Annotated in this window: 59 protein-coding genes and 1 pseudogene (1 of these 60 running past the window's edge); 23 read left to right on the forward strand and 37 right to left on the reverse strand. The window is 36.1% G+C overall.

Going from position 1 to position 57,671, the window contains the following annotated elements; translation table 11 throughout:
* From AC13DP_RS10140 to AC13DP_RS10220, 17 genes are all read right to left on the reverse strand, one after another.
* Window positions 1-1,301: recombinase family protein (locus AC13DP_RS10140; RefSeq protein WP_483067737.1), on the reverse strand; the 1,301-nt coding region annotated here is incomplete at its 3' end.
* Window positions 1,302-1,363: 62 nt separating this feature from the next.
* On the reverse strand, window positions 1,364-1,708 hold the full coding sequence (locus tag AC13DP_RS10145) for a hypothetical protein (RefSeq protein ID WP_483067738.1): 345 nt from the start codon (window positions 1,706-1,708) through the stop codon (window positions 1,364-1,366).
* A 79-nt stretch (window positions 1,709-1,787) separates the two neighbouring features.
* Window positions 1,788-2,126, reverse strand: a complete 339-nt coding sequence (locus AC13DP_RS10150) for a cupin domain-containing protein (protein ID WP_347407440.1) — start codon at window positions 2,124-2,126, stop codon at window positions 1,788-1,790.
* A 12-nt stretch (window positions 2,127-2,138) separates the two neighbouring features.
* Window positions 2,139-2,690 (reverse strand): DUF1572 family protein, encoded by a 552-nt coding sequence (locus tag AC13DP_RS10155; RefSeq protein WP_347407441.1) that lies wholly within the window; start codon window positions 2,688-2,690, stop codon window positions 2,139-2,141.
* Window positions 2,683-3,333 carry a cysteine hydrolase family protein gene (locus tag AC13DP_RS10160; protein WP_347407442.1) on the reverse strand — a complete coding sequence of 217 codons (651 nt, stop codon included), beginning with the start codon at window positions 3,331-3,333 and terminating at the stop codon, window positions 2,683-2,685. Before AC13DP_RS10160 ends, AC13DP_RS10155 begins: the two co-directional genes overlap by 8 nt.
* Window positions 3,334-3,337: 4 nt before the next feature.
* On the reverse strand, window positions 3,338-3,685 hold the full coding sequence (locus AC13DP_RS10165; RefSeq protein WP_228251656.1) for a nuclear transport factor 2 family protein: 348 nt from the start codon (window positions 3,683-3,685) through the stop codon (window positions 3,338-3,340).
* Between the two features lie 6 nt (window positions 3,686-3,691).
* Window positions 3,692-4,195, reverse strand: coding sequence for a DinB family protein (locus AC13DP_RS10170; RefSeq protein ID WP_228251655.1), 504 nt, complete (start codon window positions 4,193-4,195; stop codon window positions 3,692-3,694).
* Window positions 4,196-4,202: 7 nt separating this feature from the next.
* Window positions 4,203-4,658 carry a PaaI family thioesterase gene (locus tag AC13DP_RS10175; protein ID WP_347407443.1) on the reverse strand — a complete coding sequence of 152 codons (456 nt, stop codon included), beginning with the start codon at window positions 4,656-4,658 and terminating at the stop codon, window positions 4,203-4,205.
* Entirely contained in the window at window positions 4,642-5,352 is a 711-nt protein-coding gene (locus AC13DP_RS10180; protein ID WP_347407444.1) for a type 1 glutamine amidotransferase, read from the reverse strand. The genes AC13DP_RS10175 and AC13DP_RS10180 overlap by 17 nt, the downstream gene beginning before the upstream one ends.
* Window positions 5,349-6,089 carry a YggS family pyridoxal phosphate-dependent enzyme gene (locus AC13DP_RS10185; protein ID WP_347407445.1) on the reverse strand — a complete coding sequence of 247 codons (741 nt, stop codon included), beginning with the start codon at window positions 6,087-6,089 and terminating at the stop codon, window positions 5,349-5,351. The genes AC13DP_RS10180 and AC13DP_RS10185 overlap by 4 nt, the downstream gene beginning before the upstream one ends.
* Before the next feature lie 16 nt (window positions 6,090-6,105).
* Window positions 6,106-6,807, reverse strand: a complete 702-nt coding sequence (locus AC13DP_RS10190; RefSeq protein WP_347407446.1) for an AAA family ATPase — start codon at window positions 6,805-6,807, stop codon at window positions 6,106-6,108.
* 123 nt (window positions 6,808-6,930) lie between these two features.
* Entirely contained in the window at window positions 6,931-7,365 is a 435-nt protein-coding gene (locus AC13DP_RS10195; protein WP_347407447.1) for a GNAT family N-acetyltransferase, read from the reverse strand.
* On the reverse strand, window positions 7,356-7,889 hold the full coding sequence (locus AC13DP_RS10200) for a YfiT family bacillithiol transferase (protein ID WP_347407448.1): 534 nt from the start codon (window positions 7,887-7,889) through the stop codon (window positions 7,356-7,358). Before AC13DP_RS10200 ends, AC13DP_RS10195 begins: the two co-directional genes overlap by 10 nt.
* Window positions 7,890-7,901: 12 nt before the next feature.
* Window positions 7,902-8,960, reverse strand: a complete 1,059-nt coding sequence (locus AC13DP_RS10205; RefSeq protein ID WP_347407449.1) for a branched-chain amino acid aminotransferase — start codon at window positions 8,958-8,960, stop codon at window positions 7,902-7,904.
* Between the two features lie 6 nt (window positions 8,961-8,966).
* Window positions 8,967-9,431, reverse strand: a complete 465-nt coding sequence (locus AC13DP_RS10210; RefSeq protein WP_347407450.1) for a GNAT family N-acetyltransferase — start codon at window positions 9,429-9,431, stop codon at window positions 8,967-8,969.
* Entirely contained in the window at window positions 9,428-9,937 is a 510-nt protein-coding gene (locus AC13DP_RS10215) for a GNAT family N-acetyltransferase (protein WP_347407451.1), read from the reverse strand. The genes AC13DP_RS10210 and AC13DP_RS10215 overlap by 4 nt, the downstream gene beginning before the upstream one ends.
* Complete coding sequence (locus AC13DP_RS10220) at window positions 9,934-10,836, reverse strand: EamA family transporter (protein WP_347407452.1); 903 nt, start codon at window positions 10,834-10,836, stop codon at window positions 9,934-9,936. The genes AC13DP_RS10215 and AC13DP_RS10220 overlap by 4 nt, the downstream gene beginning before the upstream one ends.
* A gap of 92 nt (window positions 10,837-10,928) precedes the next feature.
* On the opposite strand from AC13DP_RS10220, the gene AC13DP_RS10225 reads away from it, so the two are divergent.
* Window positions 10,929-12,338, forward strand: coding sequence for an aminotransferase-like domain-containing protein (locus tag AC13DP_RS10225; protein WP_347407453.1), 1,410 nt, complete (start codon window positions 10,929-10,931; stop codon window positions 12,336-12,338).
* A gap of 296 nt (window positions 12,339-12,634) precedes the next feature.
* Window positions 12,635-12,844: a hypothetical protein gene (locus AC13DP_RS10230; protein ID WP_228251644.1), complete on the forward strand. Its 210-nt coding sequence runs from the start codon at window positions 12,635-12,637 to the stop codon at window positions 12,842-12,844.
* Between the two features lie 14 nt (window positions 12,845-12,858).
* Here AC13DP_RS10230 and AC13DP_RS10235 read toward each other — a convergent pair whose 3' ends face one another.
* Complete coding sequence (locus tag AC13DP_RS10235) at window positions 12,859-13,149, reverse strand: hypothetical protein (protein WP_347407454.1); 291 nt, start codon at window positions 13,147-13,149, stop codon at window positions 12,859-12,861.
* Window positions 13,150-13,246: 97 nt separating this feature from the next.
* Here AC13DP_RS10235 and AC13DP_RS10240 point away from each other — a divergent pair, with 97 nt between their 5' ends.
* The 3 genes and pseudogenes from AC13DP_RS10240 to AC13DP_RS10250 form a co-directional block, all read left to right on the forward strand.
* Window positions 13,247-13,795: an AAA family ATPase gene (locus AC13DP_RS10240; protein WP_483067739.1), complete on the forward strand. Its 549-nt coding sequence runs from the start codon at window positions 13,247-13,249 to the stop codon at window positions 13,793-13,795.
* A 100-nt stretch (window positions 13,796-13,895) separates the two neighbouring features.
* Window positions 13,896-14,777, forward strand: coding sequence for a toprim domain-containing protein (locus AC13DP_RS10245; protein WP_347407456.1), 882 nt, complete (start codon window positions 13,896-13,898; stop codon window positions 14,775-14,777).
* Window positions 14,693-15,028: pseudogene (locus tag AC13DP_RS10250) on the forward strand (TraM recognition domain-containing protein); the annotation flags it as partial. The gene AC13DP_RS10245 and the pseudogene AC13DP_RS10250, both read left to right, overlap by 85 nt.
* Window positions 15,029-15,146: 118 nt before the next feature.
* On the opposite strand, the gene AC13DP_RS10255 reads toward AC13DP_RS10250, so the two are convergent.
* Window positions 15,147-16,016: an alpha/beta hydrolase gene (locus AC13DP_RS10255; RefSeq protein ID WP_347407457.1), complete on the reverse strand. Its 870-nt coding sequence runs from the start codon at window positions 16,014-16,016 to the stop codon at window positions 15,147-15,149.
* Between the two features lie 77 nt (window positions 16,017-16,093).
* Between AC13DP_RS10255 and AC13DP_RS10260 the strand changes: the two genes are divergently transcribed.
* Window positions 16,094-16,477 carry a winged helix-turn-helix transcriptional regulator gene (locus AC13DP_RS10260; RefSeq protein ID WP_347407458.1) on the forward strand — a complete coding sequence of 128 codons (384 nt, stop codon included), beginning with the start codon at window positions 16,094-16,096 and terminating at the stop codon, window positions 16,475-16,477.
* A gap of 344 nt (window positions 16,478-16,821) precedes the next feature.
* Here AC13DP_RS10260 and AC13DP_RS10265 read toward each other — a convergent pair whose 3' ends face one another.
* The 8 genes from AC13DP_RS10265 to AC13DP_RS10300 all read right to left on the reverse strand — a co-directional run bounded on the left by AC13DP_RS10265 (window position 16,822) and on the right by AC13DP_RS10300 (window position 25,602).
* Complete coding sequence (locus AC13DP_RS10265) at window positions 16,822-17,613, reverse strand: hypothetical protein (RefSeq protein WP_347407459.1); 792 nt, start codon at window positions 17,611-17,613, stop codon at window positions 16,822-16,824.
* Between the two features lie 116 nt (window positions 17,614-17,729).
* Window positions 17,730-18,149 carry a hypothetical protein gene (locus tag AC13DP_RS10270; RefSeq protein ID WP_347407460.1) on the reverse strand — a complete coding sequence of 140 codons (420 nt, stop codon included), beginning with the start codon at window positions 18,147-18,149 and terminating at the stop codon, window positions 17,730-17,732.
* Between the two features lie 1,039 nt (window positions 18,150-19,188).
* Window positions 19,189-19,956, reverse strand: coding sequence for an HNH endonuclease (locus tag AC13DP_RS10275; RefSeq protein ID WP_483067740.1), 768 nt, complete (start codon window positions 19,954-19,956; stop codon window positions 19,189-19,191).
* Window positions 19,943-21,052, reverse strand: a complete 1,110-nt coding sequence (locus AC13DP_RS10280; protein WP_483067741.1) for a hypothetical protein — start codon at window positions 21,050-21,052, stop codon at window positions 19,943-19,945. The genes AC13DP_RS10275 and AC13DP_RS10280 overlap by 14 nt, the downstream gene beginning before the upstream one ends.
* Window positions 21,049-23,460, reverse strand: a complete 2,412-nt coding sequence (locus AC13DP_RS10285; RefSeq protein ID WP_483067742.1) for an ATP-binding protein — start codon at window positions 23,458-23,460, stop codon at window positions 21,049-21,051. Before AC13DP_RS10285 ends, AC13DP_RS10280 begins: the two co-directional genes overlap by 4 nt.
* A complete protein-coding gene (locus AC13DP_RS10290; RefSeq protein ID WP_483067743.1) occupies window positions 23,460-24,686 on the reverse strand; it encodes a DNA cytosine methyltransferase in 1,227 nt (408 codons plus the stop codon). The genes AC13DP_RS10285 and AC13DP_RS10290 overlap by 1 nt, the downstream gene beginning before the upstream one ends.
* A gap of 144 nt (window positions 24,687-24,830) precedes the next feature.
* Window positions 24,831-25,100, reverse strand: coding sequence for a very short patch repair endonuclease (locus tag AC13DP_RS10295; RefSeq protein ID WP_483067744.1), 270 nt, complete (start codon window positions 25,098-25,100; stop codon window positions 24,831-24,833).
* Between the two features lie 247 nt (window positions 25,101-25,347).
* A complete protein-coding gene (locus AC13DP_RS10300; RefSeq protein ID WP_483067745.1) occupies window positions 25,348-25,602 on the reverse strand; it encodes a helix-turn-helix domain-containing protein in 255 nt (84 codons plus the stop codon).
* A gap of 1,503 nt (window positions 25,603-27,105) precedes the next feature.
* On the opposite strand from AC13DP_RS10300, the gene AC13DP_RS10305 reads away from it, so the two are divergent.
* From AC13DP_RS10305 to AC13DP_RS10315, 3 genes are read left to right on the forward strand one after another with little or no spacing between them, the layout of a single operon-like run.
* On the forward strand, window positions 27,106-30,117 hold the full coding sequence (locus AC13DP_RS10305; RefSeq protein ID WP_347405634.1) for a SusC/RagA family TonB-linked outer membrane protein: 3,012 nt from the start codon (window positions 27,106-27,108) through the stop codon (window positions 30,115-30,117).
* 5 nt (window positions 30,118-30,122) lie between these two features.
* A complete protein-coding gene (locus AC13DP_RS10310) occupies window positions 30,123-31,517 on the forward strand; it encodes a RagB/SusD family nutrient uptake outer membrane protein (RefSeq protein WP_347405635.1) in 1,395 nt (464 codons plus the stop codon).
* Entirely contained in the window at window positions 31,504-34,371 is a 2,868-nt protein-coding gene (locus AC13DP_RS10315) for a M16 family metallopeptidase (RefSeq protein ID WP_347405636.1), read from the forward strand. Before AC13DP_RS10310 ends, AC13DP_RS10315 begins: the two co-directional genes overlap by 14 nt.
* Before the next feature lie 54 nt (window positions 34,372-34,425).
* Here the strand turns inward: AC13DP_RS10315 and AC13DP_RS10320 are convergent, their stop codons facing one another.
* From AC13DP_RS10320 to AC13DP_RS10340, 5 genes are all read right to left on the reverse strand, one after another.
* A complete protein-coding gene (locus tag AC13DP_RS10320) occupies window positions 34,426-34,689 on the reverse strand; it encodes a DUF6520 family protein (protein WP_347405637.1) in 264 nt (87 codons plus the stop codon).
* Between the two features lie 101 nt (window positions 34,690-34,790).
* Window positions 34,791-35,279 (reverse strand): MauE/DoxX family redox-associated membrane protein, encoded by a 489-nt coding sequence (locus AC13DP_RS10325; protein ID WP_483067746.1) that lies wholly within the window; start codon window positions 35,277-35,279, stop codon window positions 34,791-34,793.
* A gap of 126 nt (window positions 35,280-35,405) precedes the next feature.
* A complete protein-coding gene (locus tag AC13DP_RS10330) occupies window positions 35,406-36,356 on the reverse strand; it encodes a helix-turn-helix domain-containing protein (protein ID WP_483067747.1) in 951 nt (316 codons plus the stop codon).
* Window positions 36,357-36,392: 36 nt separating this feature from the next.
* The gene (locus tag AC13DP_RS10335; RefSeq protein WP_483067748.1) at window positions 36,393-36,761 is read right to left on the reverse strand and encodes a DUF7793 family protein; all 369 of its coding nucleotides are present in this window, start codon (window positions 36,759-36,761) and stop codon (window positions 36,393-36,395) included.
* Window positions 36,762-37,183: 422 nt separating this feature from the next.
* Entirely contained in the window at window positions 37,184-38,140 is a 957-nt protein-coding gene (locus tag AC13DP_RS10340) for an NAD-dependent epimerase/dehydratase family protein (RefSeq protein WP_347405640.1), read from the reverse strand.
* Window positions 38,141-38,266: 126 nt separating this feature from the next.
* Between AC13DP_RS10340 and AC13DP_RS10345 the strand changes: the two genes are divergently transcribed.
* The gene (locus tag AC13DP_RS10345) at window positions 38,267-39,850 is read left to right on the forward strand and encodes an ArnT family glycosyltransferase (RefSeq protein ID WP_347405641.1); all 1,584 of its coding nucleotides are present in this window, start codon (window positions 38,267-38,269) and stop codon (window positions 39,848-39,850) included.
* A gap of 203 nt (window positions 39,851-40,053) precedes the next feature.
* Here AC13DP_RS10345 and AC13DP_RS10350 read toward each other — a convergent pair whose 3' ends face one another.
* On the reverse strand, window positions 40,054-40,893 hold the full coding sequence (locus AC13DP_RS10350; protein WP_347405642.1) for a TlpA family protein disulfide reductase: 840 nt from the start codon (window positions 40,891-40,893) through the stop codon (window positions 40,054-40,056).
* A gap of 215 nt (window positions 40,894-41,108) precedes the next feature.
* A complete protein-coding gene (locus AC13DP_RS10355; RefSeq protein WP_347405643.1) occupies window positions 41,109-41,828 on the reverse strand; it encodes a VIT1/CCC1 transporter family protein in 720 nt (239 codons plus the stop codon).
* A gap of 325 nt (window positions 41,829-42,153) precedes the next feature.
* Here AC13DP_RS10355 and AC13DP_RS10360 point away from each other — a divergent pair, with 325 nt between their 5' ends.
* Window positions 42,154-44,085: a glycoside hydrolase family 84 protein gene (locus tag AC13DP_RS10360; protein WP_347405644.1), complete on the forward strand. Its 1,932-nt coding sequence runs from the start codon at window positions 42,154-42,156 to the stop codon at window positions 44,083-44,085.
* A gap of 202 nt (window positions 44,086-44,287) precedes the next feature.
* Here AC13DP_RS10360 and AC13DP_RS10365 read toward each other — a convergent pair whose 3' ends face one another.
* From AC13DP_RS10365 to AC13DP_RS10375, 3 genes are all read right to left on the reverse strand, one after another.
* The gene (locus AC13DP_RS10365) at window positions 44,288-45,010 is read right to left on the reverse strand and encodes a hypothetical protein (protein ID WP_347405645.1); all 723 of its coding nucleotides are present in this window, start codon (window positions 45,008-45,010) and stop codon (window positions 44,288-44,290) included.
* Window positions 45,011-45,053: 43 nt separating this feature from the next.
* Window positions 45,054-45,959: a bifunctional metallophosphatase/5'-nucleotidase gene (locus AC13DP_RS10370; RefSeq protein WP_347405646.1), complete on the reverse strand. Its 906-nt coding sequence runs from the start codon at window positions 45,957-45,959 to the stop codon at window positions 45,054-45,056.
* A gap of 113 nt (window positions 45,960-46,072) precedes the next feature.
* A complete protein-coding gene (locus AC13DP_RS10375) occupies window positions 46,073-46,837 on the reverse strand; it encodes a 5'-nucleotidase C-terminal domain-containing protein (protein WP_483067749.1) in 765 nt (254 codons plus the stop codon).
* A gap of 250 nt (window positions 46,838-47,087) precedes the next feature.
* Between AC13DP_RS10375 and AC13DP_RS10380 the strand changes: the two genes are divergently transcribed.
* The 12 genes from AC13DP_RS10380 to AC13DP_RS10435 form a co-directional block, all read left to right on the forward strand.
* Window positions 47,088-47,555, forward strand: coding sequence for a DUF6913 domain-containing protein (locus tag AC13DP_RS10380; protein WP_148211742.1), 468 nt, complete (start codon window positions 47,088-47,090; stop codon window positions 47,553-47,555).
* Complete coding sequence (dapA, locus tag AC13DP_RS10385) at window positions 47,556-48,446, forward strand: 4-hydroxy-tetrahydrodipicolinate synthase (RefSeq protein WP_483067750.1); 891 nt, start codon at window positions 47,556-47,558, stop codon at window positions 48,444-48,446.
* Between the two features lie 191 nt (window positions 48,447-48,637).
* Window positions 48,638-49,483, forward strand: a complete 846-nt coding sequence (locus AC13DP_RS10390; RefSeq protein WP_013072660.1) for an outer membrane protein assembly factor BamD — start codon at window positions 48,638-48,640, stop codon at window positions 49,481-49,483.
* Window positions 49,484-49,493: 10 nt separating this feature from the next.
* A complete protein-coding gene (locus AC13DP_RS10395; RefSeq protein ID WP_013072659.1) occupies window positions 49,494-49,826 on the forward strand; it encodes a DNA-directed RNA polymerase subunit omega in 333 nt (110 codons plus the stop codon).
* A gap of 35 nt (window positions 49,827-49,861) precedes the next feature.
* Window positions 49,862-51,064: a bifunctional phosphopantothenoylcysteine decarboxylase/phosphopantothenate--cysteine ligase CoaBC gene (gene coaBC / locus AC13DP_RS10400; protein ID WP_483067751.1), complete on the forward strand. Its 1,203-nt coding sequence runs from the start codon at window positions 49,862-49,864 to the stop codon at window positions 51,062-51,064.
* The gene (gene porD, locus AC13DP_RS10405; protein WP_041578985.1) at window positions 51,057-51,941 is read left to right on the forward strand and encodes a type IX secretion system protein PorD; all 885 of its coding nucleotides are present in this window, start codon (window positions 51,057-51,059) and stop codon (window positions 51,939-51,941) included. The genes coaBC and porD overlap by 8 nt, the downstream gene beginning before the upstream one ends.
* 73 nt (window positions 51,942-52,014) lie before the next feature.
* Window positions 52,015-53,670, forward strand: coding sequence for a DNA repair protein RecN (gene recN, locus AC13DP_RS10410; protein ID WP_272959000.1), 1,656 nt, complete (start codon window positions 52,015-52,017; stop codon window positions 53,668-53,670).
* A 78-nt stretch (window positions 53,671-53,748) separates the two neighbouring features.
* Window positions 53,749-54,576, forward strand: coding sequence for an enoyl-ACP reductase FabI (locus tag AC13DP_RS10415; protein WP_013072655.1), 828 nt, complete (start codon window positions 53,749-53,751; stop codon window positions 54,574-54,576).
* 145 nt (window positions 54,577-54,721) lie between these two features.
* Window positions 54,722-55,729 (forward strand): glycosyltransferase family 2 protein, encoded by a 1,008-nt coding sequence (locus tag AC13DP_RS10420; RefSeq protein WP_013072654.1) that lies wholly within the window; start codon window positions 54,722-54,724, stop codon window positions 55,727-55,729.
* On the forward strand, window positions 55,722-56,678 hold the full coding sequence (locus AC13DP_RS10425; protein ID WP_347405649.1) for a CdaR family protein: 957 nt from the start codon (window positions 55,722-55,724) through the stop codon (window positions 56,676-56,678). Before AC13DP_RS10420 ends, AC13DP_RS10425 begins: the two co-directional genes overlap by 8 nt.
* Window positions 56,644-57,279: a dephospho-CoA kinase gene (gene coaE, locus AC13DP_RS10430; RefSeq protein ID WP_483067752.1), complete on the forward strand. Its 636-nt coding sequence runs from the start codon at window positions 56,644-56,646 to the stop codon at window positions 57,277-57,279. The genes AC13DP_RS10425 and coaE overlap by 35 nt, the downstream gene beginning before the upstream one ends.
* Window positions 57,280-57,343: 64 nt before the next feature.
* Window positions 57,344-57,671, forward strand: partial view of a sensor histidine kinase gene (locus AC13DP_RS10435; protein WP_347405650.1) — the 5' end (the start) only. The gene runs 1,253 nt beyond the window's last position; 328 of the gene's 1,581 nt are visible here — the first part of the coding sequence; the start codon lies at window positions 57,344-57,346; the stop codon falls past the right edge of the window.

The raw sequence follows: 57,671 nt of genomic DNA on the forward strand, positions 1-57,671 counted from the left end.
AGATTGCTGATTGCCTTATCCCACAGGGGTTCCACGTTTTGCGTGTCTGTAATCGAACTTGTGAGTTTGGCTTCCAGCCTGTTTATTTTTTTATCGGCATCCGCTTTCATCATTCGGTAATCGTCCGCTTCAATATCACCACATAAAAGCAGTTCCCTGGCTTTACTCAGTTTATTGTTTTCATCCTGTAAACGAATTTTTAACTGCTGTATATTTCCGATCCTGTCTCTGGTTTTTGATTTATATACGGAAGTAATGACTTCTTTAAATAGGTTGAGCCTAGGAATGGAATACACATATTTCCCAATCTCGGAAACGATCTTTTCATTCATATACTCCGCCTTTTGTCTGAATTTACAGCCACCGGAGCAATGGTAGTAATAGTAATATTTGGAACGCCCTTTGGATTTACTACTAGTTAACATACGCCCGCAGTCTGGACAAATGACAAAACCGCGTAAGGGATAGCGGTCATCTACTTTTATTTTGGTACGCATTATTTTTTTACGACCGTCGAGCACATCCTGAACATCATAGAACAAAGCTTCAGATATCAAGGGTTCGTGTTGTCCCATGACCAGTTGACTTTCTTCATCTTTGTATTTAGGAATAAATATTTTACCGCAATACATAGGATTACGGATAGCTGTCCAGAAATTATTTTTACTGCATTTAAGCTCTTTTTCTCTAGCTGTTTTCCATATTTGCTCGGTGCTAAAAGTGTTTTTTGCCAATTCTTTGAATACCCATTTCATTATGTCACTCTGGACTTCCCTTGGTGCAATATATTTTCTACCACTCTCATCAATTTTGTTTTTATAACCGATTGGAGCAAGGCCCATCCAGCGTCCTTCTTTTTTAGCCCTTCGCATCCCGTGAAAGGTATTTAGAGCTCTTCTGTGATTCTCCACTTCAGGAGGAGCCAGATAAAAGGCGAGCATCATTTTATTTTCAGGAATTGATAAATCGAGTGGTTGCTCCACTGCCTGCGGTTCTACCCCCAATCTTCTCAACGTACCGATCATCTGATAAGCATCTCCCGCATTCCGGCTGAACCTGTCCCATTTGGTAAACAATATCAAATCGGACTGTCCTCTGGATTTACGAAGGATGCCGAGCAGTTTTGTCCAGGAAGGACGTTTAAAGGTTTTTGCGGAATGATCCTCATAAATTACTTTCCGTACCTGAATATGGTTGATTTCACAATACTTGCGCAAACGCTCTTCCTGATCCCGTTGTGAGTATCCCTTGTCGGCCTGTTCATCCGTGCTTACCCGTATGTATAAATCTGCAATTTTCATCGTTCCAAAGTATTAAGGTTGTTTAATCTAACAGCCTGATTCCGTTTATAAATATACGAAAATCAGGCAGGTTTTGCCAGATACTGATCTACTACAATATCCGCTATCTCATACATAAAATCCAGGATTACTTTCACCTGTTCCGCTGTTACTTCTATACCATCTTCTTTCAATAGTGCTATTGCTTTTTCCGGCGGAATTCTTTTTATTTCATTTTCCTTGTTTGTGGAAAAGACCTGGCTTTTTATGAGTAGTTGTAACCGAGGATTTTCTTCAGAAATTCGAAGGATAATATTATTTAACTGCACATCGGTAATTGCCCCTATATCTGTTTTGGAGGGGTTGAGCGTGACTGTAATAAGTAGATCGAGCCATTCAAGTGGATATGATTTGTTTGCATTTTTCAAGATAATTCATTTGCGGACTCTATTCTTACAGTTAATTATATATTCTTCCTTTTTATAATATTCAGGTTGTTTTATAGGATTATAAATTGATTCTATCCATAGGATTGCCAGGAAATGATATCACTAAAAAACGTAGGTATTCTGAGTGTCTATTACAAATTTTATGAGATTGTTTTTTTTCAATTTTAATCCCTTCATTTTGTTTTACAACAATTTCTTTTTTGTTGAGTAGAAATGTTGCAACGCCTTCAAGAATATAAAAGAATTGCGCAGTTTCATTATGATAATGTGTTTGTTCTTCCGTATTTAGTGGCATTTTTTCTTCTTTGATGATAACTTGGTCTGATTGTATTAATATCCAGGCATCACAATGATTTCCCCATGTGTAGTGAGGGGTGTTTTCTGTATTTGTAGTCATAATTTTTTGAGGTTATAAGTCATCTGTATAATGTCTTTTGCTTTTCTCCTGTGAAAATTTTCGATTGTTGTAATCTCCTGATTTATTTCTGGCTATGGATAATGTATTCCACGCTTCGTTTTTCAGCATTTTGGCAATGAAAACCATCTGACCAATATGATATGGGTAGTGAGCTAATTGTCTATTAATGGCCTCTACTACGGTATGGCCATCATTTCGTATATAAATAATTTTTTCCAAGTCTTTTTCTGATAATTGTTCAAGCGTAGTTAAGAGACATTCCCATCCTTTATTCCAATAGTTCATCATTTCTGTTTTGTTCAAAAATGAATTCGTAAATTCAGCATCCCGATTACGACAGCCCTTTTCTCCATCTGTGGTTAGAAAATCGGTAAATCTTGATAACATATTTCCAGCAATATGATTTACTAGAATGGCGATGCTATTGCTTTCTTCATTGTATTGCCAAAACAATTGTTCTTCAGTTAGTTGTTCCATCGCTTTTTCTCCTAACATTTTATAATAGAGAAATTGTTTTTTAATGCTTTCCAAATAACTATTCATCTCTTTTGGTTTTGATTATATTTTTTAATTCTTTAACGGAGCAAATACCTACACCTATCCCTTTCAATTCATCGATACCTTTAGGGTAAATTCTGGAAATAGCCTCAGGAACAATATTAATATGGTAATCTCTTTCACTAGCTTCATATATGGTAGTTCTGGGGCAATTGGGGAAATTGCAGCCTGCAATCAACAACGAATTGATTAGATGACTGGTAAGCCAATCATCTAATTGTGTGCTATAGAAAGCTCCCCAGCGAGGTTTATAGACTATAAAATCATAAGGGGCTATTGGTATAATCTGGCCGTTTAGTAGCGATATATCTGAATAATTTTCTGCATTTTCGGGTAATAATTCTGTAACTATTTTAGCTCCATTACTACCTGGGGAAACGATTTTTTTACCATCTTGAAACAAGCTCTTTCTGCATAGCTCGGCATTACTGCCATCCTCTTTATAAAGTCTAATGACGTGGATGACCGGAAGTTGGCAGTTACGAAATACAGATGCCAGTTTGACAATATTTTCCGTAACGTCTTCGGTTCCCTGTATATATGATGCACCATCTTTTTTTGCAAAATCCTTTTGCATGTCAATGATGATCAAGGCACTCCTATTCCAATTCATTTTTGTGTATTCCATTTTCTTACTGGATTTTATAATGTGCTCTTACTTTACTTACTTTTCCTTCATTATTCAATTCCATATATTCTGCCGAAAAGGAGTTATTTACACTTCGGTAAAACAAAACGATTGAATGAGATCCTTTGAGTTCATGATATAATTCAAAGTGCAGGTCGGGGTATTTTTGCAGGGCTTTTGAAAAGTAATCCTTTAAATCACTTTTATTGGAAATTTTACCTTCTGCGTTTATTCCCATTTGCTGGATAATAGGAGATACAAAATCAATTTTTTCGCTGTAATGCTCCATTATTTTATTCAAATCGTGACTGTTCCACGCCATGAGCCATTCCTGGGCAAATTCTGTATTCATACCGATTTATTTTGATTGACTGTTTTGAATAATTTCTTCTGAACTCAATCCAAACATTGGCGGTGTCTTTACATCCAACAGGTTCAGATAAATATAAAGCTGTGCGCTGTGATGAATTTCGTGTTCGGTCATTGCACGAAGCCACTTCCATACCGTAATAGGTGTATTGGCGGGTGTCAGGCATTTTCGTTGCAAATCATCATTGCTAAGCTTTTTTAAAATGTCTAATGTTTCCTCGTGTTTCTCATTAAAATACCTAATTACCTCATTGTATCCATCTGCTAATTCTTTACCACAACCGCTATAGCTACATGGGTTTCCTAAAATGGTTTCGGTAAACATATATCTTTCTATTGCTGCAATAGGACGTATTTGGTCGGCTATGGTAAACTTTCCGGGTCTATACGCCCAATCCATGTGTTCTGGTGGAATAACAGCTATCAATCGGTTCGTCCGTTCCCTGATTTTTCCATAATAGTCCAGAAAGGTGTTGATATTGGTTATTTCCATAATTCGTTCAGTCTATTTGTTTGTCAGGCGCTTTTTTGGATAACTGCATTAAGGTTACTAATGAAGTTGCCGCTAGTGTTTCCTCGCCTTTATTCGTAATACTAAATACATCTGAACACACCACAGTAAGTACTTTTCCGTTTTTTACCACCTGCGCTTTAGCCACCAATTGTTCTCCAAAAGCAGGATTTAGATAATTTACTTTTAATTCAACCGTAGTAAAGTAACTGTCTTCCGGTTTTGCCGAAGCTCCTGCATAACCAGAGGAAACATCTACTAAAGTAGCAATGGTACTGCCGTTGAACATTCCTGCGGGGCGAGCCATAAATTCTTGTTTAGCAACGGTAATTTCAAAATAGCCCTCACCAATTCCGGTTATTTCTGCTCCAAATAATTCCATCATTTTGGAACGGTTAAAACTTTCCTGTAATTGCTTTTTTCGTTCGTTACTGATTGTTTTCATAGAGCCAATTATTTAAAAGTTCATTCATAAGTGTGTTACACGTACTTGTGTTTTGTACCCCTGTATGGATTTCTGCTTCAGATTGTACATAAGGAAGCGGTTCTATGTCTTCTTTTCCATTTTCAAGCATTTGCAATAAGCTGGTTTGTGTTACTTCCAAATGAAATTGAAGTCCTATTACCTTTTTATTGTAGTAAAAAGCCTGATGCTTATTAGCTTCTGAATACAATAGGTCTAAACTTCCGTTATCAGGAATCTCGAACCGGTCTGCGTGCCAGTGAAAGACGATGGGGTTATTGCTGAACAGCTTATAAAACCAAGGTAGCTTTTTACTTTCTTCGGTAGGAAAAACCGGAAACCAACCTATCTCTTTATGAGTGGCAGGAGTTACTTTTGCACCTAAACAACCCGCAATGAGTTGTGCACCCAAACAAATTCCCAATACTTTTTTGCCTGCGGCTATACAGGATTTGTTAAACAATTTTTCTTCCTTTAACCATTGATATACCGATTCTTCGTAAATACCCATTGGACCTCCCAGTACAATCAAGGCATCTATCGCTGAAATATCAGGTAGTAGAAACTCAGGATCATGAAATTTTGTGGAGGATATTTTGTGTTCTTTATCATCCAACCAGATTTTAATAGCTCCTAAACCTTCAAAGGGTACGTGTTGTAAATAATGGACATTCATAGGTATGCTTTATTTTCATTCCAATAATAACTGTCAGGGTACATACGCTGCCCGAAGACTGCTGTGCCTACTCTAATTATAGTAGCTCCTTCTATTATCGCTGTTTCTAAATCTCCACTCATTCCCATTGACAATTCCTTCATTACTACGTTGGGGATATTTAAAGCAATAATTTCCTGCTGTATGTTTTTCAGTAAGCGAAAAAATGGACAGACTTTTTCCGTTTCGGCACTAAATAATCCTATGGTCATTAATCCCATTATTTTTAGTCTATCGAATTTTGCTACTTGTTGCACCAAGTCAATAGCTTTGCTGGGATGTACACCAAATTTACTTTCTTCATTAGAAGTGTTTACTTGTATAAAAACCTCTATTTGCTTGTTCTCAAATTCCAATCGCTGTTGTAATTTCTCTGCTAAGTCCAACCGGTCAAGGGATTGAATGCAAGAGACCTCATATTTTAAAATTTCTTTGATCTTATTGGTCTGTAAATGCCCGATAAAATGACTGGTGTGCGGGGTGCCTTTTAAGGCATCGTATTTAGCTTTTAATTCCTGCACCTTATTTTCGGCAATCAATGTTTGTCCTGAATTTAAGGCTGCTTTAATACGCTCTGGCGAAACGGTTTTGGTGGCCAATAGTAATTTTACCTCACTACAATCACGATTGCTTTCGGTACAGGCGTTTTGTATTCGCTGTTGAATAGTTTGCAGGTTATGTATTATTTCACTGTTCATATTGCATTGCTTTTTCCTATTGCTCTAACTCATCCAGCAACATAGATTTTATAAGTGTGTAGGTATAATCTTTAGCTTCAGCAAATGATAGACTATAATCCCTTTTAATAGTTTGCATGTTTTCGGGAAATACAGCCAGCAATTTGTTGTAATAGCTGTCTAATAATTCCTTGCTAGGCAAGCTGTATTGAATCCTAATCTGAAATCTCCTTATCAGTGCTGTGTCAATCATTTCCTTATGATTCGTGGCGCAAATCAATAAGGCATTTTCAGGGAAATAATCCATTAGTTGGATAATGGTATTTACTAGTCTTCTCATTTCCCCTACATCCTTCTCATCGTTTCCCCTTGCTTTGCCTACCTGGTCAAATTCATCTAAAAATAACACCGACTTTTCCCTGCCTGCTTTATCAAAAATCTGTTTGAGGTTTTTTGATGTTTCCCCTATTCGAGAACAGATAATATTGCTCAAATTGAGTATAAGGATGTTTTTACCCAAACTACTTGCAATAGCTTTTGCAGTCATTGTTTTACCACATCCTGAACTGCCGTGAAGCAAAATTTTATTATTAACAGGCAGCCCGTATTTTGATAGTTCGTTAATGTGTTTGTGTTCCCTAATGAGTTGCTTTATTTGATCTTGATTTTCACAGTCAAGTAAGACCTCATCAAGGAGAACCTTTTCTTTATCATTTATAAGCAGGTCATATACATTCATAAATTGTGGAATCGCCCCAAGGTTATTGATTTGAGGTCGGAAATGGATTTGAACCATTGTAAAGGATATTGCGTATCCTTGCCTAACCACTCAGCCATCCGACCTTTTATGTTATTTCAACAGCTATTTGCTGTATAAATTATTTCTTTTTATCTCCATAAGTCTTTCCGGGTTTTCAGGAGATTGGAAACCGAATTTGCTATATAGTGCGTGTGCATCGAGTGTAGCCAATAATATCCTTCTCATTCCTTTTACGTTGTCTAAACTCATTAAGTATTCCATCAGTTTTTTAGAGAGTCCTTCTCCCCGGTGCTGTTCCAGAATATACACATCTGCCAAATAAGCAAATGTGGTATAATCCGTAATCAGTCTGGCAAAGCCTATTTGTTTGTCGGCTAGAAACACCCCGATACAAAAAGAGTGCTGCAATGCTTTTTCAACCTGTTCCTTAGAAATTCCTTTTGCCCAATAGCTCTCCAAGCATAGAAATTGGTGAATGGCCTGGATATCCATATTGTTATACCCTGTTTTTATGCTGTAGTTTTTCTTTAATTCCATCCCATTTTTTCTTTTGTATTTACAATGTGCGCCAAATGATGTTTGCAGTGCCAACTGTATTTGTCCATTGCCTGAGCTATAGTCTGGTTTTTTTGAAGTTCAGGATGAAAAAAGGATTTTTGCCAATCCTTTTCTTTCAGATTTTCCAGAAGAGCAACCCAGCGCTCATGAATCCCTTCGAGTATTTTTAGAGAAGGGGCAATGTCTGTTAGTTTGGCATCAAACAGGTCTGCCCAAAGCTTTTCTGCAAAAGGTTTAATATTTGGATTTTCTTCGGTCAACGCAAATTTGATACGTGCAAAACAATTTATATTACTGTCTGCCAGATGATGAATAACCTGCCTGAGTGTCCAACCATTTTCCCGGTACGGGGTGTCCAATTGAAGCTGCGTGAGCGACTGTACTTCTTCTTTGATACGCAAAGGCAATGATGCAATAGTAGCAATCCATTGTTGTTGCATCTGCTGAGGTAATTCCAGGTTTTCTTTATATCGGCCTATTGGATATTGATCTTTTTCATTCATAGGATGCTTATTTTAGATAAAGTGATTCCATGAGTGGGTGTCTTTAGTTCTTCCTTGTCGGATGTTCTCCAAAGCTGTTTTTAGTTGAAACATTATAGCATCATCTTCTATGTAAGGGGAATAGTCTTTGCCTTGTATCTGAATGCTATATACTGGAGAAATAACTGCTGCGGTACCCACACCAAAAAGTTCCACTCGATTTCCGGCATTAAACGCATCTTCCAGTTCCTGATAGCTGATAGCCCGTTCTTCCACCTTCATTCCTTTATCCCTGGCAATCTGGATAATGGAATTTCGGGTCACCCCATCCAGGATAGAAGTGCTTAAACGTGGAGTGATGAGTGTATCCTTGAGCATTACCATCATATTCATAGTTCCAGCTTCTTCCAAAAACTGATGTGTTTTGGCATCTGTCCAGATAATTTGATCGAACCCCTGTTCTTTTGCCTGTTGTGTAGGGTAAAAGGCAGCTCCGTAGTTTCCGCCACATTTGACGTAACCCACACCGCCTTCGGCTGCCCGAACGTATTGGGTTTCAACTTTTACCCTTACCGGTTTGGGATAGTATAGTCCCATTGGGGTACAGGTAATACAAAACGTATAGTTATCAGCCACTTTAACCCCCAAACGTGGCTCCGTAGCAAAAACAAAGGGACGCATATATAGACTTACTTCTTTATCCTGTGGAATCCAATGCTGTTCAAGCCTTACTAATTCTTCCAAAGCATTGATGAAATGTTCTTTTTCTATGGGCGGCATGCACATACGCTCCAAAGAACGATTGAAACGTTGGTGATGCTTTTCGGGGCGAAAAATATGTACATGTCCGTTATCCTGACGAAAAGCTTTCATTCCTTCAAAAACGGTTTGCCCATAGTGAAGACAAAGCGCAAAAGGGCTTAATGAAAAATGTTGTGTGGGTACAATTCTTGGGGATGTCCAGTTTCCATGATCATATTCGCTCAGGAATAGGTGATCGGTAGGCTGTGTCCCAAAATTAAAATCATCATAATTGAATGCTGATTGTTTACTCTGATCATTTTTGTGAATGTCTATTGCCTGTGTTTCCATAGCTTACTATTTTATGTTTAATTCCATTTTAGTGTCTACTCTTTTATAAATGCCCTGTTCTATGGGTATTTGTTGAAACCCAAATTTTTTATAAATGCTTAAAGCAGGTTTTAAAGCAGATTGAGTATAGAGCACTAATTTTTTTTCTTCTAGTTCTTTTGCTTTTTCCAGGGCTGATTTACATAGTATTGTACCTGCCCCAAGTCCGTGAAAAGCCTCGTCCACAGCCATTTTGGTAAGTTCCATAGTAGCATTGTCTATTTTTTTCAATGCCACGGCACCTATTACCGTTTGGTTATGAAGCGCAAATAAAATTTCATCCCCATCTTTTAAAATAGCTTCTTCAGGATGAGTCAGGACATAGTTGTCAAGAGCTTCCAATACAAAATGTTTTTCAATCCAGGCTTTGTTGAATTTTTCAAAGTAAGGTTGCCATTCAGGACGGTATGGTGCTATGTGTATGTTTATCATAATTTTATTTCAAATAAGCTGACTTCAAAATTGTTGTAATGGGCAGGAAGATTACTTTTAGGGGGCAATTGTTTTTTCCCGATTAACCGGAACCCTAAGTTTTGGTAATAGGTTATCAATTTCTTATTACTGGCCCAGGTATCAATTCTTATAAATTTCTTTTTGCTTTTAAAGGCTTCAATCATTGCCCATTCTACAACTCTTTTAGCTATATTTTTCCCTCTGTAATTGTTGAGAATTGCCATTCGATGTAGATAGATGGCTTCCTTCCCTTTATCATCATTCCAAATGATGGGGTCAACATTCATTACGGAAAAAACGCCTGCAATTTCATTTTCGTCAGTCACTACCTTCAAATGTCTTTTCTCTTCAATCTCTTGTTTTATGAAAGATGAGCTGAATGGATACCAACTGTAACCAGTTTGATGATGTTGATATGCAATTGCTTCTGTGTATATTTTTTCAACACTGGAAATATCTGTTATGATGGTTTGTTCTATTCTCATTGTATTGCCATTTTTCGATATCCCCTGTTGATACAATACACACCGGAAAGTGTAGCGGTTAAAGCTAATAGCGTTATATCCGTAAGGGGTTCATTCAGGAAAAAATACCCTAGCATAATGGCTATAAAAGGATTGATGTATGCGTATAAAGAGGAGACACCAATGGGTAAATTTTTCAGGGCATATACAAAACTGGAGTAAGCGATAATAGAGCCAAATACGATAAGGTATGCTAATGCCCATATACTTTTGCCTGAAATTACTTTTAGCTCTGTGTAGTCGTCTAAAAAGAGGCTAAAAAGCACTAATGCAATCCCTCCCGTGAGCAGTTGTAAGGCTGCATTTTGGAAAACATTTTTATGATTTAAAATTTTGAACTTACTGAAGACACTTCCCGAAGCCCATGCCAGGCAGGCTCCAAATGCAATAAGCATTCCTAGAAAATATTCCGGATTGGCAATATCTTTTAGATTATCCCTGAAAATGAGTATAATTCCCAAACAACCCAATATCAATCCAAATAAGATCAAAATGTGCGGTTTTCTTCTATCAAAACCAAACAGATAGCTGATTACTACCACAAATACAGGAATAAGTGATAATATCAATGCGGCCAGTCCACTGGTAATGTAACGTTCGCACCAACCAATTACGCCATTGCCTAAAGTGACCATTAAAATACCGGTAATGGATTGATTAAGTAAATCCGATCTTCTAAGCTGAAGTTTTCCAATGATTTTTAATGCGACCAGCATGATGCCTCCTGCCATGATTTGCCGAATAGCAGAAAATAGAAAGGGAGGAAAAGTGGCTACGCCTATTCGGATTGCAAAGTAGGTAGAGCCCCATACTAAGCATACGATAATAAGAGATAAATATGCTAATAGATTTTTATTCATAGCAAGTAGGTAATTTTTATAACAAAATAAAGCAGAAAAAATGAATGGTTACAGATACAATTTTATTAATTTTGAGGGATACAGATTTTATAATGAAGACTACACTATATCAAAAAATTGCCGAAACATTATCAGATCAGATTCAAAGCGGCACTATAAAGACCGGGGAAAAAATGCCTTCTCTTAGAGATCTAAAGAGAGAATATGGGGTTAGTATGAACACGGTTATTCAGGCCTACCTGGAACTGGAATCACTAGGGTTAATTATCTCCAGACCTAAATCAGGGTATTTTGTTAATTACAAACCCAATCAATTATCTGTACCCTCAACCAGTAATCCAGAAGGAATTGAGGAGCCGGAATGTGTGGAAAGCCTAATCGCTAAAGTATATACCTCATTAAATGATACCAGGATTACCCGATTCTCTTTGGGAGTACCGGAGAATGAATTGTTGCCTATAGCAAAATTGAACAAGGAACTGGTGAATGCCATGCGAAACCTTAAAGGAGGTGGAACTGAGTATGAAAATATACAGGGAAACCAGAAACTACGCAGGGATATTGCCCGGTTCACCTATACTTGGAATGGTAATTTACAGGAGGAAGACATTATTACTACCGCAGGAGCAATGAATGCCCTTTCATTTGCATTGATGGCACTTACCAAAAAGGGAGATACCATTGCAGTAGAAAGCCCTGTTTATTTCGGAATATTACAATTAGCAAAAAGCCTGGGACTGCACGTTATTGAACTTCCTACAAATCCTATTACCGGCGTGGAACTGGAAGCTTTGAAAAAAGTAATTCCTAAAATTAAAACCTGTATTCTGATTTCTAATTTTAACAATCCATTGGGGAGTTGTATGCCTGAAACACATAAAAAGGAAGTGGTTTCTATGCTAGCCAAGTATGGAATTCCTTTGATAGAAGATGATCTGTATGGAGATGTATATTTTGGAAGCAACCGCCCTAAGCCCTGTAAGGCGTTTGACAAAGAAGGATTGGTTTTATGGATAGGATCGGTTTCTAAAACTCTTGCTCCAGGCTATCGGGTAGGTTGGATAGCCCCCGGAAAATTCAAAGAAAAAATCATTCATCAGAAATTAATCCATACCGTTTCTTCCACAACCATAACACAAGAAGCAATTGCCAACTTTTTGGAGAAAGGACGTTATGAAAATTATTTGAGAAAGTTGCGAAAGACATTATACTCCAATAGTTTGCACTATGCCAGGGCAATAGCAGAATATTTTCCGGAGAAAACCAAAATCAGCAACCCTCAGGGAGGATTCATGTTGTGGGTAGAATTGGAAGAAAAAATTAATACTGTAGAACTATACGAAAAGGCTATCCGCCAAAATATAAGCATTGCCCCGGGCAGGATGTCTACCTTACAAAATCAATTTAACAATTGTATGCGTCTAAGCTATGGACAACGTTGGTCAGAACATATAGAAGACAAACTAAAACAATTAGGAAGAATAGTTAAAAGAATGTCTTAGTTTTTAAATAATCTGTTCTATGATTTACCAGGTATAGATAGCTCTTTGTAAGGACATCTTTTTATATAAAGTTTGAACTCAAACAGCTATCTTAGTTAGAATATTCTTGAAGCGTTTTGCTTTGAGTCCGGCACTGAAACTTAGGAAATTTCGATAACAGCAGGACAACAAGTGAAGAACGCTCATGCTACTGCGTGAGCGCACTTATTGTTGTTGGGTTTTCTAAGACCTCAGTGCTGTAAGTTGCTGCCTGCGCTATTTTAAATCAGGCGGTATTAATCCATAAAAATATTGATATGAAAGCAGCCGCCCAGCATTTTCCCGGATTTCATTATTCAGCTTCAGACCTCCTCAAATACATTACCGTAGCAAAAGATTTTACTTTAATGCTATCCTCAGGAGAATTTATTAAATTTACTCCTATTAATGATTCATTATTTGAAGATTGGCTCATAGCAAACAAGGTTCAAAATATCAGAAAAGAAGAAGGTTGGATAACCGAATAACCAGCCTGAATACATTACTTCCCTTTTCCTGACTCATTCAACTTTTCTTTGAGTTCAATAAGTCCGGCCTTTTCGAGATACTGACCGGCAATACTTTTCAATTCTTCCAGATTTTCTTCGGGCACATTAGATAGAAGTCCATCATTTTTCTCATCATCTTTCACGACCAATCCACGCTCAATTACATGGTTTAGTAATAACACATTTTTACGTGAGATCCTCAAATCAATCTTCACTGTGTCATTCATGCCAGGGATACTTAAGATCGTATCATAAACTTTGGCTACATCATTTGTTGTCAACATAATCACACGTTTTAAATCATTCAACATTAATAACAAAAGTATTAAGAGTAAAAGAAATCATCCTCATCAAAATATGAAGGAGATAATTATTAGAACTATGAAAAACAAATCAAGCACTATTATTATTACAGGAGGTCCCGGAATGGGAAAGACATCCGTTATAAAACAGCTTTCAGTTATGGGATATCATTCGGTTGAAGAAACCGGTAGAAGTATTATCCAAAAAGAAATTAAAACAGATGGAAATCGTTTACCGTGGCTTGACAAAAAAGGATTTGCAATGGCTATGTTTCAGCAATCCCTCAACGATTTTCAAAATGTGTCGGAGAAGTGTGGATTGACATTTTTTGACCGTGGTATTCCAGATGTCATTGGATACCTAAAACTTTGCAATATTTCCATTCCTGAAATAATGTGGCAGGCAGCAAAAGAAAACCAATATCATCCTATGGTTTTTATAACTCCACCTTGGAAAGCTATTTATGTAAATGATGCCGAGAGAAAACAGACTTTTGAAGAAGCAGTTGCCACTTATGATACAATGAAGGAAACCTATTCTTTTTTCGGGTATAAATTGGTTGAGCTACCTAAAACCACAGTTTTAAAAAGAGCAAAATTCATTCTTGATTATCTTTTAATATACTGACTGTCATCCCATTCAAAATATAATGAGGATAGGTAGAAGCCATACTACTTGTTTAACTTTACGTCCGTGAACTGAATAGTGAAGATGAAAATGTGCGGTTATGGATTTCAGGAAACAAAAACTTTCCATTGTGGAAGCTAAGGAAATGGATATGGTTCAGTACCTGTCCTTATTAGGTTATGAACCTTCAAATATCAGGAACAATGACTATTGGTATCTTTCACCATTACGGCAGGAGAAGACACCCTCTTTTAAGGTTAATCGAAGACTGAACCGGTGGTATGATCACGGACTTGGGAAAGGAGGGAATATGATCGACTTTGGGATTCAATATTATAGTTGTTCCGTTGGAGAATTTAAAAAAAAATTGGATGATGGTTTTTCCTTTCAAAAGCCCTTAAAAATTATTCCCAAAATAGAAAATGCACCGGAGCATCAACTTAAAATTTTAAAAGAGGTTGAGCTTAGTTCATACACATTGATCAGCTATATGGGACAGCGAAAAATTCCTGTTGAAATAGCAACCCAATATTGCCGGGAAGTACATTATGAACTGAATGCTAAAAGCTATTACGGAATTGGGTTTAAAAATGATTCCGACGGATTTGAAATACGTAATCCTTATTTCAAAGCAAGCAGTTCTCCAAAGGATATTACTACTGTAAAAAATGCTTCCGATGAGGTGACCGTATTCGAGGGCTTTATGGATTTTCTTTCGTTCAAAAGTATCAGGGAAAATGAGGTGAATAATACTTCTGATTTTGTTATTTTAAATTCCCTTTCCCTGTTTGAAAAAGCACGTCCGTTTCTGGAATCACACAAGTCAATAAAGTTATATCTGGACAATGATGCCGCCGGACAAAAAGTTGACAGGGAAGCATTGTCTAATAGCAAGAAAATCCCGATGATCCTAAGATTGTATGTATGGGGAACAATCCGCAAAAAATACAGATTTACGGAGCGATATTATCCCTCTATGTAATCCGGCTAATCAAGATGGTGAACAAAGAAGGAAAGCTAAAGAGTAGTCTTATTTTTGATGAATTCCCGACCATCTACCTGAACAATATGGATAGCCTGATTGCCACTGCCCGGAGCAATAAAGTTTCTACTTGTTTGGGAAATCAGGATTTTAGTCAGCTTCGTAAAGATTACGGACGTGAGCAAGCCGATGTCATTATGAATATTACAGGGAATATCGTTAGCGGTCAGGTTACGGGGGATACGGCCAAATTGCACAAGTTCTTCTTGAATCAAACTTCGAATTAAAAGCAGTTTTTAAGAATTCTATATAATTAAAAAACAACACTTACCCATTACGACAAATCAGAATAACTCTCTTTTTTTGAAATTATTGGGTTGTGCAACGGTTATCGTTGTTAGCCACAGGTTTTTTATTCTGTTTTAGATGCTGCTTAAAATAGATAAAATGATACTCAATGGATTTTCTCCAATATTCTATGTTGTGTTCTCCGGGTTGAACTGAAAATCTTATGGGTAATTTTTTAGATAATGCCAAATCTTTGATTTTTAACGTATTTGAAAGCAATGGGTCATCTAAACCGCAGTCAATGAAAAATCCTTTAGTAAAGTCACGATTGCTTTCAATTAAAGACGAAATACTAAATTTTTTCCAATCATTTTCTTTTGGGTTTCCCAATGTTATTTCTAAATCTTTTGTCATTCGCTCACTTTCAAAGAATTTCAAGCTGATTTCTTTGAAGTTTTCATAGTCAAATTCGAGAGCTCCGCTTGTTGAAGCAGCAGCATTGAAAAAATCAGAATGTTTTATGAATAAGCTTAATGCTCCGTAACCCCCCATACTTAAACCAGTTATAAAAATATTCTTCTTTTCAATACTATATTTTTTCTCGATTTTTGGAATAAGTTCTTGAAAGAAGAAATCTTCATAATAAAAGTTTTCCAAATTCGGGCTGTTCAAATAGTAATTGACAAAGCCTTCAGGACAAACTAAAATCATTTGGTAATCAGTTGCTAATTTTTTCAAATCGGTAGTTTTATTCCATTGTTCATAATTTTCACTATATCCGTGAAGCGTAAAAACCAATGGATAACTTTTTGTAGATTCATAATTCTCGGGTTTTTGTACAAGAATTGGGACTTTTGTTTCAAGGTTGTCCGATTTTATCCTAAAAACTTTTTGAGCAAATAGGGATTGTGTCAATACCATAAATATTGTAATTGAAACGAAATTTTTCACTTTTTTGTATTTTTATCAAAGGTCTCAAAAGACTGTTTTTAAAACAATAGCTAACAAAATTGTTAGTATTTAAATCATTGATTATAAGAAAAGAACAATCAACGAATTTCGAAAACGAACAATTTTTATTTCAGGTTTGCGAGTTAAATTCAGCAATTGCAATCATAAGCGGTCGTTGGAAATCTCAAATTGTTTATTCCATTTCTCAGGGCAATAATCGGTTTCATTTATTACAGAAGGAATTGCCTAATATTTCGGAAACCGTTTTGGCAAGACAATTAAAAGAGTTGGAAACTCACGCTATTTTGGTGAAACAGGAAATTCCGGATACTGTTCCTGTTGGAATTAAATATGTTTTGACTAATAAAGGCTTGGATTTAGTTCCTATTTTAGAAAGTCTTTGCGATTGGGGAAAACTGTATGAAGGAGGAAAAGAAATTTCAGCTTGCTATACTTCTTAATTTTGATTTTATACGTACGTTTTTTTAACTTGCGGCTAACGTGATTGTGTATGATTAGTGGTGTGTTTAAACACCTAATTCAGCGAATAAAAACCGAACGACTGGTAGAAAATCCACGAGCATTTTCGTAAGTAGGTAATTACTAGCAATGAATTATACACGGTGTGCCTGTGTAAGCTTCCCTTAAAATCGAACTGTTTAAAATAGTATATTGTTGTCTTGATATCTTCTCTTTATAAAAGAAGACAATTATTAAAAAAATTACTAAAACGACTAAAAAGCCTAATCCTATCCATAAAATAGCGTTCATAATGAATTGTTTTAAATGTTCAAACTTTTAATACCTAGAACGCCTTAACTTTCTTTTGAGAAAAACCAAAATTTAACCCTGCTAAAGCTATAATATTATTAACATCATTAAAATTTTTACCGAAAGTAGATGTGACAAAAACGTTATCAGACAATTTATAACTTCCTATTACCGCTACTCTATAATTATCATAAATTTCCGAGGTTGTGTTTAATCTTTGAACGTATTCTAAAGAAACTGTAAATTTTGATATGTCATAGTTGAACCTAGTTCCTACATCAATAAGGTCTGCTTTAATATTTGTCCCTTCAAAATCTTCGTTGTTAATGTATCTAGCTAAGGCTGTGAAATAGAAATCATCTCCTTTGGGTCTAAAATTAAGGGTTGTCCAAATTGCCCATCGATTTAATTCTAATTCAGAGTAGGAATTAGATTCAGCACTTGCACCAATAGCTGCGGCTAAATCAATATTAAAAACGGGTTTTTCTGTTATATCGACATATTTTTGTCTCAAGGAATCAAGTTTTTTCAAATTTTCCTTATTAGTTAAATCAGAAGAAAGTATATTTTCAATATCTGCTTTTAGAGAATCTAATTTTTTGACATTTTTACCATATGACTGGAATAGCCTAGTTCTAATGCCACCTGATATGAATGTTAAAGTATCCGAGCTAATAGTCGCCATAGAGACTCCAAGATGAGACAGTACGGGACTTTTAGTTTTATACATATCCTCTGCGGTTAAATTTGGATGGTCTTTTAACCAAAAAGGTGCAAATTCTAGAGCACCACCATTTTTTGCAAGACCTAATAAATTTAAACCCAAACCCTGTGGTGTTGTTGATTTTTCAATTGAAGAGGGCGTTTCGTCAAATAGAATTAAACCTGGTGATGTTGGTGTTTCTAAATTTGAAAATTCAATGTTTTCAGAGTCATTTTGGGCTAATAATATTTGATTAAAAAATAAAAAAAAATTAGTAAAGTCAAGGCATATTTGATTAGGTATTTTCCCTTAAAGCTTGCCACTCCATTTTCTGGTGCATCTCCTTTATCAATTTTAGAATAAAGTTCTTCATTGTCTTGGTTAACAAAGGAAGTTGTTATTACACATCTATTAGTAAAACCATTTACGTCTAAAACGTTTGTTTCAACAGAAAGTATTTTATCCTTTAGTAGTTCCGAACCTCCTATGTATGTTGGTTCTGTTAAATTTCCTTTTGCAATAATTTGTCCATCTAAAAACACTCTATTTCCTCCAATTTGTCCATTCCCTATTTTAATAGACAAGTAGATTTCATCTTGACTTCCTTTGGTGTCAAAATTTCTTGGGATTGGTTTTAAGTCAAATTCTTTGATTTCCATATGTAATGATTTGATTGGTTAATTTTGTTTTATTGGGCACTACTTACGGATAACATAACAAGTTGTGTCATATCTACTTTATTTCAAATACTAATCTCGCAGACTTTTAATTGTTCTAAAAGTATTTCTGGCTACATGCGTATAAATTTCAGTGGTTTTACTAGAATCATGCACTAGTAAAACCTGTATTCCTCTAAATTTACCTATAGCCTAACGGCTACTATTAAAATACTCTCAAAAAAAGAAACTAAATCCCATAGAAGACAAATCGGTAATCCAGATTAACGAGACCGAAATTGACTTTTGTTCCTCCAGTCTTTAAAACATACGAAGCTTTATTTTTAAATTCAATCACTAAACCAGTATCCTCAATAGAAAGTCGGCTATTTGGAATTTATCCATCTCTACTAATTTTAGATTCTACATTTACACCTGTTTCTATTCCAAAATCAATATCAGCTTTTGAAATTCCAGACCTTTCATCAGGTTCAAAATTTGTCCAATTACTTCAAATCCAGACCATTTATCAAAAGTGATCATTTGACTAATTAAAATGGTTGATAAATACTCAATGAGCCATTAAATCCTGTTTTCAATAAATGTTTGTTGTATTTTTTAAAATGTTCATAATATTTGATATATGGTTGAAATTACAGTTTAAAAAATATCCAAACAATACCTGATAATGGGTATTTTTAGAGTTCAAATCGCCACTAATCCAAAGTATTTTAGATCGTATTAAGTTATTTGTCACTTCCTTTTATACCTTAACTAAAACTACTCAAAAAACTTCGATGTAAATTATGGTTTCCCTAAAATTTAATAGCAGCTCAGGAGTAATAAAGATCCGGTGATCCGTGATTTCTTTTTTCCTGATCCCACGAATTACCGCTAAAAGCATCACCGGTTTATGCGGTGCTTCCAAATATTTATTTAAGTCTCATTTTAATTTTTCAAAGCACTTATAATAATTATTGAGTATTTCTGAAAAGAAAGATTCATTCACTTTTTATAAATATTCCGATAAAAATTCAGAAAACTAGCCAATAAAAATATTCTCATTATGCCAAATTAGAAAAGCTTTGTCTGGTAGAAATTTAGTAGGTAACTTTATTCGATTTCCACCGAATGGTAAAAAAAAGTTATTGTCATCTTTAAATTTTTTTTCGTGAAAAATTCCGGAAAGCTTTATTTTGTAGTCTGGGGTGATTGTAATTAACCCTTTGTCAAAAGCTTTGTCATGCAATAAATTCAAACATAAGCCGTTTGAAGGGTTTACTCTGTTTTTATGATCTGTAGACCAAGGTATAATATGACTTGCGACAAGCAGTTCTGGAATTGATATGCCTGTTATACAGCAAGAGTGATTATAAGAGGCAAGAATAGCCTTCCTGAAAAACGACTGATTAACCCTGACTTTAACCAAGGCATCTCTCTCCTTCCCTTCGGCCGATATATTCTCTGTACTTATTCCAGTTGATTCCTCGATGGACTCGCCTTTGTATTGTGCTAATATTTGTTCACTCTGCCAGGATAATTCTTCCCAGTTACCATTAAATTCTTTCCATACTTCTTCTTCTCCTTTTGCACCCCTACTTAAACCTGATATGTTTCTGGACTGCAATTCAGGATCAAGTCTTGCAAAATTAGCCAGTTTCATAGCAACAGAGCCATTACTCCGACCAATAATTTTAGCTAGATTTTTTACCGGAGCATAATTTGCATTTATTTTTGTAAAAGGTATTTTGCAATATAAATTGAATGCTAATATATGTTCTTTCTGAGTCCAATTTTTATTTTTTTTCATTGATTATATCAGTACTTTCCCTTGAATCCCATGGTGTAATTCCAGTTCTAAAGAAATGTGCTCCAAATTTCCCGATTATCTCATTGGTTAATTCATCGCTCAAGGATATATATAGAGAGTAACTCTCTAAAAGGGTTTGTTTTGGCAGCATCTTATATTTTGATAGGGCTAATTTACCGCCCTCAAAAATTGGTGAAGGGGGTAGGTGTCTGTCATATCCGGATACATGAGGATCACCCTGAAGCATTTTAGAAATTTTATCCTTTTTTTTAATAATCTCTTTCCAAATGAATGGGCAAACCAAAATTGAATCAGCTCTAATAACATTACATCTTGGGGTTAAAATAAAAAGAAAATCATCAGAATCTTTTTTCTTGAAAATATCACCAGTCCATACTGGAATATGGCCAATTCTTCTAATATAATGTTCAACAGAATTAACAGTCTCTTCTTTGAGTTTTCCTTCATCATCAAGCTCAGGTAATAATAATTCTGATAATAAACTCCTTATAGAAATCCTTTTGAAAATTTTTTTAATTCTCTCAGCTGAATCTTCTAATTTGTCATTTTCACCTTTAATATTATTTATAATAGCTTCTATTTCTGTATTTTTAAGAAACTGCATTGTAAATGCTCTATGTAAATCACGATGAATTTCAGTTTCTAGAATACCTCCTGGGCAAAATACATCAATGAATCCTGAATCTAATAGTAATTTAATTTTATCATAAATTATTTGTATACTTTCATCTTTCGGAATCTTATGAACCGTACCACTATCTGTGAATTCCTCATCTATAATATCTAAATGACCACTATAAATAAATATAGGCAAATTGAATTCAGCAAAATTTTCTTTTATATATTTTAAAAATTCTGGGTGACCTTCTAGTTCTTCAGCAGATGCCTTATCTCCAACTAGATCAAATATTAAAGCTTTTACCTCTGCTTTTCTTTCATTAATTTTTTTCCTTAATTCTTCTGCGTTTGTACATGTCACATATTCTAAATTAATATCTAGCTGGGCATATAAAGATTTATACTCTTTAAGTAAATTTTGATCGTTTTCCAGATGTAGGATTATGCCGTCGTTCATTTTTTATTTTTTTTAATAATGAATGCTGGACCATTTTTTCTATTTTCAGCAGCAATATCCCAATCGTTTTTGCTTAAAATACTTCGGGAAAATGCAAGCCCTAGGCCTGTCGCATTATTTTCGGATCGGGTTGTAACTCCATATTCAAAAATGTGGTCTATCAGTTCTTCATTTATAACTGGTCCAGAATTACTAATTACAAAATGATCGTTTTCTATAAAAAATCTGATTTCTCCTTCTTTTTCCGTTTTCTTTAACCAATAAACTGCATTATTCACAATATTCAAGAATGATATCCAGAAAGCATATTCAAGATCTTTGATAAAGAATTCTTTTAACCTGTCATCAGCAATTACCGTTATATTAAATTCTTCTAAGTCTGATTTGTAAAGATTACAGACTTTCAAAAAAGTTTGATATGGATTAAATTTTTTCGCTCTTGTTCGACCTATTGCTGGTTGTAGAGATTTTCGCAATTCAACTAAAATATCTGTAGCCCTATGTAAAGAATTAATATCATATATAAACTGATCCCTTGCATCAAATTCAATTAATTCTCTTTTTAAGTCCAGAGAAGATTTTGCTGCACGAAGTCCAGATATTGGCTGCGCCATCTCATGATACACCAGTTCTATGCCGCTGCCTAGAGATGCCAACCTTTCGGAAAAGGATAAAGATTCCTCTATATTATCCATGGAAGTAGACACTTCCTTCATAAATTTTTCAGAATACTTAAGAAGCTGATGACTGGCTTTTAATTCATTTAAATGACTTAGATATTCTTCGAAATCAGGTCTTTTATGTTTGCTTGTAGGAGTCCTACCTAAACCATGAAGTTGCCGATAATTATATCTTTTCTTTCCAAACTCGCGAAAAATAGCCTTTAATGTATCTTGCACATCCTGAAAAGCTTTATTCTCAAGAAATCCTTCTCTGTTTGTTTTTTCTTCTAATGCATCATTCTCTGGAGAATAAAAAAATACATATCCTAAAATCTGATTTGTATTTACATTTTGTCCCGGATTCTGAACTCGGCTCTTAGATAACTCTATCCAATCTTCAACCTCCTCACCGTAAGGTTTGACACCAAATCCATTTTTAGAAATCCTCAAACCTTGAAAATTTTTAAAATAACGTCTGAATTCTCCTCCGCTTTTTAGTTTTGCTCTTTTAGCCAACTTTTCACGATTATCCCTTTCACCTATATCATAAACACGAATGTCGAAATAATATTCTCCGGCATCGTTTTCGTCATTCTGAAATAAATTTTCTTGCAAGTCTTTCTCTTCTTCAACTTCTTTCTGGCTTAATTCAAATTTATTCTCATATATATCTGTATCAAGCCTTTTAAAGGAGATATAACCGCTTACGTTTCCTTTATTTGCAACTTTTCCATAAACACGGTAGTCATATACGGACTGGATAGGAATTGGTTCTACTGGGAGCCATTCAATTCTTTCTTTTTGGCCAGGTAATAGATTAGTAGAAAATTCTATTAAAAAATTATTTTTCGTACCGGATATGGCTTTTTCTTTAGAAATTAGGCCTTTTTCAAATAATTCTTTCTGTATTTCTGTGTTGAAATTGAGAGGAGTTATGAGCGTAGCTAGACTTTTATAGAACTTTGTGTTCTTATACGGTTCTATGGTCTCATCTGGCATTTCAATCTGACTGAAATCTTCACTTAGGATCTTAAGAACAGATGAGTCTAGGGATTCAATTATAATTAGGGTACCCTTTGCAAAAGAACTTAAACTTGTAAAATTTAAGAAATTGATTAATCCATCGGTGTTTTTCTGTATTCTTTCTTCTATATATTCTTTCAGGACATTTTCAGAATTTTCATTCAAATTCAATTGCTTCTGCATATTCACCTCCATTCTTTCTTCCATAATTTCAGGAGAATTGAATAATTTGATGAAATCTGAAACCTGATCACCTGGAAAATCAATATCTGAAAGAAGTTTGTCTTTTCTAAAAGCTTCTCTACTTACTGTAATCCAGTTATAATTATCTTCTAATTTTTTCCGAGTTACAACGGTGACATTTTCTCCTAAAGCCATTGCGGCTAACCGACCGATACCTTTGCTTCCTAATAAATTTCTATTATAAATATCACTTTTTGCATTTACCCTTCTTTTCGAACTTACGGAAGGCTTTAGCCAATCACCAAAAAGGGTAGTATTGTCCATACCATTTCCGTTATCATATATTACGGCAAAAGCAGCTTCTGGATTTTTGGAATAATGAAAATATATTTTTGCTCCTAAAGCATCAGCATCATATCCATTTTTCACTAATTCGTTTATCGCTGTACTGGGATGACCAATTAATTCTTCACCCATTTGAATTATGGACATTGCTCCAGGCTCAAATGAATGCCTTTTTATTTTCGGTTTGTTAGTCATTATAGTAGGTTTTTTATAGCAATAGCTATTTTCTCTGCCATTAATGGGGGAACTGCATTCCCAATTTGTCGAAATGCTGCAGTTCGGGGTTGATTTTCTTTGATTCCTTCAAAATAATAATTATCCGGAAACGACTGGATTCTTGCTGCTTCCCTTACAGATATTGATCTTAATTGATTTTTATCAGGGTGGATAAAATGATGCCCGTCCTTCGCAATATGAGCTATCATTGTATGAGGTTCCTTATCTACCACTTTAAATCTGTCAAGAAAGTCTTTAATATTCTTTTGAGTTCTGAGTTTTTCTGGAATAAGGTTGTTTTTCAGTCTTGTTCCGTTTTCAAGTTCATTTATTGCCAGTTTATAAATTTCTATATCCTTCGAATTATGAGGACGTGTGATATGCTGAGTTACAAAATCATGTCCATTTCGAATTGCGTTTTGTTTGAGATAGTTATTAGCCATTTTAATATAATCCTGAACACGATTTGTCTCACCGGGTTTGACTTTAGGTAGATCTTCAAAAATTTTATCTCGGAAAAATTTTATTTTTTCGGGCTGTATGTCAGGATAAGAGAGTTCCAAATTTTTTTGCCAGCCGATGATGATAACTCTTTTCCTGTTCTGTACAACACCATAATCATAAGCATTCAGAAGTTTGGCGTCCAGTTCGTAGCCTAGTCGTTTATAATATTTTTTTAAATTTTTGAAATACTGCCCATCTGCAGAAGTAAGAAGTCCTGGTACATTTTCGAATACAAATATTTTCGGCTGATATCTTTTCAAAAATCTACCATAATGAATGTAAAGTTTAGTGCGCTTATCATCTTTTTTATGCTTCAGTGGTGCTCTTCCTACAACAGAATATGCCTGGCATGGTGGGCCGCCTATAATAATATCTGCTTTTTCTGTACCAAGTATAGAGTCTATTTGATTGAATATTTCAGGATTGTTTTTTCCTATTTCAGCATTAATTACTGTATCCAGCAGTTCTTTCGGAATTGCATTATAAAGTTCTTTCCGAGGTAGTTTACCGCTCAGATAAGAATAATAGGTCTCCTCTTTGTCGGATGCCTTTAAATAATAATATGCAATCCTTGTTTTCAATGTGAAACATGCTGCTTTATCGTATTCTACGTGAGCAACAGGTTTAAATCCTTGTTTATAAAACCCTTCGGATAATCCGCCGGCCCCTGCAAATAAATCTATGTATCTGATTGTACTCATTAATTTTTTAAATCTTTTACTAATCCTTCTAAAGTTTTAGTACGTTTTTTCGGCTTTAATTCACATTCCCAGATGACAACAGCTTCCCATCCGTTTTCTTTTAATTTCCAAATGTTTTTTTCATCTTTTTTTATTCTTTCCGATTTAATTTAACCACCAGTCTGTTCTGGTTTTTGGAGTAACAAAGTATTTGCAGTTTTCATGCCCGTGCCAGTAGCATCCGTTTATCATAACTACTTTTTTATACTTCGGAAAGACAAGATCCGGTTTTCCAGATAGACTTTTATCATGTAGTTTATAGTGAAATCCTTTCGCGAATAAATATTTTCTTACCAGGATTTCAGGTTTCGTATTCTTGTTTTTAATTCGACTCATATTATAACTACGAGTCTTTGTATCATGTACATCCGCCATTTAAAATAAAAGTTGGCTAATTGATAATTCTATAATTAGATAGAAAATCTAAAAATAAAGATAATTATTTAGTATAAGATTTTTAAACCTTTGTATTCATTTTTTTGTTAATGATCAGGATTTTATTAAATCCCTTCGGTACTTTAGCCACTTAAAGTTCGGAGTGATCAGTAATGGGCTAAAGTACTGTTTTGACCCATATAAAACATTAGGTTTTATTCAGGAACTTGAGATATTCAAAATAATATTATTTCTTCAGACTCTCTTTAAACTCCAGATAAGTAGGAGCTTTGCTTTCTGACCAATCACTTTTATTTAAAAGATTTCGAACATCTATTCTCAATAATTCCGCAATTTTGTTGAGTTCGTTCATAGAAGGTTGTCTTCTATTATTTCGCCATTTTGAAACAGTTCCTTCAGATCTCTTAATATACTGAGCAATAACTCTATTAGTAATTTTATTTTCCTTAAATACTTGATCTAATCTATTTATAATACTCATCTAATTTTTTAACTTAAAAAGTTGGTCGTTTTACAACAAACTTTTATATTTGTGTCATTAATGATATGCGACAATTAAGTGATGGAATAGAATGTACATCACTAACGATGTCACTCATACAAGAAAACCGCTAATTTTCCCTATGAGTTGATCATGAGCTCGCAGTCTATTGGATTTTGTATCTTCGCGATATAAACCAATAGGGCGGGTCTCATGTAAGTCTTTGGGGAACCAAGTGTTCAACTTGGAGGTTCTTAGCGGTACCACTTGCAAAGCATTGAGACTCGCTTATTGGTTATACAAAACAGTCTCACCTTTGTTTTTCCGAGTACACATCGTTTACATAACAATTAAAATTATGAAAACGAGAAATACATATCTTACTAAACACTTTTACGGCTTAGTGCCATACAAGTGTTTTTTCTCTTTTCATAACAGCAAACCACAACCCCAATCCCTACAACCTATTTCAAAAAACATAAAATGCGCTCCAGAGTAACTTTGGCGTAGCCGGTGTCAAAATGCCCTGCCTTTTGCCCGGTATCACCGGCCTGGCGCCTGTGCAAATCACATAGGCCTAGCACATGGGTAACCATCGTATTCTCTAGTACTCGCAATGCTAAAAATACAGGGTTTTCCTTAGTTGTGCAAATCCAAAATTTGCTGATACAGGCAAGCTGGGCCGGTTTTTAAAATTGAGTTGGAAAGTTTAAAGGTTAAAAGTGAAAAGTGAAGAGTGAAGAGTGAAGAGTGGGAGGTGATAATCAAGAACCAGTAATCAGTTCAGATCTTGAATCTTGAATATTAAATTTTGAATTATTTGGAGCTGAAAGAGGAGATTTCTCCATTCCGCTGCGCTACACCTGCCTGCCGGCAAGGCAGGGTCGAAATGACCAATGAAAGTGAAAAGTGAAAAGTGAGAGGTGATAATCAAGAACGAGTAATCAGTTTAAATCTTGAATCTTAAATTTTGAATTATTTGGAGTTGAAAGAGGAGATTTCTCCATTCCGCTATGCTACAATCAAAACTTTCGAAGTTTAAAAGTTAAAAGTGAAGAGTGAATGAAGAGTGAAGAGTGAAAAGTGGGAGGTGATATCAAGAACCAGTAATCAGTTTAAATCTTGAATATTAAATTTTGAATTATTTGGAGCTGAAAGAGGAGATTTCTCCATTCCGCTATGCTACACCTGCCTGCCGGCAAGGCAGGGTCGAAACTATCGAGGTTTAAAAGTTAAAAGTGAAGAGTGAAGAGTGAAAAGTGGGAGGTGATAATCAAGAACGAGTAATCAGTTCAATCTTGAATCTTGAATATTAAATTTTGAATTATTTATAGCTGTAAACCCTTAACTATTAATATAACCCTTAAAACCAATAGCTATAAGAAGAAACAAAACCACACATTTGAATTAGTAGCTAAATGCCTACCCCTCGGGTTTGACAGCAGGAGGGGAAGGCTTATGGCTTGTTAACTTATTAAAGACAAACAAAACCACCGCGAAATTATGAAAAATAATTACAAGTGCTGCAATATTGCAGTGCTAATACCCCTTTTATGTTCATTTTTCTTCTTCGGGAAGATGAATGCCAGTCCTTTTTATTATCATTTTACCTATAAACCTCATCTTTTTGTTCAACAACAAATCACCGGAATCGTAAAAGATCAGGAAGGTGTTCCTATTCCCGGGGTCAATGTCATTGTTTCGGGATCATCTAGCGGTACCATCACCAATCTGGATGGTGAATATACCATTGCTGCCCGGGTAGGAGATACTCTGGTGTACTCTTATATTGGATTTAAAGCATTTAAAGTTCAGGTAACTGAAACCTTTTCTGGTGATATCAGCCTTCAGGCCACTATTGATGCGTTGGAGGAGGTCGTCATCAATGCCGGGTATTATAATACAACACGCCGGGAGCGTACCGGGAATATTGTAAAAGTAAGTGCTGCAGAAATTGAAAATCAACCACTGGTCAATCCCCTACAAGCGCTTCAGGGTAGAATGGCTGGGGTAGAAATTACACCCACTATCGGAATCCCGGGAGCATCTTCAAGCATTCAGATCCGGGGAACCAATAGCCTCCGGGAAGAGGGGAATCTTCCCCTGTATGTTGTTGATGGCATCCCCATTAATGCCGCTCCTATAGATGGCGTTTCTCTTATAGGACAATATGGGGGAGGGGCAGATCCCTTAAATACCATTGGATTATCGAATATCGAAAGTATAGAAATACTCAAAGATGCCGATGCTAGCGCTATTTACGGGTCCCGGGGCGCCAATGGGGTAGTCCTTGTGACCACTAAAAAAGGAACGAATGCTAAAGGGCAGCTGGAAGCTCGTTTTTATACCGGTGCGTCAAAACTTCCTAATAGAATAGAGATGCTCAATACCCAGCAATATCTAAGACTGCGAAAGGCTGCTTTCGAAAATGACGCCGTAGTACCTACCCAAAGAAATGGGTACGACCTTTTGGTATGGGATCAAAACAGGTATACCAACTGGCAGGAATACTTTTTAGGAGGTACTGCCCCGGTTATCAATGCCAGTCTGCAATATTCCGGAGGAAATAACCAAACGGGTTTTCGTCTTGGCGGTACCTATCTCAACCAGGGAACCATTTATCCTACCGATTTTAAATACGAAAAAATAACCGGGAATTTAAATCTAAACCATAGAAGTACAGACGATAAACTTCAATTAAATCTTTCCATAAATTATGGGGTTGATCGTAATGACCTGGTAGGAGCGACCAGCCTTTTATCCTTTCCATTTACTATTCCGCCCAATGCTCCTTCGGTATTAAACCCGGATGGGAGTCTTCATTGGGAAGACTGGATAGCCGTTGGACAAAATAATCCACTAGTTGGTTATTTTAATAAAACTACAAGTCGTGTGAATAATTTTATGGCAAATCTTAGTGTCTCCTATCAACTGTTTAAAGGCTTAAATTTTAAAACCAGTATGGGATATACCAGTTTGCAAAGTCGGGAAATTCAAAAAATGCCGTCTTATTCTTATAATCCTAATTATAATAGAGTACATCAATCAACACATACGAATGTTAATCGATCGTCCTGGATCCTTGAGCCCCAATTAGTATATGAAAGCAATGTCTTAGGCGGAACTTTAAATGCGCTATTAGGAACGACATTTCAGGAAAATATAGCGCATTCAGCGCAGTTTACAGGTGTAGGCTATGTTTCTGATGCGCTGATAGGAAACCTGGCCGCAGCGGAATCGATTAGGGGCAATGCTTATATGGATACAGAATATAAGTACAATGCTGTTTTTGGACGCCTTGGCTATAACTGGAAGGAGAAATATTACCTGAACTTAACCGGAAGACGGGACGGCTCATCACGCTTTGGCCCCAGAAAGCGCTTTGCTAATTTTGGTGCCATTGGGGCGGCATGGATTTTTTCTGAAGAGCAATTGATCAAAAATGAAATCTCCTGGTGGAGCTTTGGGAAGTTTAGAGGAAGCTACGGTACCACGGGGAATGATCAGATAGGAGATTATGGCTATCTGGATGCTTATGAAGTGACCAGGGGACCTTCGGGCTTATATCCTACCCAACTTTTTAATCCTGATTACTCCTGGGAAACCAATAAAAAGTTGGAATTGGCGCTAGAACTTGGCTTTATAAAAGATCGAATCAATATGGCCATTAGTTGGTATCGAAATCGTTCGTCCAATCAATTAGTGGGGCTTTCACTACCTGCGATGACAGGATTTACATCTGTACAGGCTAATCTGCCCGCTACCGTAGAGAACAGGGGATGGGAAATAGAATGGAATACTCGTAATATAGCATCCAAAAACTTCAATTGGCAAACTTCGTTTAATATTAGTTTTCCTGAAAATAAGCTCATCGCTTTTCCCGATCTCGAAAATTCCAGCTATAAGAATACCTATCAGATAGGAAAACCTTTACGTATTCGATGGCTTTATAAATATGATGGTATCGACCCCGATACGGGATATTATACTATTGCAGATATCAATGAGGATGGACGTTACGATTATAACGACCGTATAGAAACCAGGTCACTGGTAAGGGAATATTATGGCGGAATAAACAATTCGATTTCCTATCAAAATTTTTCTTTAGACTTTTTGTGGCAGTTTGTAAAGCAGGAAGGGACACTTTTTTTAATGGATGCGGGACGTATCGGAAATCAGCGAATAGAAGCCTTAGAAACTTTGAATGCTGATAGCCCATATCAACAACCTTCGCGATCAATTGGCGCCTTAATAGGATATACTTATGCGCAAACTTCATCATTTTTTTATACCGATGCCTCTTTTCTGAGGCTGAAGACACTTTCAATAAATTATCAAATTCCTCACGAAATATTGGAGTTTATTGGTGTGAGACAGGCTCATGTATTTGTTAATGGACAAAACCTATTTACCATGACCCCATATAGGGGTCTTGATCCTGAAATTCCACAATCGGGAACTGCTTATGGTAGCCTGCGAACAGTAACTGCAGGAGTTCAACTTAATTTTTAATAGCTATGAAAATCATTAATAAGATAAAATACCTCACTATTATTTTCTGCAGTTTGTTAGTATCCTGTGAAGATTTTGTTGCGGTGGATGCACCTAATAATCGAATTGTAAAAACAAGTGTTTTCGTTGATGAGACTACGGCACAAAGCGCCATGCAGGGAATATATAACCAATTGTACCGATTGGATTTTAGTCGGGGTTTTGAAAATAGTGTCACCAATCTCACCGCATTATCTGCTGATAACCTTCAATTAATTCGGGATAATAATCCTACTTATCTGGAATTTCTCGAAAATGAAATTTTACCCGGGAATGCCAGAAACCTTTCCTTATGGTCCAGTGCTTATAATATGATCTATATGACCAATGCCTTATTAGAAGGCTTAGAAGGTTCTCTATTAGAAGAGGGCTTTAAAAACTCCCTGGAAGGACAGGCAAGATTTATACGAGCCTTTACCTATTTTAATTTAGTAAATCTTTATGGAGACGTTCCGCTGCTTTTAAGTACCGATTATCGTTATAATGCAACAGCCCCACGCGTTCCTCTAGAAGATGTATATGATCAGATTCTAGAGGATCTCGAAGTTTCTTCAACATTACTTATGGAGAATTATCCTGATTCCGAACGAACAGTCGTCAATAAATTTGTGGCTTTTTCCCTTATGGCCAGACTATATCTATATCTGGAAAACTGGGAGCAGGCTGAATATTTTAGTAGTCAGGTAATACATCAGCAAAATACCTATCAATTATTGGAAGATCTGGATTTGGTGTTTTTACAAAATAGTAAAGAAGCTATCTGGCAAATATCACCCCTTGGAAAGGGAGGAATAAGTACTGAAACTAATGAAGGCGCCTTATATGTTATTGAGCCGGAGACAACAGCTTTATACAATTTGAAATTGACTCAGGATTTGGTGAATACTTTTCAAGTTGTAGATCAACGTCTGGTACATTGGGTGGGTTACAGTGATATAGAATCAGTTTATTTCGCTCATAAATATAAAGATCGGAATAGCACCAATAATCTAACGGAATATTCGATGGTTTTACGGTTAGCTGAACAATATCTTATACGATCCGAAGCTAGAGCCATGCAAAATAAAATTGATAGCGCTCTGCAAGATATCAATAGTATTAGAACACGGGCGGGATTGGAAAGCTTGAATTTGAACCAAAATTGGAACTCTGAAAGTCTTAGAAATTTGATCCTGGAGGAACGACGAAAAGAATTTTTTATGGAATGGGGACATCGATGGTTTGATTTAAAACGTACAGGCTTGGCTGAAGATAGGCTATCGGTTAAGAAACCGGGATGGCAAAATACAGATGTGTATTATCCTATTCCAGATGAAGAGCGCATAATGAATACTAATCTAACACAGAATGATGGTTACTAAGTTACGCATAAGCAATATCGGTAAGACATTATCATTTTTCAGACGCTATCTCTTCATCTTTATTTTTTGCTATGGGATCAATGATAGTTCAGGACAATCTTCAAATAATTTAATAGATACATTAATTTGTGGAAAGCTCGAAAATGGATTCGAGTACTATATAAAAATATTGCCGCAGGAAAAAGCCTTGAAAATGGATCTTTTTGTAAAGGCTGGTTTTAATTTTCGGGATGATGATCAATTTGAAGTGCCTCATTTATTGGAACATATGATGTTTAGAAGTACAAAGAATTTTCCCTTTGGAATAAATGAAGCAGATAGTTTGGTGAAGCAATATGGAATGCAGGGAATCGGTAGAGATGTCTTCGCATTTACTACCTATAAGACTACAAAGTATACGTTTAATCCTAACCCCAATTATATCGAAAGTATAGATCTTGGCTTTCAGTTTTTTGCGGACATCCTTCAAAACTTAAATATTACCAGGGAAAATATGAATTTAGAGAAAAGTGCGATTCAGCAGGAACATGCAATGAAATATTCAAACGTAGCCCATAATAGAAATGATTTACTTTGTTCCTTATTTCCCTGGTTAGAATCTTATAGCCATTTTAATGAGAAAGTCGATTCACTTAGCTTAAACTCAGTTAAAAGATTCTATAAAGAATATTATCAACCTCAAAATGCAGCATTAAAAATTGTGGGATATGTGCAAGATCCGCTTTTGTTGAAGCAAAAAATTCAAGATGTTTTTGGCGCGTTAAAGCCCACCGGAGAAGTTGGAAGGAAGTTCAACTATGATTCTATATATCGAGTGAGACCTTTTCAATTCAAAGTTCAAGAGAGAGAACATCCTTTGGATATTAGAGAAGATCAAATTGACATAAACCTTTTTTATAAGGATCTAGGAATGTTGAAAGATCATTCTTTCGACGCTCTAGAAATGCATCAGCATAAAATCTTATGGGAGATGATGATTGAAGTTTTGGAAGATAGGCTAAAGGAATTGCAACAAGTTTATAACCCAAAGTTTGACGTATCTATACAGAGTTTTGTTAAATATAGAATTACACCAGCTTTATTTAGAATGAAAATTATGACCGATTCAAGTGAAATTGAAAGTAGCCTGACCAAAGTATTTCAAAAAATCAATATATTGAGAACATTCGGAGTTAGTAAGGAGTATTTCGAAGAACTAAAAGATCGTATATCCAAACAGTTTCATTTTAAGCAAATCGATCCTTTGAATTATTGGTCTTCAGAAATCACGAATCATATCACCGATGGAGTGCCATTATTGAGAGATAAAGAGAAAATGACTTTGGACTGGTTAAATCATTTGACTTTGTCCGAATTCAATACCAAAATTGATAATGGTTTCGGAAAAAAAACGTTTGATATTAGTATTCAGTTGCCAAAAGAAACTATGAGACCAATAGATAAAAATGGCATGCTGACTGTAATTGAGAATACATTAAATGAAAATAAAATTGTTCCAACTAAACTAATAAAGCGACCTTCCAGACTAATTTCAGATGCTAAGGTATCTTCTTTAGAAAAGAAAGAGTATAGCTTAATTCCTGATTCATTATGCAATGCTCACTATAAGTTTAATAATGGTCTGGAAATTATATTGGTAAACGATTCTAGCAAACAAGGAGTGGTAAGCCTTCGGGCTTTTAGTGATACGGGAAGTCTTAATTTTAAAAGATCAGATTTCTATAATGCCAGTTATGCTCCCTCCATAGTGCAACATTCAGGCTTTGGCGACTTTGATAAGTTTCAACTGAATGATTATGCATCGCAATGGAAAACTTTTAATTTTTATGCTTATGTAGATCCTCACGAGTCTGGAATAAAAGCAAGAGTGGAAACTAAATATATTGAAGAACTATTCCAGTATTTATTTTTATTCGTAACAAAGCCGAGGATTGATGAGGAAGCATTTAAAGATTGGCAGGTTAGTGTCGAAAAGAGCTTTATAAATCCAACTTATAGTGTCGAAGGAATCGATTTTATGAATAAAGTAAAATTATCATTGAGTCCTCATCCAATTGCATTTCATTCAGGGAGGGATTATTTAGAGCGTTCACAGGAAGTTGATTTTTTACGAAGCATTTCGATATTCAAACAGCTTTTTTCACGAAGTAGTGACTTCACCTATATTTTCACGGGGGATTTCGATGAAAAGTCAGTTTTAGATTTAAGTAGCAAATATCTAGGGAATTTACCGAATTCAAAAGAAATTTTAGAAATCCAAAATGATAATAGTTATTCTAAGACTAAGGTTTCTTTAACTAAGAACACAATCTTCGAAAAATACTCAGGCCGCGAAAATGAGTTTTTTATAATGCAAAGCATCAGTGAACCCCAAGAATATTCTTGGAAAAAGAATTCGATAACTATGTTATTAGGGGAATTATTAATTGATGAAATATTAAATCTAAGATTAGAAAAAAAACTTGCACTTTATCACCTTTCGGCCCATGGGCGATATGACAAAGATCTCCATCGGTATGTAGTAATGGCAACTATGGATTGTAAACAACGTGAGATTGATCAGGTAAAGCGAGAGACCAGGAAAATTTTTACAAATTTCAGTAAAGGTATAATATCACAATGGAATTATGATTCGGCGTTGAAACGGTTAAAAATGAAAATAATCGAAAATTCTAATAAACCCAAGAACATGGAAATGTTATATCATAATTACAGTGATGGAAATAATAAAATCAAAGATTTTCTGGAAGAAGGCGAATTGTTATCTTATGTAGAAGGATTGACATTTGAAAAGGTAAAGAAAATAACTAGGGATTTTTTCGGAGAAGAAAATACGTATGAATTTTCTATGTAAAACTAAGGCACACAATTAAAAATTGTGTGCCTTTTACTAAATTATTTTTCCATTTTAAGGTAAAATAATTGGTGTTCCAGATCCTGGTTTGGCGGAATTTAAATTATTTTCTTCATCATAAACTGTAAAAGGACCTTCACCATCAAGTATAACCTGACATTGTTCTGATCCATTTTCGCAAGTTACTTCCTGAATCTGTTCCCACTGTCCATTTCTTTGAATATAATCATTCATAGGATCTTGTTGAGTTGCTGTCGTAAACGACATTCCGATAGCACTAACAAAGGCCAGTGCCGGGATTAAAAAATTGGTTTTCATAACATTTACGTTTTGAATTTATAAAACAGTCCTAGTTTAAACAGATAGACCTTCTCGCTGCAATCACGCGTGAAATTCTTTATAGGGGATGTTTGCTGTAATTATATTGTTTTGGGATTCGCCGTAACCTCTCGCTTGGTAAGATACCAGGCTACTAAACTTAGTATAAGATTAACCAGGTTAAATACTACATGTTGCTTCCAACTCAGTAAAGAAATCAGCCCGCCACAACTACAGGGCTTGTTGGGTAAAAACCAGATAATCCAACCGGTATAAACACTTAGAAGGATAAATAATAAAGCAATACCTAGATAACCGATACGTCGGGTGCTTTTAAAACTGATACTTATCGCCAGTACAAGTTCTGTTATGGGAATAAACCATTGTCCAACAGCTGCGAGTTTAGTACTCAAATATAACGGGGCATTGATAAGGCTGATATATATACTATTCCCTTCGGTAATTTTGCTTAGTGCCGCATAGCTCAGTAACAGAATAAAATAATACAAAAGAATAGCCTCTAAAACTCGGGAATAATTAATGCTTCTAAAATGGGATGCCTGCATCCTATGATTTGATGTGGTTTTCATTTTATTCTAGTTTAATTTGTCTTTTATCATTTAAGCGTAAATGTCACTAATTATCCTGTTGTAAAATGCCAGTAGAATGTCCTCATCGGCTTAAAATGCTATGTACAGGCCGGGAAGGACTTTTTTCTACCCAAGGTTGCGCTCTGATATTTTGGAAAAATAATTTTTACGGTACTGGGAAGGGGTAACCCCAAAATGCCGCTTAAACCGTTGGGTGAAATGCGCGGGTGTTTTAAATCCAAAATGATGACTAACCTGTTTAATGCTCATTGCTCCGCCTTCCAGTATTGTTAGGCTACCTTCCAGTCGCTTTTCCATATCATATTGTAATATGGATTGATGAAATCGTTCTTTAAAAACACGCTTTATCCTGCTAACGCTTGCGGCAGCTTTAAAGGCAATATCTCCTAATGAAGGGATACCATCATGCAGGCCTTCCATAAGAATACGATGCAACTTCTCGGATAATTGATAATCGTATATATTTTTTGAATCACTGTTAATAACCTTAAGGGCAAGTGGGGATGGGGATGATCTGGCTTTTGTTTTGGTCATGTAAATAACGTCTTCAGGATCATACCCAATCAATAAAAACAAACCTAGCCTGGTGTACCTTCCAGGACAATAGAGACGCGCCTTAAGAGGGATCAGTAGTCCTTCCGGACTTACAAAATCAATCACTCCTATGTCGAATTCCTGATCCTTGGAGTTTAAAAAAAGTGTAAACCTACGTTTATACTTTTTCTTAGAGCGATCACTTAAAAGTTGTAGTAGGCTAAGGGCTGGATCAGCATTTTTGATAATAAGTCCTGCGCTATCAAAATAGCTGTTAATAGCATGATTTTTATCAATTAAGATAAAAATTTTGGGTTGTAGAAATTTTGGAGAGGTGATCTGCAGCTCCCTAAACATCCTGGCCAATTGCAAACTCGCATTGTTGAAAATTAATGCAAGGGTATCAATCTCATCCTTGCTGTCCGAAATAGGTATTCGATAAGAAAATATACCTTTGGATGCTTTAAGTAAGGCCTCTACAAGTAGATGGTATCGGGGATCGGAAAATAATCGTTTAGACATAACTTAAAGGCTTTAGGTATTGATGCTTTTTATAGGTTACCGGTCATCTACAATAAAACTTAAGGCTTCATATTTAGTGAAACAAAGTTTTGTAGGTATTTGCGGATGATGGAATTGTATGAAAATTTCTCCCAGATAATGCTCGTAAGGGGTATGTACTACTATGGCTAAAACCTTAAGCATTGCAGTACCTTCACTAGCAAAAAAGGCCATGGCATCATCACTAATGTGATGTATCTTGCGTAAATCCCATATCATAGGATATACTTTTTCATGTTGATATAATAGCCTATTGGCTACAATCATCTTTGCTATTTTGAGATTAAGATCAGGAACAGGTTTAAACGTTAAATAAAAAATTCCATCACTAATCCACATTACTGCATAGTCGGTCTCCTTCCGCATAGGCAATGGATTATAAATAGTATTTAATAAAATTTTGGGGCTGTTTGTAATTGTACCTGCACTTAAAAGCACTATTAAATATAGGAATATTATTTCTTTATAAATTTTAAACCCCTGCTAAAATGTTATCTGTCTGGTCTAAAAAATATTCTAATTCGCTTAAATGATAAGGTTAAGGAATTCAGATCTCGGTTCCCTAAGTTTTTATAGCTCCATACTTTGATTTTATCACTATATAGGTGAAGAATGGGAATAGTTAATTTATAATTATAAGTACTGTTTGAAGTATACAGGAGATAAATTACGGAAGCGATCAAAAAAGGACGCGGGAGACCTATTGGGTATCGGGATGCCCCATAAAAATAATTATTGGCTACTAATTAGCTTTTAGACCTGCCTTGCTGAGGTTGTTGACTTTGATATTACTCACAAATCAATGTTTCTTTAAAAAATTGTATTTGCTGTTTAACTCCAGATTGTAGAGTAGTAGTAGGTTTGAAACCGATTAATCTCCCGGCTTTTTCTATTTGAGCTTTTGTGCTTTTCTGGTCTCCATTTCTTGCCGGTAACTGCTTTAAATGAATGGATGAATGTGTTAAGTTTTCAACCAGATGAATACATTCTTTTACTGTATAGGTTTCGTTACTTCCCAGGTTGATGATTTCTCCATAGCAATTTTCGTAATTTTCGATAAGCTTTTTTATTCCCTCAACAATATCTTCAACATAGGTGAAACTGCGTATATGTTCGAGACTGCCGGAATATAGATGGAAAGAAGTTTGTAGTAAAGCAGCGGCAATTAATTTAGGGAACATTTTATCATTCCGTTCTCTGGGACCATATACTGAAAATAAACGAAGCGAACATACGGGAAGCATCTCGTTTCTAAAGTAGGATAATGCGAGCTGCTCTGCCGCAAGTTTGGTGACGCCGTAATAGGAAACGGGTTGTGGAACCTGTTGTTCATCGCCTTGTGCGGTTAATCCGTAGACAGAAGAAGTACTAATATTAATAAAAAGTTTTAAATGTTTAGCGTGGAAATTTTTACAATATTCTAATAAATTATGGGTAGCTATAGTATTGTTCTGCAGGTAAGAATTAAAACTTGTATGAGGGTCCAGTCCCGGCTGTGCTGCCAGATGAATCACAAAATCGATATTGTGAACCGGTAATTGTTCCAGCTCACTTTTTTCACACAAATCTACCTTATAGAAGTCGATATATTTCTTTTGTAAATCAGCCAGGTTTTTCTTTTTCAAATTCACATCATAAAAATCATTCAGATTATCGATGCCTGTAACTTGATGTCCTAATTGTAGAAGTGCCAAGCTTAGGTTAGAACCAATAAATCCAGCTGCTCCCGTTATAAAAAAATGCATATTTTACGTTTATTGATAACAAAGTAACTTTAAAAAAGCAGTATAATTCAATGGCTAATAGTATCTTAATTCAATTTTAAGCAAAGCTTTAGATTTCGGGTTTAGTTTTGGACCAAATACTTATACATGGGTAGAAAGAGTATTGGTTATCTTTTTATTTTAATAGTTGGCTTATTACTGGCTATAGGGATACCGGGGTTTATGGAGAGTAGTGAAGCGAGGTATGCGGCAATTGGTTACGAGATGTTTTCTTCTGGCGATTACCTGCATCCCTATCTTTTAGGAATTTACCATTTTCATAAACCTCCTTTAACCTATATCATAACGGCCTTGGGATATTCGATTTTTGGAGTTAATGAATTTGGCGCTCGTTTCTTTTTAGTGGTAGCCTACGCTATACAGCTTTTATTGGTGTATAGGATCAATTTTTTACTTTTCGGGAATGCTAAACAGAGTAGGCTGGCGATGATTATTTATGCAGGATTTCCAATCGTTCTTATTTCTGTTCTTAACCTAACTACCGATGCTTATTTAAATACTTTTTTTATGGCAGCGGTATATTTTTATATCTGTTATTATCAAAAGAAAAACTATAGCAGCCTTTATTTGCTAGCCATTATGTTGGGATTGGGTGTTCTTACTAAAGGCCCCGTGGTCTTTCTTCCTTTTGGTATTTTTATAGTTTTATTTCAATCATTTCTAAAACCGAAATGGAAGTGGACCATACATCACTGGATGGCGCTGATCTTATGTGTTTTCATTTCGGTGAGTTGGTTTGCCTATATGGTGGGTACTGTCCCTAAATTATGGGAGTATTTTATTGGCTATCAATTAAAGGACAGAATATTTAATGCAGAAGTTTTTCATAGAGCCGAGCCGTTTTGGTATTATCTTATTTTAGCGCCCCTGCTTATTTTTCCTTATTCGGTTCCATTAATATTTGGAGTATTTAAAAACCGGGGAACCCGCAATGCCTTAGCTAAGGTTTTTATAGCTGGCGCTGTACTAATCATCTTTATATTCTCATTATTTTCTTCTAAACTGATCTTGTATATTTTACCTTCATCCTTGTTTTTCGCATCTTTTATTGCTTATAAGCTGAATACTCATCCCAAACAATTGCAACTTTTAATCCATACCATGACCTGGGAATTGTATATTTTAATAGGGGGTGGGGTGCTGTTTTTTTTATTTTCAGCACTATTTATCCCGGCAGCTCTATTAAGCGTATTTCTACTGGGATTTCTTTGTTGCAGGTTTAAAGGTAAAAAATGGTCTTTTGGAGTCCTTAATTTATGGTTTGTTCCTACTTTAATGGCCTTATTCGTTTGTTTCAGCTTAGCAATGCCTTCAAAGCTAAATTCTTATCGAGAGCTTTTTGGATGGATTTCGAAATCATATCCTTCACAGCGTATTTTGGTGATCTATGATCATCTCATTCCTTCGGCAGAGTTATATAGTAACAAAAAGGTGCTGACGATCCATGATCGACGTTTTCAATCTTTAAGGGAAATTCAGTTTGAGGATGTCGTTCCTGTTAATTACTACGACCTCAATAAAACTGAAGATCAACAGCGTGTAAGGAACTTTAATGATAATAAGGTGCTGTTTATGGTGAAAAAGAAAGATCTTAAGTTTGTACCTGCGTATCTTAGCGATCACTTTAAAAATCGTAAAGAGCGGAATGGCTGGTATTTTTATAGTAATTAGAATTTTTTCTGAACACTGAAGCTTACCTTAAAAAGGCATTCAATTTTAAGCAATGTTGATGTTATGGCTTGTTTTCTATAATGAGAGTTCGGAGTTAACCGTATCCTTCATCAATACATTTTCCAGAGTTTTGACGTTAATTAATAAGGCTTGCCAATATTAGGCAAGTCTTTATCAAATAGCTTTATTTCTTTAGAATTTGCTTAAGGAAGAGGAGGAGGTGGTGGAGGTATAGAATTTACTTCAAGTTCTTTATCCGGGTTTTTCATAAATTCCTTTACGTATGCAATCAAGTCTGATCCTTTACTAAGGACTTTTACGATTTTCCCAGATTTATTTACGACGATATGTGTTGGGTAAGCATTCAGTTTTAATGCTTCCTGGATTAGATCTTTTTGCTCTGGTAAAACCGCATAATTAAACTCTGTTTTTTCCAGAAACTTTTCTAAATCCTTTTTTTCATCTAAAGCCAGGCTTATAAATTGAATATTTTCATTTTCATAGCGATCAACCAGTTTATTTAATTCTGGCATTTCTTTTATACATGCTTTACAATTAATAAACCAAGTTTTAAGTACAGTTGTTTTTCCAATCAAATTATTTTGGTCGATTACATCACCTTCCATATCCTTTGCCTTGAATTCGGGAAAAGGTTTGCCTGCCATTAAATAGAACTGAAACTCTGATTTAGCTAGATTTTTTATAATTTGACTTATTTCATTTTTTGACTGCGTCGGGATAGCATACAATTTATAAGTTTTTAAGCTATCGCTTTCCATTTCTATAGGAACAAAGTTTCCAGACGTAAGTTCCCATAAGAATTTTCCTTTAGGAATAACGTTAAAGCTTGTATCTATCGGTTCGAAATCTGATGAAAGCGAAATACGATTATATTGATAGGTCCACCATTTGTCTTGATTAGATAATAATTCATCTACCATAACAACAGGTTTTAGTTCATCTTCATCCGTTTTCTGATCAGGATTTTTTTTACAGGCATAAAATGTGGATAAGAAGAGTAGTATGTAATAGTAATTTTTCATAGAAATCTAATTTTGGTTCAAAGGATGCATAATTCGTTATGGTATTATAAATATAGTTTTTTAAGGATCAGTCTTGGGATCATAACATCGGTTTTGGCCGTCCTGCATATCTTAGCGATCATTTTAAAAATCGTAAAGAGCGGAATGGCTGGTATTTTTATAGTAATTAGAATTTTTTCTGAACACTGAAACTTACCTTAAAAGGGCATTCAATTTTAAGCAATATTGATGTTAAATAAATGTCCTATAAGCGCCGTAATGCCCATGGCAATAGTGCCCCATAAGGTAATACGGGCAATAGCTTTTGTGATCTTAGAGCCTCCTGTTTTAGCCGAGACACTGCCCAAAATAATCAGGAAAATAATCGAGAAACCATACAGTGAATATTCCATGTTTTTTAAAGGCAGAAAAAGAACCACCAAAAAAGGAAGAAGACCGCCAACTGTAAAAGCAGCTCCCGATGCCAAGGCCGCTTGTAGTGGGTTAGCTTTGCTTACTTCGGTGATGCCCAGTTCATCTCGAACATGTGTTCCAAGAGCATCATATTCGGTTAATTCTTTAGCCACCTGGAGCGCGGTAGCTTTCTTTAATCCTCTTTTAATATAAATCGCTGTTAGCATTTCTAATTCCAGGTTGGGAGTTTCTATCAGTTCTCTTTTTTCACGCTCTATATCGGCATTTTCAATATCTGTTTGTGAACTTACAGAAACATATTCACCGGCGGCCATAGACAGTGCTCCTGCAACAAGTCCCGCAAGTGTTGCCAGGATAATTGGTTCGCGGGTAGCACTGGCAGCCGTAATTCCTATGGCAATACTTGCGGTAGATAAAATACCATCGTTTGCTCCAAGTACAGCAGCCCTAAGCCAGTTGCTTCGATGTATGTAATGTGGCGCTAAATAATCTTCTAATTGTTCTGGTTTTTTATTGCTCATCTTTATAAATGGAAAAATACTAATACGCTATGATCACTATTATGTAAAAGTAGTTGAAATCTATGTTCTATACAATGATTAGATCTTTCTAATTTTATAATCATAATGTTACGAGCTTCCCTATGCCTACCATAGCGGGGTAATAACCCGTGGTATAGGATTCTTGAGTAAATTTATTTATATAAGATTTTTTGTAATGGTAAGAAATGAAAGGTTTGTAATGATGCTTAAATTAAATACCTTGTTAGCGCTACTGTTTTTTAAGATTTCTAAAGAATCCAGCAGTATAAAAAGTTATTTTAATAACCACTAATTTCCAAAACACATGCGCAGCCTGTTAAACAGCTTGATCTGGATTATTGTAAGCTTTAATTGCTGTTTCGCTCAGCACCATCAATCAAAACCATTCTATAAACCGCTTATTTTTCCGGAACCGGTATCCCTTCAAGTAACCCGGGGAGCCTTTGTAATTACTCCTTCAGTCACTTTGGTAGCCCCCTCAAAGAATGTAAGTTTGGAAATTGAAGAATTGCTTAAAGCTGCTTTAAAAAAATCAGGAGTTCAGTCTGTAAAATCAGTACAGGAAATTCCTAAGGAATTAAATCATACCTATATCGTATTTGGCTTAAAAGATTCGAAATTAATTCAGCAGGCTTTAGAAAGAAGTAATGCGGTAGTGCCAGATAAAAAAGAAGCCTATGCCGTTTCCGGAATTTCCACAGGGGATGGAGAACTTATTACTTTAGCCGGGAAGGATAACGATGGCCTGTTCTATGCTGCACAAACCTTTATTCAGCTCACCAAACAGGAGTCGGTTTCAAATTTTGTCATTCAGGATTATCCGGCAATGCCAATTCGAGGAACTATCGAAGGTTTTTATGGGAAACCCTGGTCGATGGAAAGCAGGCAGGCACATTTAAAATTTCTAGGCAGTGTAAAAGCAAATACTTATGTCTACAGCCCAAAAGATGATCCTTATGCCAGGGCAGAATGGCGAGAAGACTATCCAAAAGAGACCCTAAAGGAATTGTCTGCACTGGTTGAAGTTGCCAAAAATAATCATGTGAATTTTGTTTATGCAATCTCTCCGGGCCCCACAATTTGCTTCTCTGATCCCGCAGATCTTGACGCTTTAAAGCGAAAGTTTGAAGAATTATATACCATTGGAGTTAAGAATTTTTATGTAGCCCTTGATGATATTGAATATACCCAATGGAATTGTGATAAAGATGAAGCTCATTATGGTGAATCAGGAAAAAAGGCCGCGGGAATTGCGCAATCTGAACTTCTTAATAAATTACAGGCGATTTTAGACGAACTGGATCCTAATATGAGTCCGTTAATCATGGTGCCTACAGAATATTATGATGCCAAAGAAAGTGACTATAAAAATGCGTTAATTGAAAATTTAGATCCTAAGATTGTTGTGCAATGGACGGGAACCGATGTGGTGCCTCCCTCCATTTCCAATAACGATGCTGGTAAGGCTGCTAAGGCATTTGGTAGAAAAACCTTGTTGTGGGATAATTATCCGGTAAACGATTACGGGCAAACAAAAGGAAGGTTATTAATGGCGCCTTATCGTTATCGGGAGGCCGGATTATCTAAGGAACTATCAGGAATTTTATCGAATCCTATGAATCAGGAAATGCCGAGTAGGATTGCGGTTACTGGCGTAGCCTCTTTTGCATGGAATGATAGGGCTTACGACCCAGATTTGATCTGGTATATGGCAGCCAGAAATCTGGCGAATGGAGATAAAAAAGCAACCCAGGCATTAATAAAGTTCTTTGATACCCAACATTTAGCGCCTACTTTTGGTAGCCAGCCCTGGCAGGAACAGGCCCCCCGGTTAAAAGCTTTACTTGATAAAGTAAAAAAAGAAATTGCCTTTGGCGATACCGCTTCCAGGAAAAAAGTGATTACCGAATTGAAAACTTATGCAGAGGAATTTAAAAATGCCCCGGCAATTATCCGCTCGGCGGTAGATCCTGTTTTTATAGAAGAAACTAAGCCCTGGCTAGAGGCCATGGAATTGTGGGGAGAATCGTTATTGCTAACTGCAGAAGGACTACAGGTAGCAATGAATAGTAATACAAAAGCTAAAAATCTTTTTGAAAAGGCCGCAGAATTCGCAGAAAGAGCAACCGAAATTAAAAGTATTCCCGGAGCCACAAGATTCGATGGAAAAATAAAAATAGCTGATGGGGTTTTGGATGTGTTTATTAAAAATGCCCCAGGGCTTATTACATTTTAATTTTCGGTATCCCAAAAACAATAAAAGCCATTCGAATTCCAGGATTTGAGTGGTTTATCCCAGCACTTTTAGAGCGTCCAGGTGTTGCCGGTTATTCCCAAATTGGCGTGATTTTAATCCCTCATTGAGGGGTTATTTCCCCGGGGTTCTAGATTTTTATTTTTAAAAATCAGGTTTGGGATTTTCAGGGAGATGCTAAATACTACTTTAAGAATTTTTGGTGACCTATTTGATAAATTCTTCCCCGGGCATCATAAGCAATACTTAAATCACCAATCTGCTCTATCCTATTACTTAGATTGTAATCGATACGCAATTTTCCAATTTTTTCAACACGGTAGTGTAAATCATATTCAATAGCGGTTTCCCCAATTTTATCTATTTGATTTCGGAAATTATAGGAAATGTTTTGGTTGCCGATTTTATCTATTTGGTTTCGTAAATTATATTCGATTTTTAAGTTTCCTACCCGATCGATTTTGCCTTTAAGATTATAGGAAATTTCATAAGTGCCTATCTTATCGATCTTGTTTTTAAAATTATACTCCACAGGAGCAGTACCAATTTTATCTATTTGATCTTTAAAGTTATAATTGATCGTATAGCCGTTAAAATAAGAGATTTCACTATTTGCGTTCAATTCAAAATTATTGTGAAGGCTTTTCGGTAAGCTTTCCTGTAGCTTAAGATAGCTGCATTTTTCCTCAAGCAAAAGTACCGGCTCATGGTTTAAACCTACGGTAATAGGTATATCTTTTATGAGTTCCAAATAAGCGATTTTTCCTTTGGGATTAAGAATGATGTGATCTACCTGAAAAAGAATACTACCGTCTAATTGCAATACCACGCCAACTTGTTGCGCGCATGCAGATCGTGGGAAGACGAGAAAATAAAGAAATAGGAAGGCGTAGAGATAATGTTTCATGTTCGCTTTTTGATTGATAGAAAAACGGAAACAAAATTTATGCCTAAACTTCTACACTTTGGCCGTTCCCAGACACCGGTTTCCTCCCGTTTAGGTAAAAATCAATTCGACCAAGATAAAGTCCGTAGCATCCAACCTGGTTAATCATTACATTTTTATCTGCTTTGTTTTTTACGATTGTAGGTTCGTCTAAAAAAGTATGCGTATGCCCGCCAATAATAAGGTCAATATTCTCGGTTTTTGCCGCTAATTTATGATCGTCTACTTTTTCGCTGTCGTATTGATACCCTAAATGAGAAAGACAAATGACCAGGTCACAGTTCTCTTCATGCTTTAGAGCATGGCTCATATCCGTGGCCCTTTCAACAGGATCCAGATATCTTGTTTCTTTATAAAGTTTATCGTTAACCAAACCTTTTAATTCGATTCCAATGCCAAACACTCCAATTCTAACTCCGTTTTTGGTAAAAACCTTATAAGGTTTGGTGTGGCCATCCATAATGGTATTGCTGAAATCGTAATTAGAAATCAAAAAATCGAAATCGGCATGAGGAAGTTGCGCATACAGGCCATCGATGCCATTATCAAAATCGTGATTCCCTAAAGTTGAAGCATCATACTTGAGCTTGCTCATTAATTTAAATTCCAACTCTCCACCATAAAAATTAAAATAAGGAGTACCCTGAAAAATATCTCCTGCATCCAGTAAAAGTGTATTGGGATTTTCTTTTCTGATCTTTTCAATAAGTACTGCTCTTTTAGCCACCCCACCCATATTTGGATTTTTGTAATGGTCTGGGCCAAAAGCTTCAATATGGCTGTGCACATCGTTAGTATGCAAGATCGTAATATGTTTTGGAGCTTCAGAAAAACCAAGGGAAGATAATCCGCCTAATCCTACAAATGCTGAGGCTGCCGAGCTTTGCTGAATAAAATTTCTTCTTTTCATTCGAATAAATTCAGGTTAAGAATTTGTTTTTTAATCTTTTAAAGGTGCTGTAAAGAAACCGACTGGCGGTACATATTCATTCCCTTTTTTAAATCCCTCCATAGGAGGTACCGCTATTCTTTAATAAATCTATCGTCTCGTTGCGATTTTATAGTATCGGTTTTTTGGAAATAATCGATAATCGCATTCCTAAGTTTATAATCGATATCATATAAATTTACCGGGTTGTTAAAAAAGTTCATGCTATCACCCCCCTGTTGTAAATAGTCTGATGTGGCTACAAAATAATTTTGGTCGGGCTGTATCGGTTTTCCGTTGATCCTGGCACTAATCACTTTAAAACTTTTATCCATTTTTATCTGGATGCCACTTACAGGATGTGCCGATTTACTTTTTTCAAGGTAGTGAAGTAATTGTGCAACTTTCGCTCCGCTTAATTCAGCAATGACGATTTGATTTTCAAAAGGCATCATATTATAGGCATCGCGAATGGTCACCGCTCCTTTGTTTAATTCAGATCGTATTCCGCCGTAATTCAGTAACACAAAATCGATATTGTTTCCGGTCCGGCTTTTAAACACCGGATTCGCCTGTTCCATCACGATATCAGCCATTAAATTACCAATTCCGGTATTCATACCTTTTTCACCTTTGCTTAAAACATGCGGATTATACGCTAAAGTACTATCCAGTGTTTTATTTAGATGTTCCTTAAAAGGAGCAATAAACTCTTCAATTTCGGGATCCCCGTTAATGGTACTATCGATCGCTATTTCTTTTCCTTCAACAGTTTTTTGGGAAACTTCAGTATCCAATTTGCAGGAAATAAGACTTAAAAAGCAAAAGAGGAGAGGAAGCTGTTGAATCAGTTTTTTCATAATACATAAATTGCAGTGCAAAGGTACGCAGATAAAAAAAGTAGGCTTAATTTCTTCGGAATAAATTGAGGTCGAATCCAATATTATGTAATTATTGTAACAAAAAAAACAAACCTGTTAAATATGAAAACTCAGCTTAAGATTGGTGGCTTGGAGCTAGTAAATTTCTATGTGAAATTATTTACATTTGCTGGCCAATATCACCACAGTGTTTAAGAATTTTAAATATTTATTAGCTGAAAAAAAGCTTTTGAAACAGAATTCGGAAGTTTCAGTTGAAAAAAATGAGAAATTCATTACGAAAGTGGGGTTGGTAACCACCGCTGAAGCTTTTGAAACCGTCAAACCGCTTTTAAAACTTCAGCAAGAGTTAAAAATTGCGAAAGGCGATTTTAAAGTTCTTGTTTGTACTGCAAAACCAGCTGCTGTGGAAGATGAACGAGCGATTTTTTTCGCGCCTTCAGAAATAAAAGCAGGTGGAAACATCGAAAATGAAGCTGTTCAGGATTTTTTTAAATTGAAATTCAATGTGTTTATCGCTTTTTCCGGAAACGAAAACCGACTAAAAAACCTGGTCTTTAAATGTGCAAAATCGGTTATAAAGATCGATCATAAAAGAGAAAGTCAAGAAGCCGACCTTATGATCGAAACAGCAGATGTACATGCATACCAACAGGAAATCCTGAAATACTTAAAAAAACTAAAACAAATACGATAAATGAGCGCGTTTGTAGGCACGGGAGTAGCTTTGGTGACTCCGTTTAAAGATGATTTAAGCATAGATTTTGAAGCTTTAGAACGATTGGTAGAAGATCAAATCGTTAATGGCATTGATTATCTTGTGGTTTTGGGTACTACAGGAGAATATTCTACGCTTAATAAGCAGGAGAAAGAGCAGGTGATCGATTGTATCGTAAAGGCTAATAATAATCGTCTTCCTTTGGTCTTAGGGATTGGAGGGAATAATACCATGGCAGTAGTAGAGCAGGTGAAAACTACAGATCTTTCCGCTTTTCAAGCCGTATTATCGGTTTCTCCATATTATAATAAACCCTCTCAGGAAGGGATTTTTCAACATTTTAAATTAGTAGCTCAGGCTTCACCGCTTCCTATTATTTTATACAATGTTCCCGGGAGAACAAGTTCTAATATTTTACCGGAAACGATAGCCAGGATTGCCAGGGAATGTGATAACGTAATTGGCGTAAAAGAAGCTGCAGGAGATATCGTGCAGGCCATGAAATTAATGAGCTTGGTGCCTAAAGATTTTAAGGTGATTTCTGGCGACGATATGATTACCTTACCAATGACCCTCGCCGGTGGGGCTGGTGTGATCTCTGTAATTGGGCAGGGCTTCCCCGCAGCATTCTCGCAAATGGTGAAACTGGGATTAGAAGGAAAGGCTAAAGAAGCCTATCAATTTCATTATAAAATAGCACCTTCAATCGATTTAATTTTTGCCGAAGGAAATCCGGTAGGGATCAAATCCTTATTGGAGAAAAAAGGAATCTGTTCTAAGAACGTAAGACTTCCCTTAGTGAATGCCTCAGAAGTATTACAGGCGAAGATCGGCGATTTTGTAAATGATTTTCATGCTGAGGTAGTGTAACTAAAACTTTATAAATTAAAATTTTGATTAGGATAAGCTGCTTACGAGCAGCTTTTTTACGTTTTACAGGGATAAAATTTTTTCCGAAGAAAAATAAACCTCGCTTAGGTATAATAAATAAAGGCTTTTGCTGTTATTGTTGTACAAGCGGAAAGTTTTTTTTATAATTCCAAAAACTGTACTTTTGCAAGATGTTTTTACAAATGATGAAAAAAGGATTACTTCTATTAGGTTTACTTTTTGTACTTCAGTCCTGTGGTGACTACCAAAAGGTGTTAAAAAGCGACAACGCGGGTGACAAATACACCTTTGCGGAAAATCTGTATAACGAAGCTAAAGCTGAAGATAGTAAACGAAAATATAGAAAGGCGATTCGTCTCTTCGAACAAATTTTACCGCAGTATCGCGGCAAGCCCCAGGGAGAAAAGCTAAGTTATCTTTTTGCAGATTCGTATTACCAGGTAGGAGATTATTATTTATCCAGTTTTGAGTTTGAGCGCTTTGTGCAATCATATCCTAATAGTGATAAAGTAGAGGAAGCCTCTTTTAAATCGGCTAAAAGCTATTACGAAGAATCACCTCGTTTCGATTTAGATCAAACAGATACGAATAAAGCGATCGAAGCCTTACAAAGTTACCTTAACCGCTATCCTGAGGGAGAGTATGCCGAGGAAGCCAACTTAATGGCGACAGAATTACGATTAAAATTAGAGAAAAAAGCATTTGAGATTGCAAAGCAATATTGGAGAATTGGGGGGAATTATCGTGAAGGAAACTTTACCGCAGCAATTACCTCTTTCAACAATTTTATAGCAGATTATCCGGGAACACCTTATCGTGAGGAAGCGTTTTACCTAAGATTTGATGCAGCTTATTCTTATGCAATAAACAGTTATAGAAATTTAATGCAGGAACGTTTACAGGCGGCCCTTGAATACTACCAGGCGTACAAGAAAAGTTACCCTGAAGGAGAGTATATGGCTAATGTAGACGAATCCTACCAGGATATACAAGCAAGGTTGAAAACTTTTAATTAGTTTAAGGAAAATGGATATTAAAAAAACGGAAGCAGCGGTTAACACCACTACGCTCGACAAGAACCAGATTGATGCGCCTACCGATAATATTTACGAGGCAATTTCGATTATCGCTAAAAGAGCTAACCAGATCAATACTGAGATCAAGAAGGAGCTACTTGAAAAACTGGATGAGTTTGCAACTTACAACGATAGTTTAGATGAGATTTTTGAAAACAAAGAACAGATCGAAGTTTCCAAGTTTTACGAAAGATTACCTAAACCACATGCGTTAGCAGTAGAAGAGTGGTTAAACGATAAGATCTATTATCGTAACACCAAAGAATCTGAGGAGACCATCTAAGCGTTTTATAAGCGATTTAATAGATTCTAAAGAATATGTCTGTACTACGGGGTAAAAAAATACTTTTGGGTATTACCGGCGGTATTGCCGCCTATAAAACCGCCTCGTTAGTTCGACTTTTCATTAAGGCCGGCGCCCAAGTCCGTGTGGTGATGACGCCGGCTGCAAAAGATTTTATCACTCCCCTTACCCTTTCTACATTATCCAAAAACGAAGTCTATTCTTCTTTTACCGAGGAGGAAGGCGAATTATGGAACAATCATGTAGAACTGGGTTTATGGGCAGATATTATGCTTATAGCTCCGGCTACGGCCAATACACTTTCTAAAATGGCGGCCGGTAATAGCGATAACTTCTTGCTGGCTACTTATGTTTCAGCTAAATGTCCGGTTTATTTTGCTCCGGCAATGGATCTGGACATGTATAAGCATCCCTCCACAAAAAATAACTTTGAAACTTTAAAGAGCTTCGGAAATTTTATGATTCCCGCCGGCACCGGAGAACTTGCCAGTGGCTTAAGCGGGGAAGGAAGAATGGCCGAGCCAGAAGAAATTTTTCAGTTTTTAGAAGATCATCTGTCTGCGTTTTTACCGCTAAAAGGAAAACAAATGATGATCACTGCAGGACCTACCTATGAGGCGATAGACCCCGTGCGTTTTATCGGTAATCACAGTAGTGGTAAAATGGGCTATGAGATTGCCCGGGCGGCAGCCAACTTAGGTGCTAAGGTCATTTTAATTTCTGGTCCCACGCATTTGCAGATTTCTGAAGATCATATCCATCTTATCAAGGTGGTAAGTGCCCAGGAGATGTACGATGCCGCCATGGCTCATTTTGAAAAAGCAGATGTGGTAATCGCTGCAGCAGCGGTAGCCGATTATAAACCTGAAACCATAGCCGATCAAAAAATTAAGAAAGCCGACGAGACTTTAACAATCCGCCTAACCAAAACTCAGGATATTTTGCGTTCTTTAGGGGAGCGCAAGCGGCAGCAAAAATTGATTGGTTTTGCATTAGAGACCAATAATGAACTGGAAAATGCCAGGGCGAAGCTCCAAAAAAAGAATCTTGATTTTGTAGTGCTCAATTCTCTTCAGGATAAAGGAGCCGGATTTCAAAACGATACCAACAAAGTAAGTTTTGTTTTTCAGGATGAAGTGAAATCTTTTGGCTTAAAACCAAAATCAGAAGTAGCTGTTGATATCCTAAACGAAATAATTAATCTGTTTGATGAATAGAATAATCGTTATAGTAGTGCTTCTTTTTTGCTTTCATACGAAAGCACAGGAGCTTAATTGCGATGTACAGATTAATGCCGAGCAAACCGGACAGACCAATCTTAGCGTTTTTAAAACTTTAAAAAACTCGCTTCAGGAATTTATTAACAGCAATAGCTGGACGGGTAGGGAATTGCCGCCAGAGCAGCGTATTAATTGTAGTATGTTTATTACGGTTAGCGCCCTGGATGGTGAAAATTTTGCTGCCACCATTCAGGTGCAATCTTCGCGGCCTGTATTTGGATCTGATATGGTCACACCGGTTTTTAATTATAATGACGAGGATTTTAATTTCTCGTACCGCGAATATCAACCCTTAAATTATAATCAGAATTCGTACAGTTCTAACCTGGTTTCGGTAGTTAGTTTTTATGTATATACTATCTTAGGACTGGACGCCGATTCCTTTCAGCAAAACGGGGGAACGCCTTTTTTTGAAGAAGCCAAACAAATTGTAACGGTAGCCCAGCAAAGTAACAGTGCGGGATGGCAGCCCAGCGGTAATACAAGATCAAGGTTTAGGCTTAATGCCGATTTACTTTCTAACTCCTTCCAGGGATACCGTGATGCGTTGTATACCTATCATCGCAAAGGCCTGGATGTGATGCATGATAATGTTTCAGACGGAAAACAAGCGATAGCAGTAGCACTTGAAAAATTGCGGGAAATGAATTCGGTTAGAAGGAATTCACTGTTATTACGGGTATTTTTTGATGCTAAATCCGATGAAATTATCGATGTGTTTACCGGTGGTCCCGATGTTGGTACACGTGGCCTTACTCAAAAACTGAATAGTATGGCGCCTGGTTACGCACGCAAGTGGCGACAAATCCAGTAATTATAATTCTTTTTTAAGGTAGTTGATTTGCGCCAAATTCTCCCTTATATTTAGCCTTAAATTCTAAGAAAAATTGCTTACATCTTTATCTATTAAAAATTACGCGTTGATCGAAGATATCAACATGAGTTTAAAGCCTGGGTTCACCATTATTACCGGAGAAACCGGGGCAGGTAAATCTATTATGCTTGGTGCCTTAGGTTTGCTTTTGGGAAATCGAGCCGATTATAGTTCGATTAAAAATCCGGATAAAAAATGTGTGATAGAAGGTGTTTTTGATATTTCGAACTATGGTCTTACCAATTTTTTTGAAAAAGAAGATCTGGATTATGAGCCAAAAACCATTATAAGAAGAGAGATTTTAGCTTCGGGAAAATCCCGTGCATTTGTAAATGACACTCCCGTTACCCTGGCTAGTTTAAATAATCTTGGTAATTATTTAATCGATATTCACAGCCAACATGAAACCTTAAGTTTGGGAAATAATGATTATCAGTTTCAGGTAATCGATACCATTGCCGATAATGAGTCGCTGAATTTAGAATATCGTGAAGCTTTAAAAGCGCTGAGGAGCTTACAAAAAAGAGAAGAGGTTTTAAAAGAAGAGCAGGCACAGGCAACGAAAGAGTATGACTATAACGTATTTTTGCTGAATGAGCTTAATGAAGCAAAATTGCAACCCGGAATGCTCGAAGACCTGGAGACACGCTATGAAGAGCTTAATAATGTTGAAGAACTTACCGAGCAATTAAATTCGGCCATCAATTATATTTCTCAGGAAGAAATTGGCAGTCTAAGTACCTTAAAAGAGGTTCGAAATAATTTATCTAAAATTTCCCGATTTTCAGCTACCTATGAAAGTTTACACGAACGTGTACAAAGTGTGATTATCGAACTGGATGATATTCATACAGAGCTGGAAGCCGCACTGGAAAATACAGAAGCCGATCCTCAGGAGCTTGAAAAGACTAACGACAAGCTTCAGCAAATCTATAATCTTCAGAAAAAGCATAATGTGCTGGAAATCGAAGAATTACTTGCTATTGGTGAAGATTTAAGGAAGCAGGTTGCGGTGAGTGAGAATGCAGACGAAGCTTTAGCTGAAATTGCCTCGGCAATAGAAAAACAACGTGAAAAATTACGGACTATCGCTAAAAAGCTCCACACCCGGCGTGAAAAGATCATTCCTTCATTCGTCAAAGAAACAGAAGCTATTTTAAGCGGATTGGGAATGCCAAATGCGCGGTTAAAGATTAGTTTAGAACAGGGAGAGAAGTTTTTTGCTAACGGTAACGATACTTTAGGCTGGTATTTAGCGGCTAATAAAGGAGGAAGCTTTAAAGAAATACGTAAAGCAGCCTCTGGAGGTGAATTATCCCGAATTATGTTGGCGGTAAAAAGTATTTTGGCCGCCCAAAGTAACCTGCCAACGATCATTTTTGATGAGATCGATACCGGTGTTTCGGGTGATATTGCACAAAAAATGGGAGAGATTTTGCAGAAAATGGGGCATAGTATGCAGGTGCTTGCCATTACCCATTTACCGCAAATTGCCGGGAAGGGAACTGCCCACTTTAAGATATTTAAAGAAGATACGGGGGCGGTTACCAGTACAAAAATTAAACAATTAGAGCGGGAAGAACGTATAGATGAATTGGCGATGATGCTTGGTGGAAACACCATTAGCGAGTCGGCCAGGGCACATGCCGTATCCCTGCTCGAGAATTAATAGATTTTAAAAAATATACGGCTGTATTGAATTTTACTATCTTTACCGGCTGAAAAGAATCTAAAAACAAATTTCGACATGTCATATAACCTTTTAAAAGGAAAAAAAGGAATCATTTTCGGGGCATTAGATGAGAATTCTATTGCATGGAAAACCGCTGTGAAAGCGCACGAAGAAGGTGCTGAAATTGTACTTACCAACGCGCCAATAGCCATGAGAATGGGAAGTATTAAAACTTTAGCCGAGCAAATTGGTGCTGAAATTGTTCCTGCAGATGCTACAAAAGTTGAAGATTTAGAAAATCTTGTAGACAAAGCTACAGAAATCCTTGGAGGCAAGATCGATTTTGTACTTCACTCTATCGGGATGTCTGTAAACGTAAGAAAAGGAAAGCACTATACAGATCAAAATTATGACTGGACAGCAAAAGGTTGGGATGTATCTGCGGTTTCTTTCCATAAAACCATGCAGGCACTTTACCAAAAAGATGCCATGAGTGAATGGGGGAGTATTGTAGCACTTTCGTATATGGCAGCGCAACGCGTATTCCCAGATTATAACGATATGGCTGATAATAAGGCGTATTTGGAAAGTATAGCACGTAGTTTTGGTTATTTCTTCGGGAAAGAAAAAAAGGTTCGAGTTAATACCATTTCTCAATCCCCAACACCAACTACTGCCGGGCAGGGGGTAAAAGGTTTTGACGGTTTTATTGCGTATGCAGATAAAATGTCTCCACTGGGTAATGCTACCGCTCAGGATTGTGCCGATTATACCATCACCCTGTTCTCTGATCTTACTAAAAAAGTTACCTTACAAAACTTATATCACGACGGAGGGTTCTCTAACGTAGGCGTTAGCCAGGAAGTTATGGAAGCATTTGTTGAGAAAGAAAGCGAAAAATAATTTTTGCTGAACTTAAAAACTGAATTTATCTTCTAAAAAGTATGGCTGGCAGATCGTTAAGCTTAACTTAATTTAGGGTAAATTCAGTTTTTCTTTTTTAAATTCACTTCTAAATAGCGATAGCAAAGCTGTTATTCTTCTTAAAATGAATAGAGCATATTCCTTTATTGTTCCTGTTTATAATCGTCCTGAAGAGACCCGGGAACTGCTACAAAGTATGGTAGCTTTAAAATTTAGCCGAAAATTTGAGGTGGTGATTATAGAAGATGGTTCTAGCCGCACTTCAGAAGATGTAGTAAAAGAATTTAGTGAGCAATTACAAATAAGTTATTATTTTAAAGATAATTCGGGTCCCGGGAAATCCCGTAATTATGGGATGCAAAGGGCTAAAGGAAATTATTTTTTAATTTTAGACAGTGATGTGATTCTACCGGCAGATTATTTGCAACAGGTAGATAAGTCTTTAGATAACGAATATTGCGATTGTTTTGGCGGTCCCGATGGTGCACATAAAACCTTTAGCGATATTCAAAAGGCGATCGATTTTAGTATGACCTCATTTTTAACTACCGGAGGAATTCGTGGGGGTAAAAATGCGGTAAGTAAATTTCAGCCCAGAAGTTTTAATATGGGACTTTCTAAAGAAGCTTTTGAAGCAACAGGAGGATTTGGAAATATCCATCCCGGTGAAGACCCGGATCTTTCCTTACGTTTGGAAAAGTTAAATTTTAAAACATGTTTAATTTCTAAAGCAATCGTATTTCATAAAAGAAGGATCGATTGGGAGAAATTTTATGATCAGGTACATAAATTTGGGCTTACACGGCCAATTTTAAACAAGTGGCATAAAGGAAGTGGAAAGATTACGTATTGGTTTCCCTCTCTTTTTATAATAGCTTTTGTAATTTCGGTTCTCGCTATTCGTATAGGGATCTGGTGGATGCTGGGATTATTTATAGTATACTTTCTAGTCTTGTTTTTATTGGCGGTAGTTAAAACAAAAAGTGCCAGGATTGGTTTTTTGGCAATAATAGCCACCCTTATTCAATTTTTTGGGTATGGATATGGTTTTCTAAAATCCTCTTGGACAATGTTAATTTTAAAAGCAAATCCGGAAGAAGCTTATCCGGGATTATTTTTTAAGGATGCGTAGTTACGGTAACATAGGTGGAAAAAAAATTAAAAAGGCTAACGTACAGGTGTTTGGTTTTTTCTTAATATTTTCTGCTATTCTTTGGGTATTGGTACAACTTTCTAAAGAATATAATCGTACGGTGGAAATTCCGCTTACGTATATTAATACGCCTATGGATAAAACCTTGCAGGATGCCCCTAAAACACTGCGTTTTAATTTAGATGCCAAAGGCTTTTTATTGATCTGGAAATACGAGTTCTTTAAACCTGTACTAACGATCGATTTAAAAAACACCAAAGACAATGGGGCACAACTGGTGTACAATATTAGGGATCATCGAAGTTCGATCGAAAATCAATTGAATATCGATTTTGAAGATACCAATTTTTTAAAAGATGATATAGTGATCGATTTTCAGCCCCGTAAAGAAAAAAGAGTACTTGTAATCCCAAAGACAAAACTTAACTATGATGTAGGTTTTTCAGCGGTAAACAGGGTGCAGTTATCACCGGATAGTATTACCGTTAGCGGAGCCAAAAACATAATAGATACACTAAGCAGTGTGTCTACGAACCTGATAAGCCTTAGCAATATAAGTAAAGATATTTCTGGTACTATAGCAATTGATACTACTAATCTGGGGATGCTTAATTTTTACAGAAACACCGTAAATTATACTCAGAAAGTAGCAAAGTTTACAGAAGGGAATGTTGAAATACCGGTGGAAGTAATCAATGTACCGCGTGGCACAAACCTTACTATTTTTCCAAAAAAAGTAATGATATATTATCAGGTAAACCTTAAGAACTATGAGTTTGTAAAAGCTGATCAATTTAAAGTGGTTTGTGATTTTGATGAAATTCAGGATGGCGTGGACTATATGCTCGCACAAATTAGCGAACAACCCCGTTTTGTAAATAACGTTCGTTTAAATGAACGTAAAATACAATTTATCATTAAACGATAATCCAAAAATGATTAAAGTAGGCCTTACCGGAGGAATAGGAAGTGGAAAGACGACTATTTCTAAAATGTTTAGAGAATTGGAAGTGCCTGTTTATATCGCAGACGATGCAGGGAAGGAGTTGATGGATACTTCAGCTGAAATCCGCCATCAAATCATTCGCTTATTAGGCGAGGAATCTTATCAGGATAACCTCCCCAATCGTTCTTTTATCGCTTCAAAAGTTTTTCAGGATAAAAAATTACTTGAGGAACTAAATGGCATCATTCATCCAGCCGTGGCCCGGCATTATGAGCAATGGCTTGCTAAGCAATCTGCAGTTTATATTATTTATGAGGCCGCTATTTTATTTGAAAAAGGATCCCATAAAAACTTTGACTATACCATTTTGGTTACTGCGCCAAAAGAAATCCGGATTCAAAGGGTGTTAAAACGCGATCATACCTCTCGCGAGCAAATCGAGGCTCGAATGAATAATCAGTGGGGTGACGACAAGAAAAAACACCTGGCCGATTTTATAATAAAAAATAAAGAAATCGAGGATTCCAGGCAACAAGTTATATATATAAACGAGATTATCTTAAAGTCGGCTAAAAATTCTTAATATCTCTGTTAACATTTGGTTAAACCGGAGAGGCTCTAAATGTTAAAATATTACTTTTGGGAGCATGAATAGGAAGTTGTTTGTACTACTCGTTGTCTTAATGAGTTTGTCCCTTATTGGTATTATTTTCGTACAGGGCTACTGGATTAAAAGTACAGTTGAGGACAGGGAGGAGCAGTTTTCATACAACGCAAAACAGGTTTTAATCGAGGTTTCTGAACAAATTCAGAGTAGTGAGTTTGAGCGTTATATTTTTGAATATGAAGCTCAGTTGCGAAATTCAGAACAAAAGATTGATCGAATAACCCTTACCGAGTATTTGATTGCTACGAGGGATGAATTTAAGAATGAAGACGTTTTTAATTTCGGAACGATACAGGAGGCAGATTATA

The organism is Zunongwangia sp. L-65, assembly GCF_056859415.1.

Coding starts and splice junctions, on each gene's coding strand:
- AC13DP_RS10150 (WP_347407440.1), bottom strand. CDS start 2,126: ATGACTACAAATACAGAAAACACCCCTCACTACACATGGGGAAATCAT.
- AC13DP_RS10155 (WP_347407441.1), bottom strand. CDS start 2,690: ATGAATAGTTATTTGGAAAGCATTAAAAAACAATTTCTCTATTATAAA.
- AC13DP_RS10160 (WP_347407442.1), bottom strand. CDS start 3,333: ATGGAATACACAAAAATGAATTGGAATAGGAGTGCCTTGATCATCATT.
- AC13DP_RS10165 (WP_228251656.1), bottom strand. CDS start 3,685: ATGAATACAGAATTTGCCCAGGAATGGCTCATGGCGTGGAACAGTCAC.
- AC13DP_RS10170 (WP_228251655.1), bottom strand. CDS start 4,195: ATGGAAATAACCAATATCAACACCTTTCTGGACTATTATGGAAAAATC.
- AC13DP_RS10175 (WP_347407443.1), bottom strand. CDS start 4,658: ATGAAAACAATCAGTAACGAACGAAAAAAGCAATTACAGGAAAGTTTT.
- AC13DP_RS10180 (WP_347407444.1), bottom strand. CDS start 5,352: ATGAATGTCCATTATTTACAACACGTACCCTTTGAAGGTTTAGGAGCT.
- AC13DP_RS10185 (WP_347407445.1), bottom strand. CDS start 6,089: ATGAACAGTGAAATAATACATAACCTGCAAACTATTCAACAGCGAATA.
- AC13DP_RS10190 (WP_347407446.1), bottom strand. CDS start 6,807: ATGAATGTATATGACCTGCTTATAAATGATAAAGAAAAGGTTCTCCTT.
- AC13DP_RS10195 (WP_347407447.1), bottom strand. CDS start 7,365: ATGGAATTAAAGAAAAACTACAGCATAAAAACAGGGTATAACAATATG.
- AC13DP_RS10200 (WP_347407448.1), bottom strand. CDS start 7,889: ATGAATGAAAAAGATCAATATCCAATAGGCCGATATAAAGAAAACCTG.
- AC13DP_RS10205 (WP_347407449.1), bottom strand. CDS start 8,960: ATGGAAACACAGGCAATAGACATTCACAAAAATGATCAGAGTAAACAA.
- AC13DP_RS10210 (WP_347407450.1), bottom strand. CDS start 9,431: ATGATAAACATACACATAGCACCATACCGTCCTGAATGGCAACCTTAC.
- AC13DP_RS10215 (WP_347407451.1), bottom strand. CDS start 9,937: ATGAGAATAGAACAAACCATCATAACAGATATTTCCAGTGTTGAAAAA.
- AC13DP_RS10220 (WP_347407452.1), bottom strand. CDS start 10,836: ATGAATAAAAATCTATTAGCATATTTATCTCTTATTATCGTATGCTTA.
- AC13DP_RS10225 (WP_347407453.1), top strand. CDS start 10,929: ATGAAGACTACACTATATCAAAAAATTGCCGAAACATTATCAGATCAG.
- AC13DP_RS10230 (WP_228251644.1), top strand. CDS start 12,635: ATGAAAGCAGCCGCCCAGCATTTTCCCGGATTTCATTATTCAGCTTCA.
- AC13DP_RS10235 (WP_347407454.1), bottom strand. CDS start 13,149: ATGTTGACAACAAATGATGTAGCCAAAGTTTATGATACGATCTTAAGT.
- AC13DP_RS10240 (WP_483067739.1), top strand. CDS start 13,247: ATGAAAAACAAATCAAGCACTATTATTATTACAGGAGGTCCCGGAATG.
- AC13DP_RS10245 (WP_347407456.1), top strand. CDS start 13,896: ATGGATTTCAGGAAACAAAAACTTTCCATTGTGGAAGCTAAGGAAATG.
- AC13DP_RS10270 (WP_347407460.1), bottom strand. CDS start 18,149: ATGGAAATCAAAGAATTTGACTTAAAACCAATCCCAAGAAATTTTGAC.
- AC13DP_RS10275 (WP_483067740.1), bottom strand. CDS start 19,956: ATGAAAAAAAATAAAAATTGGACTCAGAAAGAACATATATTAGCATTC.
- AC13DP_RS10280 (WP_483067741.1), bottom strand. CDS start 21,052: ATGAACGACGGCATAATCCTACATCTGGAAAACGATCAAAATTTACTT.
- AC13DP_RS10285 (WP_483067742.1), bottom strand. CDS start 23,460: ATGACTAACAAACCGAAAATAAAAAGGCATTCATTTGAGCCTGGAGCA.
- AC13DP_RS10290 (WP_483067743.1), bottom strand. CDS start 24,686: ATGAGTACAATCAGATACATAGATTTATTTGCAGGGGCCGGCGGATTA.
- AC13DP_RS10295 (WP_483067744.1), bottom strand. CDS start 25,100: ATGGCGGATGTACATGATACAAAGACTCGTAGTTATAATATGAGTCGA.
- AC13DP_RS10300 (WP_483067745.1), bottom strand. CDS start 25,602: ATGAGTATTATAAATAGATTAGATCAAGTATTTAAGGAAAATAAAATT.
- AC13DP_RS10305 (WP_347405634.1), top strand. CDS start 27,106: ATGAAAAATAATTACAAGTGCTGCAATATTGCAGTGCTAATACCCCTT.
- AC13DP_RS10310 (WP_347405635.1), top strand. CDS start 30,123: ATGAAAATCATTAATAAGATAAAATACCTCACTATTATTTTCTGCAGT.
- AC13DP_RS10315 (WP_347405636.1), top strand. CDS start 31,504: ATGATGGTTACTAAGTTACGCATAAGCAATATCGGTAAGACATTATCA.
- AC13DP_RS10320 (WP_347405637.1), bottom strand. CDS start 34,689: ATGAAAACCAATTTTTTAATCCCGGCACTGGCCTTTGTTAGTGCTATC.
- AC13DP_RS10325 (WP_483067746.1), bottom strand. CDS start 35,279: ATGAAAACCACATCAAATCATAGGATGCAGGCATCCCATTTTAGAAGC.
- AC13DP_RS10330 (WP_483067747.1), bottom strand. CDS start 36,356: ATGTCTAAACGATTATTTTCCGATCCCCGATACCATCTACTTGTAGAG.
- AC13DP_RS10335 (WP_483067748.1), bottom strand. CDS start 36,761: ATGCGGAAGGAGACCGACTATGCAGTAATGTGGATTAGTGATGGAATT.
- AC13DP_RS10340 (WP_347405640.1), bottom strand. CDS start 38,140: ATGCATTTTTTTATAACGGGAGCAGCTGGATTTATTGGTTCTAACCTA.
- AC13DP_RS10345 (WP_347405641.1), top strand. CDS start 38,267: ATGGGTAGAAAGAGTATTGGTTATCTTTTTATTTTAATAGTTGGCTTA.
- AC13DP_RS10350 (WP_347405642.1), bottom strand. CDS start 40,893: ATGAAAAATTACTATTACATACTACTCTTCTTATCCACATTTTATGCC.
- AC13DP_RS10355 (WP_347405643.1), bottom strand. CDS start 41,828: ATGAGCAATAAAAAACCAGAACAATTAGAAGATTATTTAGCGCCACAT.
- AC13DP_RS10360 (WP_347405644.1), top strand. CDS start 42,154: ATGCGCAGCCTGTTAAACAGCTTGATCTGGATTATTGTAAGCTTTAAT.
- AC13DP_RS10365 (WP_347405645.1), bottom strand. CDS start 45,010: ATGAAACATTATCTCTACGCCTTCCTATTTCTTTATTTTCTCGTCTTC.
- AC13DP_RS10370 (WP_347405646.1), bottom strand. CDS start 45,959: ATGAAAAGAAGAAATTTTATTCAGCAAAGCTCGGCAGCCTCAGCATTT.
- AC13DP_RS10375 (WP_483067749.1), bottom strand. CDS start 46,837: ATGAAAAAACTGATTCAACAGCTTCCTCTCCTCTTTTGCTTTTTAAGT.
- dapA (WP_483067750.1), top strand. CDS start 47,556: ATGAGCGCGTTTGTAGGCACGGGAGTAGCTTTGGTGACTCCGTTTAAA.
- AC13DP_RS10390 (WP_013072660.1), top strand. CDS start 48,638: ATGTTTTTACAAATGATGAAAAAAGGATTACTTCTATTAGGTTTACTT.
- AC13DP_RS10395 (WP_013072659.1), top strand. CDS start 49,494: ATGGATATTAAAAAAACGGAAGCAGCGGTTAACACCACTACGCTCGAC.
- coaBC (WP_483067751.1), top strand. CDS start 49,862: ATGTCTGTACTACGGGGTAAAAAAATACTTTTGGGTATTACCGGCGGT.
- porD (WP_041578985.1), top strand. CDS start 51,057: ATGAATAGAATAATCGTTATAGTAGTGCTTCTTTTTTGCTTTCATACG.
- AC13DP_RS10415 (WP_013072655.1), top strand. CDS start 53,749: ATGTCATATAACCTTTTAAAAGGAAAAAAAGGAATCATTTTCGGGGCA.
- AC13DP_RS10420 (WP_013072654.1), top strand. CDS start 54,722: ATGAATAGAGCATATTCCTTTATTGTTCCTGTTTATAATCGTCCTGAA.
- AC13DP_RS10425 (WP_347405649.1), top strand. CDS start 55,722: ATGCGTAGTTACGGTAACATAGGTGGAAAAAAAATTAAAAAGGCTAAC.
- coaE (WP_483067752.1), top strand. CDS start 56,644: ATGAACGTAAAATACAATTTATCATTAAACGATAATCCAAAAATGATT.